At 64.1% G+C, this 55,705-nt stretch carries 55 protein-coding genes and 1 tRNA gene (1 of these 56 cut by a window edge); 22 read left to right on the forward strand and 34 right to left on the reverse strand.

Going from position 1 to position 55,705, the window contains the following annotated elements; translation table 11 throughout:
• Positions 1–271: hypothetical protein (locus tag ACMA5I_RS14085; RefSeq protein ID WP_525886917.1), on the forward strand; the 271-nt coding region annotated here is incomplete at its 5' end.
• A 229-nt stretch (positions 272–500) separates the two neighbouring features.
• Here ACMA5I_RS14085 and clpB read toward each other — a convergent pair.
• On the reverse strand, positions 501–3,131 hold the full coding sequence (gene clpB / locus ACMA5I_RS14090; protein ID WP_525886918.1) for an ATP-dependent chaperone ClpB: 2,631 nt from the start codon (positions 3,129–3,131) through the stop codon (positions 501–503).
• A 165-nt stretch (positions 3,132–3,296) separates the two neighbouring features.
• Between clpB and pyrF the strand changes: the two genes are divergently transcribed.
• Positions 3,297–3,983, forward strand: coding sequence for an orotidine-5'-phosphate decarboxylase (pyrF, locus tag ACMA5I_RS14095; RefSeq protein WP_525886919.1), 687 nt, complete (start codon positions 3,297–3,299; stop codon positions 3,981–3,983).
• Positions 3,980–5,254: a DNA polymerase IV gene (locus tag ACMA5I_RS14100; RefSeq protein WP_525886920.1), complete on the forward strand. Its 1,275-nt coding sequence runs from the start codon at positions 3,980–3,982 to the stop codon at positions 5,252–5,254. The genes pyrF and ACMA5I_RS14100 overlap by 4 nt, the downstream gene beginning before the upstream one ends.
• Positions 5,255–5,437: 183 nt before the next feature.
• Here ACMA5I_RS14100 and ACMA5I_RS14105 read toward each other — a convergent pair whose 3' ends face one another.
• The gene (locus tag ACMA5I_RS14105; protein ID WP_525887085.1) at positions 5,438–6,226 is read right to left on the reverse strand and encodes an N-formylglutamate amidohydrolase; all 789 of its coding nucleotides are present in this window, start codon (positions 6,224–6,226) and stop codon (positions 5,438–5,440) included.
• Between the two features lie 129 nt (positions 6,227–6,355).
• On the opposite strand from ACMA5I_RS14105, the gene ACMA5I_RS14110 reads away from it, so the two are divergent.
• Both ACMA5I_RS14110 and ykgO read left to right on the forward strand, forming a co-directional pair.
• Positions 6,356–6,430: transfer RNA gene (locus tag ACMA5I_RS14110), tRNA-Val, on the forward strand.
• Between the two features lie 52 nt (positions 6,431–6,482).
• Positions 6,483–6,608, forward strand: a complete 126-nt coding sequence (gene ykgO / locus ACMA5I_RS14115) for a type B 50S ribosomal protein L36 (protein ID WP_012177066.1) — start codon at positions 6,483–6,485, stop codon at positions 6,606–6,608.
• A gap of 53 nt (positions 6,609–6,661) precedes the next feature.
• Here ykgO and ACMA5I_RS14120 read toward each other — a convergent pair whose 3' ends face one another.
• Genes ACMA5I_RS14120 through ACMA5I_RS14165 form a run of 10 tightly spaced genes read right to left on the reverse strand, consistent with a single transcriptional unit; the run spans position 6,662 to position 16,737 of the window.
• Entirely contained in the window at positions 6,662–7,708 is a 1,047-nt protein-coding gene (locus ACMA5I_RS14120; RefSeq protein ID WP_525886921.1) for a peptidoglycan-binding domain-containing protein, read from the reverse strand.
• A 33-nt stretch (positions 7,709–7,741) separates the two neighbouring features.
• Positions 7,742–8,956 (reverse strand): phenylacetate--CoA ligase family protein, encoded by a 1,215-nt coding sequence (locus ACMA5I_RS14125; protein WP_525886922.1) that lies wholly within the window; start codon positions 8,954–8,956, stop codon positions 7,742–7,744.
• 14 nt (positions 8,957–8,970) lie between these two features.
• Positions 8,971–9,813: an ABC transporter ATP-binding protein gene (locus ACMA5I_RS14130; protein WP_525886923.1), complete on the reverse strand. Its 843-nt coding sequence runs from the start codon at positions 9,811–9,813 to the stop codon at positions 8,971–8,973.
• Positions 9,814–9,868: 55 nt separating this feature from the next.
• Complete coding sequence (locus ACMA5I_RS14135; protein ID WP_525886924.1) at positions 9,869–11,161, reverse strand: ABC transporter substrate-binding protein; 1,293 nt, start codon at positions 11,159–11,161, stop codon at positions 9,869–9,871.
• A 59-nt stretch (positions 11,162–11,220) separates the two neighbouring features.
• On the reverse strand, positions 11,221–12,297 hold the full coding sequence (locus tag ACMA5I_RS14140; RefSeq protein WP_525886925.1) for a branched-chain amino acid ABC transporter permease: 1,077 nt from the start codon (positions 12,295–12,297) through the stop codon (positions 11,221–11,223).
• Positions 12,297–12,668, reverse strand: a complete 372-nt coding sequence (locus ACMA5I_RS14145; RefSeq protein ID WP_525886926.1) for a VOC family protein — start codon at positions 12,666–12,668, stop codon at positions 12,297–12,299. The genes ACMA5I_RS14140 and ACMA5I_RS14145 overlap by 1 nt, the downstream gene beginning before the upstream one ends.
• A 2-nt stretch (positions 12,669–12,670) precedes the next feature.
• Positions 12,671–13,666, reverse strand: coding sequence for a branched-chain amino acid ABC transporter permease (locus ACMA5I_RS14150; protein WP_525886927.1), 996 nt, complete (start codon positions 13,664–13,666; stop codon positions 12,671–12,673).
• Positions 13,667–13,678: 12 nt separating this feature from the next.
• A complete protein-coding gene (locus ACMA5I_RS14155; RefSeq protein ID WP_525887086.1) occupies positions 13,679–14,497 on the reverse strand; it encodes an ABC transporter ATP-binding protein in 819 nt (272 codons plus the stop codon).
• Positions 14,498–14,503: 6 nt separating this feature from the next.
• Positions 14,504–14,764 carry a hypothetical protein gene (locus tag ACMA5I_RS14160; RefSeq protein WP_525886928.1) on the reverse strand — a complete coding sequence of 87 codons (261 nt, stop codon included), beginning with the start codon at positions 14,762–14,764 and terminating at the stop codon, positions 14,504–14,506.
• A complete protein-coding gene (locus tag ACMA5I_RS14165) occupies positions 14,761–16,737 on the reverse strand; it encodes an AMP-binding protein (RefSeq protein WP_525886929.1) in 1,977 nt (658 codons plus the stop codon). Before ACMA5I_RS14165 ends, ACMA5I_RS14160 begins: the two co-directional genes overlap by 4 nt.
• A 125-nt stretch (positions 16,738–16,862) precedes the next feature.
• On the opposite strand from ACMA5I_RS14165, the gene bluB reads away from it, so the two are divergent.
• Genes bluB through ACMA5I_RS14180 form a run of 3 tightly spaced genes read left to right on the forward strand, consistent with a single transcriptional unit; the run spans position 16,863 to position 20,143 of the window.
• Entirely contained in the window at positions 16,863–17,486 is a 624-nt protein-coding gene (gene bluB / locus ACMA5I_RS14170) for a 5,6-dimethylbenzimidazole synthase (RefSeq protein ID WP_525886930.1), read from the forward strand.
• 39 nt (positions 17,487–17,525) lie between these two features.
• A complete protein-coding gene (locus ACMA5I_RS14175; RefSeq protein ID WP_525886931.1) occupies positions 17,526–19,445 on the forward strand; it encodes a PAS domain-containing hybrid sensor histidine kinase/response regulator in 1,920 nt (639 codons plus the stop codon).
• Positions 19,442–20,143, forward strand: coding sequence for a response regulator transcription factor (locus ACMA5I_RS14180; protein ID WP_525886932.1), 702 nt, complete (start codon positions 19,442–19,444; stop codon positions 20,141–20,143). The genes ACMA5I_RS14175 and ACMA5I_RS14180 overlap by 4 nt, the downstream gene beginning before the upstream one ends.
• A 54-nt stretch (positions 20,144–20,197) precedes the next feature.
• On the opposite strand, the gene ACMA5I_RS14185 is transcribed toward ACMA5I_RS14180, so the two are convergent.
• From ACMA5I_RS14185 to ACMA5I_RS14205, 5 genes are all read right to left on the reverse strand, one after another.
• Positions 20,198–20,644: an Hsp20 family protein gene (locus tag ACMA5I_RS14185; protein WP_525886933.1), complete on the reverse strand. Its 447-nt coding sequence runs from the start codon at positions 20,642–20,644 to the stop codon at positions 20,198–20,200.
• Positions 20,645–20,774: 130 nt separating this feature from the next.
• Positions 20,775–22,730, reverse strand: a complete 1,956-nt coding sequence (locus tag ACMA5I_RS14190; RefSeq protein ID WP_525886934.1) for a hypothetical protein — start codon at positions 22,728–22,730, stop codon at positions 20,775–20,777.
• A complete protein-coding gene (locus tag ACMA5I_RS14195; RefSeq protein WP_525886935.1) occupies positions 22,727–25,216 on the reverse strand; it encodes a DUF4159 domain-containing protein in 2,490 nt (829 codons plus the stop codon). The genes ACMA5I_RS14190 and ACMA5I_RS14195 overlap by 4 nt, the downstream gene beginning before the upstream one ends.
• On the reverse strand, positions 25,213–26,004 hold the full coding sequence (locus ACMA5I_RS14200; protein WP_525886936.1) for a DUF58 domain-containing protein: 792 nt from the start codon (positions 26,002–26,004) through the stop codon (positions 25,213–25,215). The genes ACMA5I_RS14195 and ACMA5I_RS14200 overlap by 4 nt, the downstream gene beginning before the upstream one ends.
• Positions 26,001–26,996 carry an AAA family ATPase gene (locus ACMA5I_RS14205; RefSeq protein ID WP_525886937.1) on the reverse strand — a complete coding sequence of 332 codons (996 nt, stop codon included), beginning with the start codon at positions 26,994–26,996 and terminating at the stop codon, positions 26,001–26,003. Before ACMA5I_RS14205 ends, ACMA5I_RS14200 begins: the two co-directional genes overlap by 4 nt.
• Positions 26,997–27,077: 81 nt before the next feature.
• Here ACMA5I_RS14205 and ACMA5I_RS14210 point away from each other — a divergent pair, with 81 nt between their 5' ends.
• Positions 27,078–27,611, forward strand: coding sequence for a DUF1285 domain-containing protein (locus ACMA5I_RS14210; RefSeq protein WP_525886938.1), 534 nt, complete (start codon positions 27,078–27,080; stop codon positions 27,609–27,611).
• Here ACMA5I_RS14210 and ACMA5I_RS14215 read toward each other — a convergent pair.
• The 8 genes from ACMA5I_RS14215 to ACMA5I_RS14250 form a co-directional block, all read right to left on the reverse strand.
• On the reverse strand, positions 27,608–27,943 hold the full coding sequence (locus ACMA5I_RS14215; RefSeq protein ID WP_525886939.1) for a DMT family transporter: 336 nt from the start codon (positions 27,941–27,943) through the stop codon (positions 27,608–27,610). The genes ACMA5I_RS14210 and ACMA5I_RS14215 overlap by 4 nt on opposite strands.
• A gap of 48 nt (positions 27,944–27,991) precedes the next feature.
• The gene (locus ACMA5I_RS14220; protein WP_525886940.1) at positions 27,992–28,501 is read right to left on the reverse strand and encodes an RNA pyrophosphohydrolase; all 510 of its coding nucleotides are present in this window, start codon (positions 28,499–28,501) and stop codon (positions 27,992–27,994) included.
• On the reverse strand, positions 28,498–29,853 hold the full coding sequence (gene ctpA, locus ACMA5I_RS14225) for a carboxyl-terminal processing protease CtpA (protein ID WP_525886941.1): 1,356 nt from the start codon (positions 29,851–29,853) through the stop codon (positions 28,498–28,500). The genes ACMA5I_RS14220 and ctpA overlap by 4 nt, the downstream gene beginning before the upstream one ends.
• Complete coding sequence (locus tag ACMA5I_RS14230; protein WP_525886942.1) at positions 29,850–30,941, reverse strand: murein hydrolase activator EnvC family protein; 1,092 nt, start codon at positions 30,939–30,941, stop codon at positions 29,850–29,852. The genes ctpA and ACMA5I_RS14230 overlap by 4 nt, the downstream gene beginning before the upstream one ends.
• A 20-nt stretch (positions 30,942–30,961) precedes the next feature.
• Complete coding sequence (gene gpmI, locus ACMA5I_RS14235; protein ID WP_525886943.1) at positions 30,962–32,488, reverse strand: 2,3-bisphosphoglycerate-independent phosphoglycerate mutase; 1,527 nt, start codon at positions 32,486–32,488, stop codon at positions 30,962–30,964.
• A gap of 154 nt (positions 32,489–32,642) precedes the next feature.
• On the reverse strand, positions 32,643–33,119 hold the full coding sequence (rlmH, locus tag ACMA5I_RS14240; protein ID WP_525886944.1) for a 23S rRNA (pseudouridine(1915)-N(3))-methyltransferase RlmH: 477 nt from the start codon (positions 33,117–33,119) through the stop codon (positions 32,643–32,645).
• A gap of 10 nt (positions 33,120–33,129) precedes the next feature.
• On the reverse strand, positions 33,130–33,486 hold the full coding sequence (gene rsfS / locus ACMA5I_RS14245; protein WP_525887087.1) for a ribosome silencing factor: 357 nt from the start codon (positions 33,484–33,486) through the stop codon (positions 33,130–33,132).
• A 164-nt stretch (positions 33,487–33,650) separates the two neighbouring features.
• Positions 33,651–34,520, reverse strand: coding sequence for a branched-chain amino acid aminotransferase (locus tag ACMA5I_RS14250; protein ID WP_525886945.1), 870 nt, complete (start codon positions 34,518–34,520; stop codon positions 33,651–33,653).
• A 140-nt stretch (positions 34,521–34,660) separates the two neighbouring features.
• Here ACMA5I_RS14250 and ACMA5I_RS14255 point away from each other — a divergent pair, with 140 nt between their 5' ends.
• The 6 genes from ACMA5I_RS14255 to ACMA5I_RS14280 all read left to right on the forward strand — a co-directional run bounded on the left by ACMA5I_RS14255 (position 34,661) and on the right by ACMA5I_RS14280 (position 39,537).
• Positions 34,661–35,167: a MarR family winged helix-turn-helix transcriptional regulator gene (locus ACMA5I_RS14255; RefSeq protein WP_525886946.1), complete on the forward strand. Its 507-nt coding sequence runs from the start codon at positions 34,661–34,663 to the stop codon at positions 35,165–35,167.
• On the forward strand, positions 35,164–35,871 hold the full coding sequence (locus ACMA5I_RS14260; RefSeq protein WP_525886947.1) for a response regulator transcription factor: 708 nt from the start codon (positions 35,164–35,166) through the stop codon (positions 35,869–35,871). The genes ACMA5I_RS14255 and ACMA5I_RS14260 overlap by 4 nt, the downstream gene beginning before the upstream one ends.
• A 172-nt stretch (positions 35,872–36,043) precedes the next feature.
• Entirely contained in the window at positions 36,044–36,292 is a 249-nt protein-coding gene (locus ACMA5I_RS14265; protein ID WP_525886948.1) for an exodeoxyribonuclease VII small subunit, read from the forward strand.
• Positions 36,292–37,179 (forward strand): polyprenyl synthetase family protein, encoded by an 888-nt coding sequence (locus ACMA5I_RS14270; protein ID WP_525886949.1) that lies wholly within the window; start codon positions 36,292–36,294, stop codon positions 37,177–37,179. Before ACMA5I_RS14265 ends, ACMA5I_RS14270 begins: the two co-directional genes overlap by 1 nt.
• A 34-nt stretch (positions 37,180–37,213) precedes the next feature.
• Positions 37,214–39,106, forward strand: a complete 1,893-nt coding sequence (gene dxs, locus ACMA5I_RS14275) for a 1-deoxy-D-xylulose-5-phosphate synthase (protein ID WP_525886950.1) — start codon at positions 37,214–37,216, stop codon at positions 39,104–39,106.
• On the forward strand, positions 39,103–39,537 hold the full coding sequence (locus ACMA5I_RS14280) for a GNAT family N-acetyltransferase (protein WP_525886951.1): 435 nt from the start codon (positions 39,103–39,105) through the stop codon (positions 39,535–39,537). Before dxs ends, ACMA5I_RS14280 begins: the two co-directional genes overlap by 4 nt.
• Here ACMA5I_RS14280 and ACMA5I_RS14285 read toward each other — a convergent pair.
• Entirely contained in the window at positions 39,534–40,148 is a 615-nt protein-coding gene (locus ACMA5I_RS14285) for a gamma-glutamylcyclotransferase (RefSeq protein WP_525886952.1), read from the reverse strand. The two genes, ACMA5I_RS14280 and ACMA5I_RS14285, sit on opposite strands and share 4 nt — an antisense overlap.
• Positions 40,149–40,202: 54 nt before the next feature.
• On the opposite strand from ACMA5I_RS14285, the gene ACMA5I_RS14290 reads away from it, so the two are divergent.
• Positions 40,203–41,213, forward strand: coding sequence for a DUF2125 domain-containing protein (locus tag ACMA5I_RS14290; RefSeq protein ID WP_525886953.1), 1,011 nt, complete (start codon positions 40,203–40,205; stop codon positions 41,211–41,213).
• Here ACMA5I_RS14290 and ACMA5I_RS14295 read toward each other — a convergent pair.
• The 5 genes from ACMA5I_RS14295 to ACMA5I_RS14315 are packed head-to-tail and all read right to left on the reverse strand — an operon-like array spanning position 41,210 to position 47,576.
• Positions 41,210–41,839, reverse strand: a complete 630-nt coding sequence (locus ACMA5I_RS14295) for an extensin-like domain-containing protein (protein ID WP_525886954.1) — start codon at positions 41,837–41,839, stop codon at positions 41,210–41,212. The two genes, ACMA5I_RS14290 and ACMA5I_RS14295, sit on opposite strands and share 4 nt — an antisense overlap.
• A gap of 32 nt (positions 41,840–41,871) precedes the next feature.
• On the reverse strand, positions 41,872–42,780 hold the full coding sequence (locus tag ACMA5I_RS14300; protein WP_525886955.1) for a prephenate/arogenate dehydrogenase family protein: 909 nt from the start codon (positions 42,778–42,780) through the stop codon (positions 41,872–41,874).
• Entirely contained in the window at positions 42,777–43,853 is a 1,077-nt protein-coding gene (gene hisC, locus ACMA5I_RS14305) for a histidinol-phosphate transaminase (protein ID WP_525886956.1), read from the reverse strand. Before hisC ends, ACMA5I_RS14300 begins: the two co-directional genes overlap by 4 nt.
• A 37-nt stretch (positions 43,854–43,890) precedes the next feature.
• Positions 43,891–45,339, reverse strand: a complete 1,449-nt coding sequence (locus tag ACMA5I_RS14310) for an NAD(P)H-hydrate dehydratase (protein ID WP_525886957.1) — start codon at positions 45,337–45,339, stop codon at positions 43,891–43,893.
• Positions 45,340–45,392: 53 nt separating this feature from the next.
• Positions 45,393–47,576, reverse strand: a complete 2,184-nt coding sequence (locus ACMA5I_RS14315; RefSeq protein ID WP_525886958.1) for a primosomal protein N' — start codon at positions 47,574–47,576, stop codon at positions 45,393–45,395.
• 155 nt (positions 47,577–47,731) lie between these two features.
• On the opposite strand from ACMA5I_RS14315, the gene fsa reads away from it, so the two are divergent.
• Genes fsa through ACMA5I_RS14335 form a run of 4 tightly spaced genes read left to right on the forward strand, consistent with a single transcriptional unit; the run spans position 47,732 to position 50,677 of the window.
• Entirely contained in the window at positions 47,732–48,385 is a 654-nt protein-coding gene (fsa, locus tag ACMA5I_RS14320) for a fructose-6-phosphate aldolase (RefSeq protein ID WP_525886959.1), read from the forward strand.
• Entirely contained in the window at positions 48,382–49,059 is a 678-nt protein-coding gene (locus ACMA5I_RS14325) for a DUF484 family protein (RefSeq protein ID WP_525886960.1), read from the forward strand. Before fsa ends, ACMA5I_RS14325 begins: the two co-directional genes overlap by 4 nt.
• The gene (locus ACMA5I_RS14330; protein ID WP_525886961.1) at positions 49,056–49,988 is read left to right on the forward strand and encodes a tyrosine-type recombinase/integrase; all 933 of its coding nucleotides are present in this window, start codon (positions 49,056–49,058) and stop codon (positions 49,986–49,988) included. The genes ACMA5I_RS14325 and ACMA5I_RS14330 overlap by 4 nt, the downstream gene beginning before the upstream one ends.
• A gap of 2 nt (positions 49,989–49,990) precedes the next feature.
• The gene (locus tag ACMA5I_RS14335; RefSeq protein WP_525886962.1) at positions 49,991–50,677 is read left to right on the forward strand and encodes a CDP-alcohol phosphatidyltransferase family protein; all 687 of its coding nucleotides are present in this window, start codon (positions 49,991–49,993) and stop codon (positions 50,675–50,677) included.
• Here ACMA5I_RS14335 and ACMA5I_RS14340 read toward each other — a convergent pair.
• Together ACMA5I_RS14340 and ileS are read right to left on the reverse strand one after the other, a co-directional pair.
• The gene (locus ACMA5I_RS14340) at positions 50,674–51,345 is read right to left on the reverse strand and encodes a DUF2270 domain-containing protein (RefSeq protein WP_525886963.1); all 672 of its coding nucleotides are present in this window, start codon (positions 51,343–51,345) and stop codon (positions 50,674–50,676) included. The genes ACMA5I_RS14335 and ACMA5I_RS14340 overlap by 4 nt on opposite strands.
• A 99-nt stretch (positions 51,346–51,444) precedes the next feature.
• Positions 51,445–54,420, reverse strand: a complete 2,976-nt coding sequence (ileS, locus tag ACMA5I_RS14345; protein WP_525886964.1) for an isoleucine--tRNA ligase — start codon at positions 54,418–54,420, stop codon at positions 51,445–51,447.
• A gap of 207 nt (positions 54,421–54,627) precedes the next feature.
• Here ileS and ACMA5I_RS14350 point away from each other — a divergent pair, with 207 nt between their 5' ends.
• Both ACMA5I_RS14350 and ACMA5I_RS14355 read left to right on the forward strand, forming a co-directional pair.
• Complete coding sequence (locus ACMA5I_RS14350; protein WP_525886965.1) at positions 54,628–55,044, forward strand: GFA family protein; 417 nt, start codon at positions 54,628–54,630, stop codon at positions 55,042–55,044.
• 177 nt (positions 55,045–55,221) lie between these two features.
• Positions 55,222–55,617: a GFA family protein gene (locus ACMA5I_RS14355; protein ID WP_525886966.1), complete on the forward strand. Its 396-nt coding sequence runs from the start codon at positions 55,222–55,224 to the stop codon at positions 55,615–55,617.
• Here the strand turns inward: ACMA5I_RS14355 and ACMA5I_RS14360 are convergent.
• Positions 55,614–55,705, reverse strand: the end of a protein-coding gene (locus ACMA5I_RS14360) for a YcjF family protein (protein WP_525886967.1). The gene runs 892 nt beyond the window's last position; only the last 92 of its 984 coding nucleotides appear in the window; the start codon falls outside the window, past its right edge; its stop codon occupies positions 55,614–55,616. The two genes, ACMA5I_RS14355 and ACMA5I_RS14360, sit on opposite strands and share 4 nt — an antisense overlap.

Genomic DNA, 55,705 nt, shown 5'->3' on the forward strand with positions numbered 1-55,705 from the left:
TCATCATCAGGGCTCATCACCCCTAAAAGGCAAGATACAAGGAAACGTCTCTGTCGCAATAAACGACAACCAAACCACCCTCATATCCCTTCAATCTTGGATACATAATGTCAAAGAGCGTGGGACCAAAAAATTTCGACCACCGCATTGCTGCGGTTTGTCTCAACTCGCGATCCCTAGAATGTCCCCGAAGCGGCTCGTCGCTGCGTCGGTGAGGGAGTATTTAGGGAAAGCCGCCGGGACCCGCAAGGCGTTTTTTGCAGAAAAATGAGATTTCCATTTTTCTTGTTTATAATCAAATGGATGCGACGCTATTTTTTGCGCCCCTATGACAGCTTCATGACAGCGATATGGGAATCGCAGCGCCTGATCCGGCCAAATCCCCCTGAATCGCCCCGACATTATCCCGACTCGGAGCCCAAATCCCGACTCGCTCGGGCCGATTCACCGGTTTCTGAAAGGAAAACCCCCGGAAAGCTCCGGGGGTTCCCAAGTTTTGGTTAGTGAATCACCGCATCGGCGGGTTTGCTGTCCTCAGGCGGGCGCGGCATCGCGTCTTCGCCGTTGAAGATCAGCCCGTCGGGGCCAGCGCTCACCGTGATGGTCGATCCGTCCAAGACCTCGCCGCCGAGCAGCATCTCCGCCAGCCGGTCTTGAAGGTTCTTCTGAATCACCCGCTTGAGCGGGCGCGCGCCATAGACCGGATCGTAACCGCGATCCGCCAGCCAGGTCTGCGCCGCCTCGTCGAGCTCCACCGTGATCTTGCGATCCGCGAGCCGCTTCATCAGGCCCGCAAGCTGGATCTCCACGATGCCGTCCATATTCTCACGCGTCAGGCGGTCGAAGATGACGATCTCGTCGAGACGGTTCAGGAATTCGGGGCGGAAATGAGCCCGCACCGCATCCATCACCTGCGCCTTCGCCGCATCCATATCGCCGCCATCCGGCAGATTGGAGAGCGCCTGCGCCCCGAGGTTCGAGGTCAGGATGATCAGCGTGTTCTTGAAATCGACCACGCGGCCCTGCCCATCGGTCAGACGGCCATCGTCCAGAACCTGCAACAGCACGTTAAAGACATCCGGGTGTGCCTTCTCGACCTCATCGAACAGGATCACCTGATAGGGCGAGCGGCGGACGGACTCCGTCAGCACCCCGCCCTCATCATAACCGACATAGCCCGGAGGCGCGCCGATCAGACGGGCGACGGAATGTTTCTCCATGAACTCCGACATATCGACGCGGGTCATCGCCCGGTCGTCGTCGAAGAGAAATTCCGCCAGCGCCTTGGTCAGCTCGGTCTTGCCCACCCCGGTCGGGCCGAGGAAGAGGAACGAGCCGAGCGGACGGTTCGGATCATTCAGACCCGCCCGCGCACGGCGCACCGCGTTCGACACCGCCGTCACAGCCAGACGCTGCCCGATCACGCGGCCCCCAAGCTCCTCCTCCATCTTGAGGAGTTTCTCGCGCTCACCTTCCAGCATCTTGTCCACGGGAATCCCGGTCCAGCGCTCCACCACATGGGCGACCTGCTCCGGGCCAACCGCTTCTTCGACCATCACATCCCCGGCCTCTTCGGATTGCTCCGCCGCGGCCAGCTCTTTTTCAAGCTGCGGGATGATCCCATAAGATAGCTCGCCCGCGCGCGCGAGGTTGCCATCACGTTTCACCTGGTCGAGTTCGGCCCGCGCCTGATCCAGCTTCTCCTTGATGTTGCGCGCGCCGGCCAGCTTGTCGCGCTCGGCCTGCCAGCGGGCGGTCATCTCGTCGGATTGCTGCTGAAGATCCGCCAGTTCCTTTTCCAGCTTCTCCAGCCGGTCCTTGGACGCATCGTCGGTCTCTTTCTTCAGCGCTTCCGCCTCGATCCGCTTCTGGAGCAGTTCGCGGTCCAGCGCGTCAAGCTCCTCGGGCTTGCTGTCCACCTCCATGCGCAGACGGCTTGCCGCCTCATCCATGAGGTCGATCGCCTTGTCCGGTAGGAACCGGTCGGTGATGTAGCGGTCCGACAATTGCGCCGCAGCGACCAGCGCGGAGTCCGAGATCCGCACGCCATGGTGCAGCTCATATTTCTCCTTGATCCCCCGCAGGATGGAGATGGTGTCCGCCACACTCGGCTCCGTCACCAGAACCGGCTGGAACCGGCGAGCGAGCGCTGCATCTTTTTCCACATGCTTGCGATACTCGTCGAGCGTCGTCGCGCCGACACAGTGCAACTCACCGCGCGCCAGCGCAGGCTTCAACAGGTTCGACGCATCCATCGCCCCATCGGATTTGCCTGCGCCAACCAGCGTGTGCATCTCGTCGATGAAAAGGATGATCTCGCCCGCTGCCGTCTCGACTTCCGACAGGATCGCCTTCAGACGCTCCTCAAACTCGCCACGATATTTCGCGCCCGCAATCAGCGCGCCCATATCCAGCGCCATCAGCTTCTTGTTCAAAAGGCTTTCCGGCACATCGCGGTTCACGATGCGCAGCGCCAGACCTTCGGCAATCGCGGTCTTACCCACGCCGGGATCCCCGATCAGCACCGGGTTGTTCTTCGTGCGGCGGCTCAACACCTGAATACAGCGGCGAATTTCCTCGTCGCGGCCGATGATCGGGTCAATCTTGCCCTGCTCGGCGGCCTCGGTGAGATCGCGCGCATATTTCTTCAGCGCGTCATAGCCCTGCTCGGCACTGGCGCTGTCCGCGGTCCGACCCTTGCGAATGTCGTTGATCGCAGCGTTCAACGACTGCGCCGAGACGCCCGCCTCCTTGAGCGCATCTGCCGCCGCAGACGGCGTGATCGCCAGCGCCGTCAACAGCCGCTCAACGGCGACATAGGAATCGCCCGCTTTCTTCGCGACCTCTTCGGCCTCGCTCAGCACCTTGCCGGTCGCCGTGTCGAGATAAAGCGAGCCCTGCCCGCCATCGACTTTCGGTTGCTTGGCCAGCGCCATATCTACCGCCGACAGCGCCTTTTTCGGGTCACCGCCTGCTTTGGCGATCAGATTGGCCGCCATGCCTTCGCTGTCATCGAGAAGCGCCTTCAGCAAATGCTCGGGCAAAAAGCGCTGATGCCCGTCGCGCATCGCAATCGTCTGCCCAGCCTGAACAAACCCACGGGCGCGATCCGTAAACTTTTCAAAATTCATCTTTTTCTCCTTCTGCACCCCTGTTCGAACGCCCAATCGGCACGTCCCTCTCGGGGCCATGCTAACCATATGGGGAGGCGGATTTGGCGTGACAAGTATGCAACAGTGCGCGCGATTGCTTTTTTCACCCGCGTCAGGCAAACCCGTTAAAAAAGGAGCCTCGCCATGAAAGATGACCGCCTCATCGTCGCCCTCGACGTCCCCAATGCCCTTGCGGGACTGGAGATGGCCGAGCGGCTTGGCGACAGTGTTTCCTTTTACAAAATCGGCCTCGGGATGCTCACCGGCGGCGGGCTGGCGCTCGCCAATGAGCTCAAGGAAAAGGGCAAGCGCATTTTCCTCGACATGAAGCTTTTCGACATTGGCAACACGGTGGAGACCGCCGTGCGCGGGCTCTCCCAATTCGATCTCGATTATCTCACCGTGCATGGCGACCCGCATGTCGTCCGCGCGGCGGTGAAGGGGCGCGGTGATCGCGGAATGAAGATCCTCGCCGTCACCGTGCTGACCTCGCTCGACCGCAGCGATCTCGATGAGGCAATGATCGCAAGCGGCGACATCCACGATCTCGCCGTCGAGCGCGCCCGCCGCGCTCTTGCCGCCGGAGCGGATGGCGTCATTGCCTCGCCCATGGAAGCCGCCCGGATCCGCGATCTGCCCGAAGCCTCGGGCCGCATCATCGTCACCCCCGGCGTGCGCCCCCATGGCAGCGATCTGGGGGACCAAAAACGCACCGCAACCCCCGCCGAAGCCATCCATGCGGGCGCCGATCACATCGTCGTCGGCCGCCCGATCATCGAAGCCGACAACCCCGCCATCGCCGCGCGGCTCATCCGCGACAGCCTGCCGTGAGCACGCTCTGCCGCGATTGCTTCACCACGGTCACGCGCGGCACCCGCTGCCCGGCCTGCCACAGCCCGCGCCTTCTGAGCCATCCGGAACTGTTCGACCTCTCCATCGCCCATATCGATTGCGACGCCTTCTACGCCTCGGTCGAAAAACACGACAATCCAGAGCTGCGTGACGTCCCGCTCATCGTCGGCGGCGGCGTGCGTGGTGTCGTCACAACCTGCTGTTATATCGCGCGGATCAACGGCGTGCGCTCCGCCATGCCGATGTTCAAGGCCCGCAAACTCTGCCCCGATGCGGTGATCGTGAAGCCGCGTTTCGACCGTTATGTCGAGGTCTCCCGCCAGATCCGTGAGAAATTCGAAAGCCTCACCCCCGCCGTCGAACCGCTCTCGCTGGACGAGGCCTTTCTCGACCTCACCGGCACCGCGCGCCTCCACGGCGCGCCGCCCGCCGTGTTGCTCGCCCGTCTCGCCAAGGAGATCGAGGACGAGATCGGCATTTCCGTCTCGGTCGGTCTCGCCCATAACAAATTCCTCGCCAAAATCGCGTCGGATCAGGACAAACCCCGCGGCTTTTCGGTGATCGGCAAGGCCGAAACCGCCGACTTCCTTGCCCGCCAGCCCGTCAGCATCATCTGGGGCGTCGGCAAGGTCACGCAAAACCGCCTCCATAATGACGGCCTCTATAAAATCAGCGATGTGCTGAAAATCGACCGCAAGGCCCTGTCCGAGCGCTATGGCGACATGGGCGAACGCCTCTGGCACCTCTCCCGCGGCCTCGACCATCGCCGCATCTCCAACCGCCGCCCGGTCAAATCCGTGTCCAACGAGACGACCTTTAACGAAGACATCGCCGATCAGGAGCTGCTCGAATCCCATCTCTGGCGGCTCTGCATGAAAACCTCAGACCGCCTCAAAGCCAAGCAAATCGAGGGGACGACCATCACCCTCAAACTCAAACGCGCCGATTTTCGCGGCCTGACGCGCAGCGCGACCCTCACCATGCCGACCAATCTCGCCGAAGATATTTACCAAACCGGGCGAAAGATGCTCGCAGGCACCATGGGCGACGCGCCCTTCCGTCTGATTGGCATCGGCCTGAGCCATCTGAGCACGGAAGGCAGCAGCCCCGCCGACCTGCTCGACCCGACTCATATGCAGCGGCGACAGGCCGAAAAAGCCACCGACGCCATCCGCGCCCGTTTTGGCCCCGATGCGATCCGAAAAGGGCGCGGTTTCGCGCCGCGCCACCCCGACAAAAGCGAGTCATAGCGCTTTCAGACGTAGCGTCACTGCGCGGTTCTCAAAAAAACGAACATTTCCGAAGCGCGTTTCGCTTGACTTTGACGCGCCGCAACATAAATTGGTTCTCGTAACGTCTGTGGATGTTACATGCGCCCTGCGGGGCGTTTCCTCCCTAAACTTGGGCCGCGTTCGTCGCGGCCTTTTTTTTGCTTATTCCGCAGCGAGTTGGTGCGATACGGACCAGTCCCGCGCAATCACCGCAACCGCCTGCGTGAGCCGCGCGCGCACATCACCAAACACCGCCCGCTTCGCCTGCGCCCCCTCATCCATATAAAGCGCGCGGTTCAACTCCACCTGCACCGCATGGACACCCTTGCCAGGCCGCCCATAATGCGCCGCGATATGCCCGCCCGCAAAAGGCTCATTGAGCGCCACGCGAAACCCGGCCTCCTCAAAGGCACGCACGACCGACCGCCGCGCCGCCGCATAGGCCGAGGCACCGTAACGATCCCCGATCACGATCTCCGCCTCCGCGCTCACCGAACTCGACGGCATCGAATGGCAATCGAGCAAAAGCACCTCGCCAAACCGCTCGCGCGCAGCCGCAACCATAGAAGCCAAAGTCTTATGATAGGGATAATAGGACGCCGCCATCCGCGCCTCGGCCTCCTCAAAACGCATCTTCCCCTGCCGGATCGGCCGCCCCGCCGAGACGATGCGGGGAATCACGCCCAGACCCGCCGCCGCACGCGGCGAGCGCCGCCCAAAGGGCAAATCCGCAATCACCGCAGGGTCAAACTCATCCGGCGCACGGTTCAGATCGCACCAGGCCCGCGGATAGCGCGCCGCGATCATCGGCAGGCCAAGCGCCGCCGCGCCGCCGAACAGCTCATCGACAAACATATCCTCCGAAGAGCGCAGCGCGTGGATATCCAGAAGCGCCGAATCGACGAAATCTCGCGGATAGTCGCGCCCCGAATGAGGCGAGGACAAAACCACCCCCGCAATCGGCGTCTCTGGCGTAAAAACCCTATATCCGCTCTCTGTTTCTGGCATGAAAAGCCCTTGATCCCCCTCGGCGCTCCCGTTATATAGCGCGAACGCATCGCGGGGGTCACCCCGCTTTGTGGGCGTATAGCTCAGCGGGAGAGCACTTCGTTGACATCGAAGGGGTCACTGGTTCAATCCCAGTTACGCCCACCATTTTATTTTCTTGGCGCACTTAGCCGCGCGCCGCGAGACAAGGAGAGAGGCCATGAAGGTCAAAAATTCGCTTCGCTCCCTGAAGCAGCGCCACCGGGACTGCCGCGTTGTGCGCCGTAAGGGTCGCGTCTATGTCATCAACAAAACCCAGCGTCGCTTCAAAGCACGTCAGGGCTGATTGAGACAACAAGACTAAAGAAAACCGCGCCTTAGAGCGCGGTTTTTTATGGGTTACTGCCCCTGCTGCGCGATCAGCAGCGTCAGTGTCGGGCGGTCCATCGCGCCGGTGACCTCCAGCGCCTGTTCTTCCTGAAACGCCGCGATGGCCTCGCGGGTGAGGTCCGTGACCTGACCGTCAACGGTCATTTGCCCATAGCCGCCACGAACCAGCAATTCCTCGGCCCAGGCCAGCGTCGCGGGCGCGTAGAGGCCCGCCGCCTCTGCGCTGGCGGCCCGTCGTTCCTGCAATGCAGCCGCCGCACGTTCCGCCTCCGCAATCTCCTTGAGCGGGCCGGGCTCGGCGCTCTCCAAATACGCATCCCAGCCCTCAACGGTCCCGGTCTCCCGCGCATCCGTAAAGCTCGGCGCGGGTTCGGCGTCCCCCTCCCCGACCTGCGCCTCAGCGCCGCGTGTTTCGGCCAGCTCAATCTCCGCCAGCACCGACAGCGCCGCGCGGGCCGCTTCGCTGCGGGCGCCATTCGGATGCGCCACCACGTAATCCGAGAGCGACGCAATCGCCTCCGGCACCCCTGCCGCGTGCCAATCCGCCTGCTGCATCGCCGCCTCTTCGGCCTTGCGCGCCGCTGCCTCGCGGGCGAGCCGTTCGCGGGCCTCCTGCGCATCGGCCCGCAGCGCCTCCAGCGCGTCCTCATCGAGAAAACCGGTGTCGAAACGCCCCGCCGAGAGTTGCCATTCCGCAATCGCATTGCGCGCGCCGGGACCGAAGACCCCATCCCGCCCGCGCGGCTCAAACCCCATCAGGAGCAGCATTTCCTGCACCTCGCGCCGCGTTCCCGCGCGCAGTTTCAGCGCCGCCTCCGTGTCTTCCGCCGCAATCCGCGCCTCCGCAAGACCGCGATAGGCCCCATCCGGATAGGCATTCAAATAGCGCCGCATCGCCGCAGGCGAGCGGTCCTCATTCACCAGATCCCAGAAATCCTGCTCGGGGTTGATCTCGATCAGACGCTCGGCCTCGCCAGCCCCCGCCGGTGCATCCGCCTGCTGCGCAAAGGCCGCCGAAGCTGCGACACAGGCCGCGATGGACAGGAAAAAACGCATGACACCCCCGAAACACAGTTGTCCGGTTCGTTGTCAGGCATAATCCCGCTGATCGTCAATGACTTTCCCGTCGCGAGGCAAGGCACCTCGCGGCACAATTTCGACATCGCCGCGCAGTTTCAGCACTTCCTGCACGGACGCGCCAATCTCATCGGCATTGCCCTCCCCCTCGACACGCACGAGCATGTGATCGCTCTCGCCGCTCCGTGTCGCCACAATCCGCACCCGGTCGATCTCCGGGTGGCGCGCCACCAGCGTCGCCACCTGTTCGGGACGCACGAACATGCCCTTGATCTTGGTCGTCTGATCAGCGCGGCCCATCCACCCCTTGATCCGCATATTGGTCCGCCCGCAAGCGCTTTGGCCCGGCATCACCGCCGAAAGATCGCCCGTCGCGAAGCGGATCAGCGGATAGTCGCGATTGAAACTCGTGACCAGCACCTCACCAACCTCGCCTTCCGCCACCGGGTTACCGGTGCCAGGGGTCACAATCTCCACGATCACGCCCTCATCCACGATCATCCCCTCGTCGGCGGCGCTTTCATAGGCGATCATCCCGAGATCGGCGGTCGCATAGGCTTGCAGGCAAGTGATCCCGCGATCCGCATATTCCGCCCGGAGCGACGGGAAAAGCGCGCCGCCGGACACCGCCGCCTTGGTCACTTTCGACACGTCCAGCCCCATCAGATCGGCCTTGTCGAGAATGACCTTGAGGTAATCCGGCGTGCCCGCAAAGGCCGTCACACCCGCATCCGCCATGGCGCGGGCCTGCAATTCGGTCTGCCCGGTCCCGGCGGGGATCACGGTCGCATGGACCGCCGCCGCGCCGGTTTCCAGCATCAAGCCCGCCGGAGTCAGATGGTAGCTAAAGCAATTCTGGACGATATCGCCCGCCCCAATCCCCACCGCATGAAGAAAGCGCCCAAATCGAAACCAGTCCTTCCCGCGCATTCCCGGCTCATAGATCGGGCCGGGGGACTGGAAGATATAGCTCAGCTCGCCCGGGGTTTTCGTCACCCAACCGCCAAAGGGCGGCGCGGCTTCCTGCTGCGCGACCAGATCGCTCTTGCGCATCACCGGAAGCTGGGTCAGCGCGGCGCGGCTCGCAATCGCCGCCGGGTCCACACCGTCAAGATGCTTGGCCCAGGCGGGCGCGCTCATCGCATGGCGCACCAGCATCGGCAATTCCGCCGCATAAGCGGTTTCGCGGTCATCCACAGAGCGGGTTTCGAGATCGTCAAATGCCATCTGGGGGCGCCTCCTTAGCTCAACCAACGCTTGCGGCGGCGATAGGACCGCACATCGCGGAAGCTCTTGCGGCCATCATCGCCCATGCCGAGATAGAATTCCTTCACATCGGGATTCTCGCGCAGCGCATCCGCCGCGCCGTCCATCACGATGCGCCCACTTTCCAGAATATAGCCGAAATCCGCATAACGCAGGGCTACATTGGTGTTCTGCTCGGCCAGAAGGAAGCTCACGCCCTCCTTCTCGTTGAGGTTTTTCACAATGCCGAAAATCTCTTCGACCAGCTGCGGCGCGAGGCCCATGGACGGCTCGTCCAAAAGCACCATATTCGGGTCCGACATGATCGCCCGGCCCATGGCGCACATTTGCTGCTCGCCGCCCGATGTATAGCCCGCCTGGCTCCGCCGCCGCTCGCGCAGACGGGGGAAATATTCATACACCATCTCCAGATCGCGCTTGATCGCCGCGCTGCCATCCTTGCGGGTAAAGGCGCCGGTCAGCAGGTTTTCCTCAATCGTCAGGTGCTCGAAACAATGCCGTCCCTCCATCACCTGAATAACGCCCTTTTTCACCAGCGTCGCCGGGTCGAGATCGCTCACCCGCTCGTCTTTATAGACAATCGAGCCCTTGGTGACTTCGCCGCGCTCGGCTTGCAGAAGGTTGGAAATGGCCTTGAGGGTGGTGGTCTTGCCCGCGCCATTGCCGCCCAAAAGCGCCGTAATGCCGCCCTTCGGCACCGACAGGCTGACCCCCTTCAGAACGAGGATGACGTGATTATAGATCACCTCGATATTGTTCACCTCGAGGAGCTTCTCGCCCATCAACTCTTCGGCAGATTGCAATTCCGCTACAGCCATCATCCCCTCCAAAATTCAATGGTGGCGCCCCGCCAAAAGCGGAGCGCCGCTTGGTTTACCCGCAGTCGCGCGGCTCGATGCCGGATTCGCTGGCGAAGGCTTCGCTGTCCTGATCGATGAGCGGCTGGATGACCTCCATGTCACTCTCGATAAAGTCGGTGATGAGGGTGAACTCATCGGCTTCCGCATCATATTGCTGGATCGCCACCCGGCCCGGACCGCCGTGATTTTCACAGCTCACCGAGAATTCCGGCCCGAAGCCCGGCATCCCCAGCTCTTCCATCCGCGCTTCGGTCATCTCCAGCGCTTCCATCCCATCGCGGAACTGCTGCGGCGTGATGTCCGGCGTGCCGTGGATTTCCTGCGCCTTGAGCGCCGATTCCGCCATCAGCATCGCGGCGTAAAAACCCTTATTGTAAGGAACCGTGCCAATGTTCTGGCCGTCGCTGGCGGCTTTGCCCGTATCCACGAGATATTCGCGCACCTCGTCGAAGACCGGGAAGTCCGAACCCGGCGCATGGAAGTTGGCCGACTTATAGCCATCGGCGCCCGCGCCCACCGGCTCCACGTCGATCTCGTTGCCCGACCACCAGATGCCGAGCACCTGATCCATCGGATAGCGGATATTCGCAGCCTCTTGCAGCGCGACCGGGTTCATCACGCCCCAGCCATAGAGGATCACATTGTCCGGGCGGTCACGGCGCACCTGAAGCCACTGGCTTTTCTGCTCCTGACCGGGGTGATCCACCGGCAGCAGGCTCAGATCGAACCCATGCTTTTCGGACAGCGCTTCCAGCGTGCCGATCGGCTCCTTGCCATAAGCGGAGTTGTGATAGACGAGCGCGATCTTCTTGCCCTCAAGCGAACCGCCATTGATCTCCAACAGGTGGTTGATGATCGCCGACGCGCCGTTCCAGTAATTGGCCGGGAAGTTGAACACATTCTCAAACACCTGACCATTTGCGGCCGAGGTGCGGCCATAGCCCGGCGTGTAGAGGTTCAGATCATCCGCCTGCACTTTGGGGATAAGCTGGTAGGTGATCCCGGTCGAAAGCGGGTTATAGACCATTGGGTTGTTGCCCTTGGTCGCCTCATAGCACTCCACGCCCTTTTGCGTGTCGTATGCGGTTTCACACTCCTCAACCACGGCCCGAACACCGCCAAGACCGCCATCGCGCTCATTGAGCAGGTTGAAATAATCCATATAGCCATCGGCATAAGGTCCGCCGCCCGCACCATAAGCGCCCGTCCGATAGGAAAGCGAAGGGAAATACAGATCCGCCATCGCCGTGCTTGCGGCCGATGCGGCGATGATCGCGCCTGCGGCCAGTTTTGCAAAATTCGACATGTTATCCTCCCGATTTGTCGACATGATCCCGGTTTCTCCGGGTTTAGGGAGCCGCCCCCTTAATAGGGGAACGGCCAAAGACGAAGTTTCTGTTTGGCCAGCCGCCAGAGCTGCGCCAGCCCATGCGGCTCCACCACCAGAAAGAACATGATGAGAAAGCCCACGATGGTGAGTTCGAGATGCGCCGCGAGATCCGCAGGCCAGCCGAAACCGCCCACCATCAGGTTCTTGAGCGCGACCGGCAGGACCACGAGGAACGCCGCCCCGGCAAAGCTGCCGAAGATTGAGCCCAAGCCGCCGATAATCACCATGAACAGCACAAGAAAGCTCTTGTTGATCCCGAACGCATCGCCCACTTCCGCCGCGCCGAGATAGACCGCGAAGTAAAGCGCACCCGCGACACCGACATAGAATGACGAGATCGCAAAGGCCGTCAGCTTGGCCTTCAGCGGGTTCACCCCGATAATCTCGGCGGCGATGTCCATATCGCGCATCGCCATCCAGCTCCGCCCGATCTTGCCGCGCGTCAGATTCCGCGCCACCCAGGCGAGGGCAAAGACAAAGACGAGGCAGAAAAGATATTTCGCCCAAGCCGCCGTCGCCGGGCCGGTCACACCGATCCCGAGCACGGTGCGCGTGCCCGCATTGATCTGCCCCGAGGACGAGTAGTTGTAGAACCAGCCGACCTTGTTGAAGAGCCAGACGAGGAAGAACTGCGCCGCGAGCGTCGCCACGGCGAGATAGAACCCCTTGATCCGAAGGCTCGGCAAGCCAAACGCCGCACCGACCAGCGCTGTGATCAGACCGGCGAGCAGCACGCAGAAGATGATGTTGAGGTCAGGAAAGGCCGTCATCAGCTTGAAACAGCTATAAGCCCCAACCGCCATGAACCCGCCCGTGCCGAGCGAGACCTGCCCGCAATAGCCCGTCAGGATGTTCAGCCCGAGCGCCGCGATGGCGAAGATCAGGAAAGGCACGAAAATCGCCGTCGCCCAGTATTCGTTGATGACGAAGGGGATGACGAGGAACGCCACCGCGATCAGCACCCAATAGCCTAGGCGGTCGAATTTGATCGGGAAGGTCTGCCCGTCATTGCGATAGGTGGTCTTGAAATCACCGGCTTCACGGTAAAACATCAGCCCTCTCCCTTATTGTCTGGCCAGTCATTGCCTTGCGGATCGACGATGCAGAAGCGGTGGCCCGTTGGCGCCTCCATAACGATCCATCCCTTGATCCGCGCCACTTCGACCGCCCCGATGGCTGTCATCCGTGCCACTTCGGCCTCTTTGTCATCTGTTTCGATATCGAGATGGATGCGCGGGTCATGATCAACGGCTTGCAGCAACACTTTGGGATAGCCCGCATACCCGCCGATCTTGGCGTATTTTCCGTCTGCATCGACCTCTCCGGTTGTCCGCAGAGCCTCGGCCCAAAACGTTGTCGCCTCGCTCAAATCTTCGGTTTTGCAGTCGATACACAGTGCGCCGATACGCGATTGATGCGCCATCCTCACACCCTCTCGATGATTTTCTCACCGAACAGCCCTTGGGGCCGGAAGATGAGGAAGGCGAGCGCCAGAACATAGGCGAACCAGTTTTCTGTCGCGCCGCCGATCATGCCGCCGATGGTGTGTTCGAACACTTTCTCGCCCATGCCGATGATGAGCCCGCCCACAATCGCGCCGGGAATGGAGGTGAAGCCGCCGAGCATCAGCACGGGGAGCGCTTTCAGAGCAATCAGCGAGAGCGAGAACTGCACGCCCGATTTCGCGCCCCACATGGCCCCGGCCACCAGCGCCACGAAGCCCGCGAGCGACCAGACGATCACCCAGATCATCCGCAGCGAGATCCCGACCGAGAGCGCCGCCGAGTGGTCATCCGCCACGGCCCGGAGCGCCCGCCCGATGCGGGTGTATTGCGAGAAAATCACCAGCGCGGTCACGAGGATCACGGCGATGATGGCGGCCGCCACGTCGAGCGTGTCGATATAGAAGCCGAAGAAATCCTCGCCCCCGAGACCCGAGGTCGCGTTCTCGATCCAGAGCGAACCGCCCTGCGGCAAGCCAATATCGAGCGTTTTCAGCTCGTTGCCCCACATGAGGTCCCCAACGCCTTCGAGGAAATACGCAAGCCCAATCGTCGCCATGAACAGGATGATCGGCGGCTGACCGACGAGGAATTTCAAGAGGCACCGCTCGACGAGGATCGCGAAGAGGATCATCACCCCCATGGTCAGGATCACCGCGAGCAGCGTCGGGACGGTCCAGCCGAAATTATGCAGCTCGGTGCCAAAAATGACGTTGATGACATGGGCAAACGGGATCTGCCCCGTCTGGATGCCGACCAGCGTCAGCGCGGCAAAAAGCGCCATCACCCCTTGGGCGAAGTTGAACACCCCCGAGGCCTTGAAGATCAGCACGAAGCCGAGCGCGACGAGGCTATACATCACCCCGGTCAGCAGCCCGTTGATCAGAACCTCAATGAAATAAAGCGTTTCAGCAGACATCAGCGGGCCTCCTTAATCATGCGACACGCCGAGATAGGCGTCGATCACATCCTGGTTCTGGCGGACCTCATCGGGGAGCCCGTCGCCAATCTTGCGCCCGTAATCGAGCACCACCACGCGGTCGGAAATATCCATCACCACGCCCATATCGTGCTCAATGAGCGCGATGGTCGTGCCGAACTCGTCATTCACGTCGAGAATGAAGCGGCACATATCTTCCTTCTCTTCGACATTCATCCCGGCCATCGGCTCATCAAGGAGCAGCAGATGCGGCTCGGCGGCCAGCGCCCGGCCCAGCTCGACCCGCTTTTGCAACCCGTAGGAGAGCGCCCCAACCGGGGTCTTGCGGATCGCCTGAATTTCAAGAAAGTCGATAATCCGCTCGACCTTCTCGCGATGCTCGACCTCTTCGCGCTCGGCCTTGCCCCACCACATCGCCTGGCTGAGAATGCCCGCTTTCATCATTGTGAAGCGGCCCGTCATGATGTTGTCGAGAACGGTCATCCCCTTGAAAAGCGCGATGTTCTGGAAGGTCCGCGCGATGCCGAGTTTGGCGATCTCATGCGGCTTCATCGCCTTGCGCTGCTTGCCGCGATACCAGATCTCGCCTTCCTGCGGGTGGTAGAAGCCGTTGATAACGTTGAGCATGGACGATTTCCCGGCCCCGTTCGGCCCGATGATCGCCCGGATCTCGCCCTCGCGGATGTCGAAGGAAATATCCTTGATCGCCTCGACGCCGCCAAACCGCAGGGTGATGTTCTTCATCTCCATCACCGGCGCGCCGATGGTGCGGCCATCCGGGGTTGTGTATTCTTCTGCTGCGCTCATGATCCCCCCTCAAATCCCGGCGGCGAGCGCGCAAACCGCGCCGTAAGCCGCCATGGACAGGCCGTAAATGTGAACTTTGCCAAGCGGCAGGCCCGGCCAGATGCGCCCTGCTGCCGCGACGCCGAACCCGCCGACAATCGCGCCGAGCAACAGCCCGTGGATGCGGGCAGGCAGTGCGCCGACGATCAGCCAGCAGACCAGCAAACCCGCCAGCGCAATCGCCCCGCCGAGGATGTAATTCGGCTTTTCCTCAACCTTGAACCGGCTCATGCCGCCTTCTCCCGCTTGCTGGCGACCGGCACGACCTTGGCATCGCGGATCTCGACCGTCGCCTTGATCGCGCCCTTGCGGCCGTCTTCATAGGTCACTTCGGTCTCGGTGTAGATCTCGTCCTTGCCGTCATAGAGCGCGGCCACGAGGTCGGCATATTTCTCTTCCACGAAATTGCGGCGCACCTTGCGGGTCCGGGTGATCTCGCCATCATCCGCGTCGAGTTCCTTATGCAGGATCAGGAAGCGGTGCACCTGACAGCCGGACAGCATCTCGTCTTCGGCCACGCTTTTGTTGACCTCATTCACATGGCTTTCGATCATCTCATAGACACGCGGATGCGCGGCGAGTTCCTGATAGCTGGCATAGGCGACATTGTTGCGCTCGGCCCAGTTACCGACGGCGTTAAGGTCGATATTGATGAAGGCCACGCAGCGGTCGCGATTGTTCCCGAAGAGGACCACCTCAAGAATATTGGGATAGAATTTCAGCTTGTTCTCAACATATTTCGGCGCGAACAGGCTCCCATCGGCAAGCTGGCCGACATCCTTGGCGCGGTCGAGAATCCGCAGATGGCCGCTTTCCTTCTCAAAGAACCCGGCATCGCCGGTCGCGACCCAGCCCTCTTCATCCTTGGTCTTCGCGGTGGACTCAGGGTTGTTGAAATACTCCACAAAGGTGCCTGGCGAGCGGTAGAAAATCTCGCCACTCTCGTCGATCTTGATCTCCACCCCCGGCGACGGGACGCCCACCGTATCGGCCCGCACTTCGCCATCCGGCTGCTGGCAGATAAACACGGTCGCTTCGGTCTGGCCGTAAAGCTGTTTGAGGTTGATCCCCAGCGAGCGGTAAAATTCGAAAATCTCCGGCCCAATCGCCTCGCCCGCCGTATAGCCGACGCGCACGCGGCCAAGGCCGAGCGTGTCCTTCAGCGGCCCGTAGACGAAGAGTTTGCCAAGCGCATATTTCAGCTTGTCCATCCCGCCGACGGATTTGCCGTCGAGAATCGCCGGGCCCACATTTTTCGCGTGATCCATGAAGTAGCGGAACATCTTCTGCTTGATCTTCCCGGCATCCTCCATGCGGATCATCACATTGGTCAGCAGACCCTCGAAAAACCGGGGCGGCGCAAAGAAATAGCTCGGCCCGATCTCCCGCATATCCGCCTGCATCGTCTCCGGGCTTTCGGGGCAGGAGACGCAGAACCCCGCCCAAAGCGCTTGGCCCGTCGAGAAGATGAAATCCCCGACCCAGGCCATCGGCAGATAGGCCAGCACGGTGTCGTTTTCATTGAGATTGTCGAATTCCGAGGTGAGTTTCGCCGTCTCGATCACATTGCGGTTCGACAGGACCACGCCCTTCGGCTTGCCCGTCGTGCCGGAGGTGTAGAGCATGACGCAAATATCGTCATAGGTGATCGCGGAGAGCCGTTGCTCCATCTCCGGCCAGAGGCGCGCGTGACCGGCCCGGCCTTCCGCCTGTACATCGGCAAAGGCGTTCAGATGGGTGTGGTCATATTTGCGCATCCCGCGCTTATCGACATAGATGATCTCCTGCATCTTCGGCAGGCTGTCCTTCACCTCAAGGATCTTGTCGACCTGTTCCTGATCCTCGACGACCGCGAAACGCGCGCCGCAATTCTCCAGAACATAGGAAATCTCTTCCGCCGTGCCATCCGCATAGAGCGGCACCGGCACCGCGCCCACGGCCTGCGCCGCAATCATCGCCCAGTAAAGATAAGGCCGGTTGCGCCCGACAATCGCCAGATAATCGCCCTCATTGATCCCGAGCGCGATCAGACCCATGGCGAAATCAATCACTTCGCTCTGCGTCTCGTCCCAGGTCCAGCTTTGCCAAATCCCGAACTCCTTCTCCCGCCACGCGGCGCGGTTCGGCATTTTGGCGGCATTTCGGGCGAGCAGGCGCGGGAAGCAATCCTCCCCCGCCAGCGGCACATGGCGCGTCTGATCCAAAACTGTATCCTCCCTGTGGGCGCGTTCGCCCGGCTGCGGTTTCGGTCCGCTTGTCTGCCATATAAATGAACGCATGTTTCGAGAGTTTGTCCAGAATCTAACGAATTGTAACAGCAGGAAAGTCCATGATTTTTAACGAAGAAAATCGCGAAATTCTGGAAACCCTGCTCCAATGGCGGCGGGATGTGCGCCATTTCCGGCCCGGCGCGATTCCCGAAACGCAGGTGGAGACCCTGCGCCGCGCCATGGATTACGCGCCCTCGGTTGGCAATGCGCGGCCCTGGCGGGTGATCCGGGTCGAGGATGCGGCCCTCCGCCAAGCCGTGCGGGAGAATTTCGCCGCGGCCAACGAGAGCGCCGCCAGCATCTACGACAGCGACCGCCGCGCGGCCTATGCCAAACTGAAACTCGAAGGGTTGGAGATCGCGCCCCTGCACCTCGCCATTTTCACCGATCTGTCCCCCGCCGCCGGTCACGGGCTTGGCCGCCAGACCATGCAGGACACGCTGATCCAGTCCACCGCCATGGCGATCCATGGCCTCTGGCTCACCGCGCGGGCGCTCAATCTCGGGCTCGGCATGGTCTCCATTCTCGACCCCGCCGAAATCGAAACCCTCCTCCAAACTCCGCCCGACTGGCGCTTCACGGCCTATCTCTGCATCGGCCACCCGGCGGCGCATGACGACACGCCGCTCCTCCACCGCACCGGCTGGCAGGAGAACAGCGACACCGCCTGGCACACACGATAGGCTTGCCCGCGGCGCAAAACGCGGCCTATCCTCGCGGCCATGCTCAAACCCTCGACCCTCGACCGCGCCCAATTGCTGCAAGCCGGTCTCGACCTGATCCAGCCCGCGATCTCCATTTTCGACTCGCGGCTGCGGCTGGTCGTGTGGAACCGCGCGTTCGAGATCATGTTCGCCCTGCCTCCGGAGCTGTTTCAGGTCGGCACGCCCTTCGATCAAATCGTCCGCACCCTCGCTGAGCGCGGCGAATACGGCCCCATCGACAATCTCGATGAATGGGTGGCGGAGCGCGTGCTTCAGGCCGAACGGTTCGAGCCGCATTATTTCGAACGGGTGCGCGCCAATGGCGGCACGCTCGCGATTGAGGGCCACCCGCTCGATGATGGTGGATGGGTCGCCGTTTACACCGATATTTCCGCGGCCAAGGCGCAGGAGGCGCTGCTGCGGGAGCGCTCGGATCATCTGTCGGACCAGCTTCTCGCCCGCTCCGAACGCCTCGCCGCGACCAACCGCGCGCTGGAGGCGACCGTGCAGCGGCTGGAAACCACCAAGCGCGAATTGCTCGACAGCAAGAACCGCACGCGCCTCGCCACCGAAGTCACCCCCGCCCATATCGCCCATATGGGCCGCAACCGGATCTACACCTATTCCAACCGCCAGTTGGAGCAGGTCATTCCGGGCCGCCCGCGCAACATCGTTGGGCTCGACGCGGAAACGGCACTTGGCAGCGAAGCCTATGCCGCCATCGCCCCCTATCTCGACCGGGCCTTTGCGGGCGAAAAATGTATCTTCGAGTTCGATCTCGACGGGCTCTCCCGCCGCATCCGCGCCATCTTCGCCCCGGTGATCGACGAGGAAGAGGTTGTCGGCATCTCGATCCTCTCCATGGATGTGACCGAAGAGGCCAAGGCCCGCGCCATCCTCCAGCAATCCCGCAAGCGCGAATTGGCGGCGCAAATGACGTCCGGCCTCGTCCATGATTTCGGCAATCTGCTGACCATCATGCTGGGGCTGGAGGACCGGCTCTCGCGCATGGACGGCCTGCCGGAGGACGCCCGCCACAAACTCGGCGCCATGCGCGCGGCGGCGATGCGCGGCACGGCGCTCCTCGACAATCTCACCAATTTCACCGGGCGGCGCGAGCTGCGCCCCCGCGACACGGACCTGACCGCGAGCCTCAAAACCGTGGCCGATCTCGCCCGCCCGACCTTCCACAAGGATCTGAGCCTTCAGGTGAAAATCGACCCGCGCCTTGGCCGCGCCAAGATCGACGAAGGGTTCTTTCAGGACGCGGTGCTGAACCTCATCTTCAACGCCCGCGACGCGATCCGCGCCGATGCGGGCCGGGTCTCGCTCACCGCCCGCAAACGCCCTGGCAACTGGTTCACCCTCACCGTGCATGACAGCGGGCCGGGCTTCTCGGAGTCGGCGCTCAACCACGCGCTCGACCCGTTTTTCACAACCAAATCGGACGGCACGGGGCTCGGCCTCGCCAGCGTCTACGACTTCGCGCAGATGTGCGGCGGGCGGCTCACCTATGGCAACCGCAAGGCGGGCGGCGCCTACGTCACCCTGCTGATCCCTCATGAGCCCGCCGCCGCGCAAATGGCCCGGCGCGCGACCCGCTCGAAACTCGTGCTGCTCGTCGAGGATACCGAAGAGCTGCGCCACACCATCCGCGACATGCTCCGCGATATGGGTCATCAGGTGGTCGAGGCGATCAGCGCTGAGGAAGCGCTGGAGCTGGCGCATCTGCCCGAGGTCGAAGCGATCCTTTCGGACCTCATGCTGGCGGGCGAGATGACCGGTCTCGACCTCGCCCGCGCCCTGCCGAAAACCCGCGCGCCGATCCTCATGACCGCCCTGCCGCGCAGCCACCCCTTGCGGCGTGCCGCGGAGACGGACTATCCCCTTCTGGCAAAACCCTTTGGTGCCGCAGAGCTTCGGGAGGCGCTCGAATGAGCCTGATCGCGATTGTCGAAGATGACGAGATCATCCGCGAAATGATCGTCGAAGCTTTGGGCGATGCGGGGATGGAGACCGTCGATTTCGCCTCTGCCGCCCGGTTCGAAGCCGCGCTGCCGGACCTCGCGCCCGATCTCTGCCTCATGGATCTCGGCCTGCCGGATCGCGACGGGCTCGCGCTCATCCAGAAGGTCACGGATCGCGGCGTGCCTGTCATCATCGTTTCGGGGCGGCGGGAGTTGCATGACCGCGTGTCCGGCCTTGATCTCGGAGCCGATGACTACATCACCAAACCCTTCGAAATGCCTGAACTTGTGGCGCGAATCCGCGCGCAACTTCGCCGTGGCCGCCCGCAAAGCGCCGAGAGCGGCACCCGCGAGCGCGCCCAGTTTGGCGGCTGGACCGCCGATTTCCGCGACTATTCGCTAACCCATGAAGACGGCCGCCTCGCGCAATTCAGTCAGGCGGAGGGCGATGTGCTGCGCTGCTTCCTCGCCAGCCCGAAACGCCTCATCAGCCGCAGCCAGATGCAGGACCAGCTTGGCGGCGCGGCGTCTGAGGCCTTCGACCGGGCCGTCGATGTGCGCATCTCGCGCCTGCGCGGCAAACTGGGCGACGATCCGAAAAACCCGACGCTGATCCGCACGATCTATGGCGCGGGCTATCTCTTCCTCGCCGATGTGCGTTGGCTCTGAAGACGCAAAAGGCCCGCCACAAGGGCGGGCCAACATCATCATAAAGCGCGATGCTTAGGCGGTTTCGCCTTCAACCGTTGCACCTTTGCCGATCTCGATCTTGCGCGGGCGCTTGGCTTCCGGCACTTCACGCACGAGGTCGATATGCAGCAGGCCATTCTCGGTAAACGCGCCGGTTGCGCGCACATGGTCGGCCAGTTGGAAACGCTTCTCAAAAGCGCGGGCGGCGATGCCACGGTGCAGGAAGGTGCGCTCCTCATCCTTGTCCTCGATACGGCCTTTCACCACGAGTTGCCCGTCGCGGCTCTCGATCTCCAGATCCGCATCGGCAAACCCGGCGGTCGCCAGCGTGATCCGGTAGTCATTCTCGCCCGTTTTCTCAATGTTATAGGGCGGGTAGCCCGAGCCATTATCCGCGCTCAGCGCTGCATCAAGCAGCCCGGCAAGGCGGTCAAAGCCCACAGTGGAACGGTAGAGGGGGGAAAGATCATAGTTTCGCATTTTTGCATCCTTTCAAAGCGATACAGTTGGTATGCCCCTCCCTTTTTCGGGACGAGGCGGTCTCGCCGAACCCTTCTGGCGTCCGGCATGAGAGAAATGTGGGCGCAATTTTTCCGGTTTCAAGAGGCGGTCAGCGGCGGCGCGGCATCCTGAGCCACGCCAGCGCCAGCGCGGCAGAAATCAGCAACAACCACGCCCATGGCGGCAATGCCGGCTGCGCCGTGATGTTCGTGACCTCCTGCGCATCGCGGGCCACCGCGCCGATCCAGCCGCGCCCGTAAGCCCGCCGCCCCGGCTCCACCCGGCGCAGGCGCGGCGTCTCCTCGTCGAGCCGCACGAAGGCCCCGCCCGCGGCGTCGGCCTGCGCGGCCAGCGGCGTCTCGCTCCGCAAGACCCGGTCCAGCTCCGCCGTCCGCGCCGCACCGACAAAGGCCGCCGCTTGCAAATCACCCGATTGCCCTTGCCAGATGCCCTCCGCCGCATCCGGCAAACGCGCGGTATAAACGCCATCCGCGCCGGACCAGTCGAGCGTGTCCTCTCCCTCCGGCCCGGTCAACACCAGCGGCGGCGGCGCGTCCGACAGGCTCCGCCGTTCGGCAATCAGCGCGCCCGCCTCGGCTCGCATCTCCAGCTGCTCCGCCTCCAGCTCCGGCGCTTTCATCAGCCAATGGGCAATGCGCCGCATCGTCTCGCGATACGGCCCGCCGCCCTCATAATCCCGCGCCCAAAGCCACACCTGATCGGACCCCATCAGCCCGACGCGGCCCTCCCCGGTTTCCGCGATATGAAAGAGCGGCCCGTCGCCTTCGAGAAGCGTCGCACCCTCTCCGACCCGCAGCGGAATTTGCCGCGCCCATGGCCCCGGCTCGACATCCCGCAAGGGCGCGGTCACCGGATGGCGCGCGCCCGCTTCGGTCAGGGCGGGCGTGAACAGATCATCGCGCACCCCGCCCGTCGGCTGGCCCGGCAAGACCCGCGCCAGCGGCCCATTGGCGACCGAGCGCACCCCGGTGAATTCCGGCCCCGCAATCACCATCAGCGCACCGCCCGCCTCGACCCGCTGCGCCACATTGTCGAGATAGGCGGCAGGCAGGTAGTCCGCCCCCTCGAACCGGTCGAATATCACGAGATCGAACTGGTCCAGCAACTCCTCGAACAGCGTCTCGGTCGGGAAGGCGATCAGCGCCAATTCGCTCTCAGGCACGCCGTCATATTTGTCGATGGTCCGCAGGATGGTGAAATGCACCAGATCCACCGCCGGGTCCGATTTCAGGAACCCGCGCAGCGCCCGCCCGCCGGGATAGGGCCGTCCCGAGACGAGCAGCACCCGCATCCGCTCCTTCGCCGCCGTGACCTCCAGCGCCACGCGGTTATTGGCGACGGTGAGTTCCCCCTCCAGCGGCGCAAGCTCGGCGAAAATCTGGTGCCGGCCCGCGCGCTCCAGCGTCAGCGGGATCTCCAGCGGCGCGCCCTCGGTCAAGCGGTGCGTCTCCTCCGCGCCATTGCGCCAGAGCCGCAATTCCATCTCCGCCGCGCCCGTCGCGGTAAAGGTCAGCGGCACCGTCTCACCGACCAGCCCATAGTCCGGGGCCTCCGCCATCAGCCGCAAATCGCGCTCCGCCGCGCTCCCGGTCAGCAAAACATGCACCGGCGCGCCGATCTCGGGCAGCATCCCCTGGTCGATCACCTGCCCATCGCTGATCAGCACAATCGCCGCCACCCGGTCCGGGTCGATCCGGCGCAGCGTGTCGCGCAAGGGCGGCATCACCTCGGTCCCGCGCGGCCCTTCCACCGCGCTGACCTCGATGATCTCCGCCTCCTCCAATTCCAGCGGCAAAGCGGTCTGCTGGGCCCGTTCCCCCAGCCGATTGCTGGCGCTCTCATCGCGCAGCACGATCACCACGTCCGACAGCGGCGTGCCCTCGATCTCCTGTTTGAGCGGCCCGGCCAGCACGGTCAGCAGCAGCGCCCCCGCCAGCAAACGTCCGCCCTGCCCCGCAAGGCGTGGGAAAGGCAGCAACGCCGCCACAAGCAGCGCCGCCAGCGCGCCAAGCGCCCAAAGGGGAAGATGCGGCGCCCAACTCATCGGCGCATCCGATCCATCAGATTTTGCACATGAAGCTGGTCCGATTTGTAATTCCCGGTCAGCGCATACATCACCAGATTGACGCCGAACCGCATGGTCAGCTCGCGCCGGAACGCACCGTCATAGCCCGAGCCGACCGGCCGCATGGCCGCGCCCAGCCCGTCCACCGCCCAGGCGGCGGCCCAATCCCCATTGCCGATCAGCACCGAAGACACCTGATCGCCCGCCGCCGCCCAGATCTGCACCGGGCCAAGCCGCCCCATGATCTGCGGCAAGAGGTAGTAGCTGCGGCTCAGCACATGATCACTGTCCACCGGCGCAAGCGGCGGCAGGGTCAGCCCGCTGGTCAGCCGCGCAAGGTCCGGGCCTTCGCTCCCGTCGATCAGAAGCATCCCGCCATTGGCGAGATAATCCTGCATCGCCGCCCGTCCGCCCGCGTCCAGCACCTGCGCCGTCACCGGCCAGTAAAGCAGCGGATAGAGCGCCAGCGGATCGCGCCCCGGCACCACGCCTTCGGGGGCCGCCGGCTCCACCGCCGTGCGCCGCGCCAGTTCCGCACTCAGCCCGCGCAAGCCCGCGGACGAGAGATCATCCACCGCCGGATCGCCGGTTTCCACATAAGCCAGCACCGTCTCCAGCGCCGGGATCGGGGCCGTCTGCGCCTCGGCCTTTGGCGCAAGCGCGGCCAGCGCCAACAGCACCGGTGCAAAACGCCGCGCGACCCGGCCCGAGCCAAGCGCCTCTGCCGCCAGCAACAGCATCGCCAGCGCCAACAGCAAGGGCGCAATGGGCCGCGCCGTGGTGGCCGCGCCAATCTCGGTCACGCCGGGCAGCGGCCCTGCCGCGACGAGGGCCGCGTCTGGCCCGAGGAGCGGCACCCCCGCGCGCTGTCCGCCGCGCCGCCACAGCCCCGGCGGGCGCTCCGGCCCCGGCGGTCCGTCCAGTTCCGCACTCACCGCGCGCGGCGGTGGGCGCAGCCGGCCTTGCTCATCGACCATCTGCTCTAGCACCCATTCGCCTTCCGGCACCTCGGCCAGCGGCCCGCGAATTTGCGCCAGCCGGTCGATCATCCCCAAAAACAGATCCGACAGCGGCAGGTCCGACCATCCCGGCGCAGGCGGCACATGCACGAAAAGCCGCGCCCCCGCGCCGCTTGTATCGGTCCCGCTCACCAAGGGCGTGCCATCTTCGAGCGGGATCAGCACCTCCGCCCCCGCACCGAGCAACACCTGCTGGCGCACGGCGATCTCCGCATTGCCGCCGAGCCCCGTCAGCACGCCGCGCCCGGCCTGAACCGTCTGCGGCGGGCGCTCGGACAGCGCTTCGCCAAAAGACCGCGCCCCCTCGCCCAGCGGCGCGGGCAAGCTCTCGTCATTCTCCATATCCGCGGTCGCAAAACGCATCAGCCGCCCGCCATCCGCCGCCCAATCGTTCAGCCGCGCCGCATCCTCCGGCCCGATCTGCGCGATCCCGGCGATGATGATGAGATCCGCCCCGGACTCCACCGCATCGGCAATCGGAAGCGCGCTCACGGCCCGGCCCGCCAAAGCGCGGCGCAGGTAAAACAGCGGGTCCGCCAGATCCGCCCGCTCGCCGCCTTGCGGGCCGACCAGCACAATCCGCGCCGCCCGCGACGCATCGCCCAGCGGCACCACAGCCCCGGCATGGCGCGCGCCTTCCAGCGCAAAATGGGTCATCCGCGCCAGATGTCCCGGCGGGATTTGCGGGGTCAGCGCCGCCCCCTCCACCGTCCAATTGGTGAGCGCATCGCCCTCTGCCATCAACGTCACCTCGGCGGGCGCTGCCGTCCCGCGCCGCAGGACACGCAGGCCGTTCTCCTCATCTGTCGCGAGCGCCATCAACGGCGGTGCCATGATCCGCCGCGACACCGCCCCGCGCGCTGCCAGCGCCTCTGCAAGCGCCGCGTCGCCGTCCCGCGCGAGCCCATCGGAGAGCCACAGCGTTTCGAAATCCTCGCCCTCGGCCACCACCTCCGCCAAACCGCGCGGGTCCGGTGCCCAAGGCGCGGGCCGGGTTGCAGCGAGGCGGCCAATCGCCTCATCGGCGGTGGTGAAATTCAGCGGCCCCGTCACCGGTTCGGCCAAAGACACAAGCGCCACGGGCCGCCCGCTCCGCGCCGCATCCCGCAAACTGTCGCGCAAAAAGGCGCGGCGGTCGGGCCAGTCGGGCGCGCTCGCCCAGCCGCCATCGTAAAGAACCAGAAGCCGCCCCTGACCCGGCGTCGTCGGGCGCAGCACCGGCCCGGCCAGCGCGACGATCACCAGCGCGGCAATCGCCAGCCGCAAGAGCCGCAGCCAGAGCGGCGTTTGCGACAAGGGCGCGCGGGTCGCGGGCGCATCACGCAAAAGGTCCAGCCCCGGAAAGGCAATCTCGCGCGGGAGCGGCGGCTTCGCCCGCATCGCCAGCCACAAAAGCGGCAGCGCGAAGAGGCCAAGCAGCAGCCAAGGCGCGGCGAACCCGATCATCGGAGCGCCACCAGCGCATCGCGCAAGGACCGCAGCGCCGCGCGCATCGGCAGGTCCGTCTCCACCGAAACAACCCGAAAGCCCGCCTGTCCCGCCATCTCCGCCAAGCGCCCGCGCCACGCCGCGAGTTTCTCCAAATAATGCGCCCGCGCGGCACCGGCATCCGGCAGATCGAGCGGATCGCCCTCCCCGGTCAGCCGCACATAGCCCGCATAGGGAAAATCCCGCTCCGCCGGGTCGAGCAGATGTACCAGAACGCCCGCAACGCCCCGTCCCGCATAGGCGCGGAGCAGCGCGGCAATGTCCTCCGGCGCATCCCAAAAATCCGAAATCAACACGGCCCGTCCATGACGATGCAGCGGCAGCGCCTGCGCCGCGCCGCCGGGCCGCACATGCAGCGCGCCCGGCCCCTCAAGGCTGACCACCCGCTCGCCGCCGCCCTCCAGCGCCAGCGCCGCCGCTTCCAAAAGCCGCGTGCCGTAATCCTGTTTGGACACCCCGCCGCTCGCAAAATCCATGCTCGCCCGCGCCGCGCACCAGAGCCCCGCCTCGCGCGCGACCTCCCATTCCGTTTGCCGCAAATAGAGCGTGTCGCCCCGCGCCGAGCGCCGCCAATCAATGGCTTGCGCCGGATCGCCGGGCTGCGCCGCGCGGTATTGCCAGAAGGAATCGCCCTGCCCGGCCATCGCCCGCCGATGCGCCCCGCGATACTGCGCGCCGCTCAGACCCGGCAGCGAAATCGGGATTTCGGCGGCCAATGCGCGGGCATCGGGCAGGGTTTGGGTCACAGAGGCAGTCCCGCCTGTTCCAGTGCCGCGCGGATGATGTCCTGCGGATCGCGCCCCTCGGCCTCCGCGCCATAACTCAGCGCCAGCCGGTGAATGAGCGCCGCACTCGCCAGCGCCGACACATCCGACACATCCGGGGCCGCGCGGCCATCCAGAAGCGCCCGCGCCCGGATCGCCAGCACCAGCGCCTGCGCGCCGCGCGGACCGGGGCCAAAACGCAGATCCCGCGCCTCGGCAATCGCATCGGGCTCACCGGGGCGCAGCGCGCGGGTGACGCTCAGGATCGCCTCCATCACCTGCTCGCCCACGGGCATCTGGCGCACAAGCCGTTGCGCCTGCTGCAATGTTTGCGGGGTCGCGACCTCGGCGGTGGTCAAATCCTCCGCCCCGGTGGTCGCCAAAACGATTTCCCGCTCGGCATCGCGATCCGGGAAATCCACGTTGATTTGCAAAAGGAACCGGTCGAGCTGCGCCTCGGGGAGCGGATAGGTGCCCTCCTGCTCCAGAGGGTTTTGCGTGGCCAGCACATGGAACGGCGCGGGCAGCGCCCGATGCGCGCCAGCAATCGTCACCTCTTTTTCTTCCATCGCCTGAAGGAGCGCCGACTGGGTGCGCGGGCTGGCCCGATTGATCTCATCCGCCATCAAAAGCTGGCAAAACACCGGCCCTTCGATGAAACGAAAGGCCCGGCTCCCGTCGCGCGCGGTCTCCAGAACCTCGGCCCCGAGAATGTCGGACGGCATCAGATCCGGCGTGAACTGCACCCGGTTCGTCGCCATGCCGAACACCCGGCCAATCGCCCGCACGAGCCGCGTTTTCGCCAGACCCGGCGCACCGACCAGAAGCCCGTGACCGCCAGACAAAAGCGCAATCAGCGCCCCGTCGATCACCCGCTCCTGCCCGATCACCGCCCCCGCAAGGGCCGCGCGCGCCGCGCCAAGCTCCTCGGCAATCGGATCGAATGCCTGGGCCGGGCTGACAAAATCCTCCATGAACACTATCCTTAGATCATTCGGGCGCGAACACCCTGTTCACGCCGACACTAGCGCCCGTGGCGAGAAAGGCAAACTCACATGACCGATACGGATGCTTTGATTGAGGCCGCACAGGCCAATGCCGGCCTGCCCCCGGTGGACAAGTGGGACCCCGACTATTGCGGCGAGATGGATCTGGTGATCCGCCGCGACGGTCTCTGGATCCATGAAGGCACGCCGATTGGCCGCGAAAAGCTGGTGCAGCTCTTCTCGCGCATCATCAAACGGGAGGGCGACGATTATTTCCTCGTCACCCCGGTCGAGAAACTCGGGATCAAGGTCGAGGACGCGCCTTTCGTGGCCATTGATTTTCGCCAGCAGGACGGCGATCTGACCTTTGTGACCAATGTCGGCGACGCGGTGACGGCGGATGCCGATCACCCGATCCGGGTCGAAATGAAAGACGGCGAGCCCTCGCCCTATATCCTCGTGCGCCGCAATCTCGAAGCGCTGATCGACCGCAAAAGCTTCTACCGCCTCGTCGATATTGGCGAGACCGAGGGCGAGTGGTTCGGCGTGCGCTCGGCAGGCGAGTTCTTCCCCCTCATCCGGCAGCGTGAATTGCCCGACTAATGCCCGATGGACTTTGAGAAAAGGTTCACCACAAGCACCCCGGCGACGATCATCGTGAGGCCAATAATCGCAGGCATATCAAGGGTTTGCTTGAACACGATCCATCCAACCGCCGCCACCAGCACAACCCCGGTGGCGCTCCAGATCGCATAGGCGAGGCCGAGCGGGATGAACTTGATCGCGATCGTCAGCAGGTAAAACGCCGTCAGGTAGCACAGCGCCAGCACCGCCGTCGGCACCAGCCGCGTAAACTGCTGCGTCAGCGGCATCATCGAGGTGCCCAGAACTTCCAGAACAATGGCCGCAAAGAGGGCGATATAGGCAGTTGTCATGGCGAGAATCTCCTTCGCGGTCTGCCGTAAAGGAGAATCAAAAAAGAGTCACGCCGGCCCGATCTGCCCCGCAAATTCCGCCAGCACCCGCTCGTAAACCGCGCGTTTGAACGGCACGATATTGGCGGGTAAGTCCTCGGCGGGCTTCCACGCCCAATCGGTGAATTCGGGATGGTCGGTCGCGATGTCAATCTCGTCATCCGTGCCGAGATAGCGCAGCAGATACCACTTCATCTCCTGCCCGCGATAGCGCCCCTTCCAGACATGCCCGATCAGATCGTCGGGCAGATCATAACGCACCCAATCGGCGGTTTCGGCCAGGATTTCAACGCGGTCCGGCGAGATCGAGGTCTCTTCCACCAACTCACGCAAAGCCGCGACCTCGGGGGCTTCGCCCTTGTCGATCCCGCCCTGCGGCATCTGCCAGGCGTGCTCCTCGCTCGCCCTGCGGTCATTGCGACGGGCCGCGAAAATCAGCCCGTCCCGGTTCATCACGCACAGTCCGACGCAGGGCCGGTAAGGCAGCGCGGCCTTCTCTGCGCCCGTCAGCTCGCTCATCGGCCGCTTTCGCCCACCGTGGTCATGGCGTTAACGATATCCACGGCGGTCGCCAGTTGCGGGTCCTCGGCGCGGCGCTCGGCGGCTTCCTCGCGCTCGGTCCGCTCTTCCTCAAGCTGGGTGCGCTCGTCTTCCGTCAGGCTGTCATTGTCGAGCGCGCCGCGCAGATCCGACTCGGAGCGGATGAAGAGGTTCGGCGCGTTTTCCGCCTCCTCCTCTGCCGCCTCACGGGCTTCCACTTCCGCGCGGGTCGGCGCTTCGACGATCACATCGGGCGAGACGCCGAGCGCCTGAATCGAGCGGCCCGACGGGGTATAATAACGTGCCGTCGTCAGACGCATCGCGCTCTCCGACCCAACCGGCATCACCGTCTGCACGGAACCTTTCCCGAAACTCTTGGTCCCGACCACCACAGCGCGGTTGTGATCCTGAAGTGCCCCGGCGACGATCTCCGACGCACTCGCCGAGCCGCCATTGATCAGCACCGCAATCGGTTTACCGTCCGCCATATCGCCCTCAGCGGCGTTCCAGCGGTCGGTCTGCTCCGGGATACGGCCACGGGTCGAAACGATCTCGCCCGCATCAAGGAACGCATCGGAAACGGAAATCGCCTCTTCCAGAAGCCCGCCCGGATTGTTGCGAAGATCAATGACAAAGCCGCGGACATTTTCCATCCCGCCCAGCTCTTCGACCCGTGCATTCAACTCGCTTTCGAGATCCGGCGTGGTCTTTTCGGAGAAGCTGTTGATGCGCAGCACCACCACTTCGCCTTCCAGCGACGAGCGCACGGCCTGCACCGAGATCGTGTCGCGGGTGATGGTCACGTCAAACGGCTCTTCCCCCTCGCGCAGCAGCGTGACGGTAATGTCCGAGCCGACCGGCCCGCGCATCTTCTCGACCGCTTCGTTGAGCGTCAGGCCCAGAACCGACTCGCCATCGATATGGGAGATGAAATCCCCCGCCTCGACCCCGGCCTGCTCGGCGGGCGTGCCTTCCATCGGGGCGATGACCTTCACCATGCCCTCTTCCTGCGTGACCTCGATCCCGAGACCGCCAAATTCGCCGGAGGTTTGCTCCTCCATTTCCTCGAAATCTTCAGGCGGCAGATAGCCCGAATGCGGGTCGAGCGAGGACAGCATCCCCGAAATTGCCGCCTCGATCAGTTCCTTATCGGTGACTTCCTCGACATAGGCGCCGCGGACGCGCTCAAAAATCTCGCCGAAAAGATCGAGCTGTTCATAGGTTTCGCGGGCCGCTTCGGCCTCTTGCGCCATCAACGGCGCGGCCAGTTGCGTTGTCGCCGCAACACCGAGACCTGCGCCCGTCAGCACGGCCAGAAAATTCTTCTTCATGTTTCATCCTCGCTCGATTCATCCTCGATAAGGGTGAACCATTCTTCCGGATCGACAGTCGCGTCGTCCTGCCTCACTTCGATGTAGAGGGGCTCGGTTTCTAAATCCTTGCCCTCCGCCTGTTGCGCGTCATTCAACACCGCCTCGCTGCCCAAGGGCAAGCCCCCCATCAGCCCGAGCGGCGTTTCTTCGGCGACTATCTGCCCTTCGCGGACAAAAACCTGATCGAGCCCGGCCAGAATGACCAGAAGCCCGGCGGCCGGTTCGAGAATCACCACATTGCCATAGTCGAGAAAGCTCCCCGCAAACCGGATATTGGCCAGCGCCGGTGCGCTGACGAGGGTTTGCGGCGCGGTGGCCAATGTCAGGCCCGGGCGCTGGCGGCCCGCACCATCCGCCTCATTATAGCGCGCGGTAATCTCGCCCGGCGCAGGCAGGGCCATTCCCATGGCGGAGAGATCGGCGCGGCTCGGCAGCGCCGTTTCCTCGCGCCCCATGGCCCCGAGATTGCCGGTAAACTCATCAAGGCTCGCCGCACTTTCCCGCAGCCGCGCGATTTCTGGGGCCATATCCGGCACTTGCACGCCATCCTTGGAGCCAAGCTGCGTGCGGGCCTCCTGAATGGACGCAAGCGAAGCGGTCAGTTGCGCCTCCGTCTCGGCCTGCACGGTCCTGAGCGCCCGCAACTCTTCTAAAGCGGCGCGCATATCAGCCGCTTGCGCCTGCAAAGCGGGGGCGACCGTCACCATCATCTGCGCCGCCCGTGCGGTGCCGACCGGCCCTTCCGGGTGCATCATATGGACTGGCGCTGGCCCGTCCTGAAGCGAGCTGAGAATGCCGAGGATTTCCCCCAGCGACTCCCGCCGCGCCTCGAAATCCGCAACCAAGGACCGCTCCTCCACCGCGCTTTCGCGCAGCGCCACGCGCAATTCGGCCAGCGCATCGTCAAATGCCCCGACTGCCCGCGCCAGCGAGATTTTATCCGCGCCTTGCGTCTCCACCCGCGCGGCGGCGGCTTCCATCTCGCTCGCCGCGACGCGCAAGCGGTCCGCCGTATCCGCAAAGGCCAAAGCGGGGAGAAGGGTCATAATGGGGAGCCAAAAACGCATCAGTCGAGCAGGTTCCTTCCGGTCATTTCCGCGGGCTTTTCGAGGCCCATCAGCGCGAGCAGCGTCGGCGCGACATCGGCCAGCTTGCCACCCGGCGTGACGCGCGCCCCATCGGGCGCACCGATCACCACGCAAGGCACCGGGTTCGTCGTATGGGCGGTGTGCGGGTTGCCCGTCACCGGGTCCACCATGATATCGCAATTGCCGTGATCTGCGATCACCACCATCGCGCCGCCGATCTCCTCGATCGCCCGCAGCGCGCGGCCCAGCTCGTGATCCACCGCCTCGCACGCCTTGATCGCCGCGCCCAGATCACCCGTATGGCCGACCATATCAGGGTTGGCGAAATTCACGACGATGAGGTCATAGTCCCCCGACCGGATCGCCTGCTCCAGCTGGTCCCCCACTTCGGCGGCGCTCATCTCGGGCTGCATGTCATAGGTCCGCACCTTCGGGCTCGGCGCCATGTAGCGTTTTTCCCCATCTGAGGGATTTTCTACCCCGCCGTTGAGAAAAAACGTCACATGCGGATATTTCTCCGTTTCGGCGAGTCGAAACTGCGTCCGCCCTTTTTCCGCCACATAGGCGCCAAGCGTGTTCGGAATGTCTTCCGACGGGAAAATCACGTCCATATAGGCATTATGCGCCGTGGAATACTCCACCATCCCCAGAACCGATGACCACGCAACCCGGCCGGGTATCTCCGCCGCGTCAAACTCCGGCTGCGCCATGGCGGCGAGGATCTGGCGCGCCCGGTCGGCCCGGAAATTGGCGAAGATCAGCCCGTCGCCATCCTTCGCCCCGGCATAATCGCCAATAATCGCGGGGGTGATGAATTCATCCGTCTCGTCGCTCGCATGGGCCGCCTCAATCGCCTTGCGGGCGCTCTCGGCGCGACTCCCCTCTGCCCGCAGGATCGCATCAGTCGCCGCCTGCACGCGCTCCCAGCGATTGTCCCGGTCCATCGCGTAAAACCGCCCCGAGACCGTCGCGATCCGCGCGCCCGCGGGCAAATCCGCCTCCAGCGCGCCGACCTGCTCGACCGCGCTTTTCGGGGCCACATCGCGGCCATCGGTGAAGGCGTGGATGCGGACTTTGAGCCCCTTCTCCACCAAAATCCCGGCCAGCGCGGCAATATGTCGCTGATGCGAATGGACGCCGCCGGGGCTTGCCAGACCGCACAGATGCGCCACCCCCCCCGCCGCCTTCACCTTGGCCGCAAAGCTGTCCAGCGCCTCATTGGCCGCAAGCGAGCCGTCCTCAATCGCGTTGTCGATCTTCGGCAGATCCATCCACACCACCCGGCCCGCGCCGATATTGGTGTGGCCGACCTCGGAATTGCCCATCTGCCCTTCCGGCAGGCCGACATCATTGCCAAAGGTGGTCAGGGTTTCATGGGGATAGTCGGCCCAGATCCGGTCCATGGTCGGGGTCTCGGCCAGCGCGGGCGCGTTGTTGTCGCGCCGCTCTTCCAGCCCCCAACCGTCCAGGATTGTCAGAACAACGGGTTTCTTCGCTTGGGTCATGGGGTCGGCCTCCGTTTCAAAACCTACCTACTGACCTCAAAAAGCTCTCGCAAGCCCCGCAGAGCGCGAACAGCGGTGCAATCTGCGCGGGTGCCCGCCGCGGCGCTTCTCCGAGACGGGGCATCGCCCCGGCGAGGCCCGGAGGGCTAAACCGTCAGTTGCGGTGATAGGGACTGCCCGCCAAAATCGACGCGGCGCGGTAAAGCTGTTCGGCCAGCATCACCCGCACAAGCATATGCGGCCAGACCATTTTGCCGAAAGAGAGCGCGCCGCCGCCATTGAGACCCGCGCGCAAGGACGGGTCCAGCCCGTCCGCGCCGCCGATGAGAAACACCACATCGCGGACGCCCTCATCGCGCCAGCCCGCCAGTTTTTGGGAAAATTTCGGGGAGCTCATCAAGCTCCCCCGCTCATCAAGGGCAATGACTTTCGCGCCTTCGGGGATGGCTCCGCGCAGAAGATCCGCCTCCGCCGCCATGCCCTGCGCCTTGCGGTTGTCGAGCCCTTGCTCGATCAGCGGGCCAAGCCCCAGAGGCCGCCCCGTCCGGTCAAACCGCGTGATATAATCGTCCAGAAGATCCCGCTCCGGACCGCTTTTCAGCCGTCCGATCGCTGCCATCGTTACCTTCACACTGGTGCTCTTACTGCACCCGCTCGGCAGGTTGGGCGGCTTCCACCGGCCCGGATACCCACATCTTTTCAAGCTGGTAGAACTCGCGCACTTCGGGGCGGAAGAGATGAACCACCACATCGCCGCAGTCGATCAGCACCCAGTCGCCCTGCTCCGCGCCTTCAGTGCGCGGTGCCTGCCCGTGGATCTCCTTGACCTTCTCCGCCAGATGCTGGCTCATAGCCCCGACCTGACGCGACGAGCGCCCGCTGGCGATGACCATATGGTCCGCCATGCTGCTCTTGCCCTTGAGGTCGATGGTGACAATATCCTCGGCCTTGTCATCTTCGAGACTGCCGAGAACCAGCGCCAGCAAATCCGCTGGCATGGTGTGTTGCGCCGCTTGTGCGCCATTTGCCCGTTCGGTCAGAACGATGCCCTCCTTTATACGCCGCTTCCAGATGTGCTTGAGGTTGAGACTCAAAAGGCCCGGCGCGTTGCCTTAACCGAAAGTAGCAACGCGCCGGGCCTTTTTCAACGATTGCCGTGGGGTCACGCCCGCACGAGCGCCTCATAGCTTTCCGAAATGTCACGGACGAGATTGCCGACGGTGAATGTATAGTCGCCAATCGAGCCGACCGGGGTGACTTCTGCCGCCGTGCCGGTGAGGAAACATTGGTCGAAATCGGCCATTTCCTCGGGCATGATGTGGCGCTCCACGACCTCGATGCCCTTGTCTTTCAGCATCGCGATCACCGTCTGGCGGGTGATCCCGTTGAGGAAGCAATCGGCCAGCGGGGTGTGGACGACGCCGTCCTTGATGAAGAACACATTCGCGCCCGTCGCTTCGGCCACATAGCCGCGATAATCCATGAAGATCGCGTCCGAGCAGCCCTTTTTGGCCGCTTTGTGCTTGGAGATGGTGCAGATCATGTAAAGGCCCGCCGCCTTTGCCTCGACCGGGATGGTTTCGGGGCTGGGGCGTTTCCACTCGGCGATATCGAGTTTCGCGCCGTCATATTTCGCGTCGCCATAATAGGCGCCCCATTCCCAGGCGACAACGCCCACGCGGGTCGGGTTGGCCGCCGAGGCGACACCCATATCCGGCCCGGCCCCGCGGAAGGCGACGACGCGAACATAGGCATCGGTGAAGCCGTTCTTCTCCAGCACCGCCATTTTCGCTTCGTCCAGCTCTTCGGCGGTGTAGGGGATTTCGAGGTCGATCAACTCGCCCGAGCGCAGCAGGCGCTTGGAGTGTTCGTTCATCTTGAAGATTTTGCCATTATAGCACCGCTCGCCCTCAAAGACGGAGCTCGCGTAGTGCAGCGCATGGGTCAGGATATGAACCTTTGCATCGCGCCACGGGATCATCTCCCCATCCAGCCAGATCCAGCCATCACGATCATCAAAAGGCGCGCTCATCGGTGTTTCCTTTCCTATTCTGTCCTATCCCGCTTTGCAAACGACAGGAAATTGCGCTATTAGCCCGATCCGCTATCAGTAGGGGCTTGGATAGTCAATAAGGCTGACATATAAAATGCCCTAGATATGAGGAGACCGAAATGAGTCACAGCGCAATGCCCCAAAGGCAGGAAGACATGTTGCTCTTCCTGACCGATGACCAGCTCAGGCAGGGCATTGAGCTGATGTTCTTTGCCTATCGCGGCTTCACGGCGGACCCGGACCGGATCCTCGCGGATCTCGATTATGGCCGCGCCCATCACCGGGCGATTCACTTTATCGGCCGTCATGCGGGGCTGACGGTGAATCAGTTGCTCGATATCCTCGGGGTCACGAAACAGTCGCTCAACCGGGTGTTGCGGCAACTCGTGGCGGACGGGCTGGTGCGCAGCGAGGTCGGCAAGACAGATCGCCGGCAGCGCAATCTGTTCCTGACAGAGGACGGGATCGCGCTGGAGCATCGTCTGTCAGATGCGCAGCGGGTGCGGATGCGCAACGCCTACCGCGCCGCCGGGCCGGAGGCCGTGCGCGGCTTTCGCGCCGTTTTGGAGGAAATCATGGACCCGCATATGCGCGCCCAACTGGCAGAGCTTGAGGGCCGTTCATGAGCGATCCGGGCAGCGGCGGGCCCCATCTGCTCATCGTCGATGACGATGCGCGGATCCGCCAGCTTTTGCAGAAATATCTGATGCGACAGGGCTATGTCGTCTCCACCGCGCGGGACGCGGCCCATGCGCGGCGGCTTCTCGAAGTGTTCGAGTTCGACCTGCTGATCGTCGATGTGATGATGCCCGGCGAGACGGGCCTGGAATTCACCGCCAGTCTCAAGGGCCAGGACGCGCCGCCGGTGCTGATGCTGACCGCGCGCGGCGAGACCGATGCGCGGATCGAGGGGCTGGAAGCCGGTGCGGATGATTATCTCACCAAACCGTTCGAGCCGCGCGAGTTGCAGCTCCGGGTGGAGGTGATCCTGCGCCGCCGTGGCAACCGGTCCAAGAAGGAGACGCCGCAATCGCTCCTGCTCGGCCCGCTGCGCTACAATATTTCGCGAGGTGAGCTGTGGGAGGGCGAGCAGCATATCAAGCTGACGAGCAGCGAAAGCGCCCTGATGCGGTTTCTCGCCGAGCATCCCCATGAGCCCCTTAGCCGCGCCGATATCGCCACCGCCCTGTCCGGCCCCGACGAGGTCATGCAGGACCGCGCCGTCGATGTGCAGGTGACTCGCCTGCGCAAGAAAATCGAGGCCGATCCGAAAGCGCCGCGCTATCTGCAGACCGTCCGCGGCTCGGGCTATATGCTCGCGCCGGATTGAGCGGGCGCGGCCCTCGCGCCGCCGCTCTCCCCCTGCTCGCGGCAGCGCGGTTCGGCGGGGGTCGATCCCCCGGCGGAGCGCCGCCCGGCCGCTTAGCCAAAACGCCTGACAAGGCTGGACCTTCCCGCCCCCCTTCCCTAGATTGCGGCCAGCAATATTGAGGAATCCGCAAATGGCCGAGAGCAACACCGAGATCGCGAAGCTGAGCTTCGAGGATGCCATGAAAGCCTTGGAAGAGGTCGTCGGACAGCTTGAGAAGGGCGAAGTTCCCCTTGAGCAGTCGATCGAGCTGTATCAGCGCGGTGCGGCCCTGCGCGCCCATTGCGAAACCAAGCTGCGCGAGGCGGAAGAGAAAATTGCCAAGATCAGCCTCGATTCGAACGGTCAGCCGAAGGGGACCGAGCCCCTCGACGTGTCCTGATGGATCAGGCGGCGCGCAATTCCTTTATCACGGCGCAGTCCGAGGCGGCGGATCGGGTCGAGGTGACCCTCGATCAGCTTCTGCCCAAGGACTCCATGCTCGCCGATGCGATGCGCTATGCTTGCCTCGGCGGCGGCAAGCGGCTCCGCGCGCTTCTGGTGCTGGAAGGCGCCAAGCTTTTCAACGCCCCCCATAAGGCGGCGGAACGGGCGGCGGCGGCGGTCGAGTGCATCCATGCCTATTCGCTCATCCATGACGATCTGCCGGCCATGGATGACGACGATATGCGCCGCGGCAAGCCCACGCTCCACAAAGCCTGGGACGAGGCGACCGCCATTCTTGCCGGTGACGCGCTGCAAACGCTGGCCTTTTCCACGCTGACGGCCCCGCAACTCATGCTGGAGCCGAACCTCAAGCTGAAACTCTGCCACACCCTTGCCGAAGCCTCCGGCGCCAATGGCATGGTCGGCGGGCAGATGATGGACATCGCGGCGGAGCGTCTCGACGGCAAGCTGTCCTTGGAAGAAATCAAGGAGTTGCAGAGCATGAAAACCGGCGCGCTCATCAGTTGGGCCGCCGAAGCCGGGCCGCTCATGGGCCGCAAGACCCCCGGCGCGATCTCCGACTATGCCAAAAATCTCGGCCTCGCCTTCCAGATTCAGGATGATGTGCTGGACGTGATCGGCTCGCCCGATGTGACCGGCAAGGCCACCCAGAAGGATGGCGAGGCGGGCAAGGCCACTTTCGTCTCGCTGATGGGTCTCGAAAACGCCCAGAAGGAAGCGCGCCGCCTCGTCGATGCCGCGCTGGAGGCCATCGCCCCTTACGGATCCGCCGGAAATGTTCTGCGCGGCATCGCCCAATTCGCCATTAACCGCGACTCGTAACGAGCCGCCAGCTTTTCGCCAGCAGATCGAATCCATGTCCGAACGTCCCGATACGCCCCTTCTCGATTACATCAACAGCCCCGCTGACCTCAAAGGGCTGGATATTCGCCAGTTGCGGCAGGTGGCCGATGAATTGCGCGCGGAGACGATTTCGGCGGTCTCGGAAACCGGCGGGCATTTGGGGGCGGGTCTCGGGGTGGTGGAACTCACCGTTGCGCTTCATGCCGTCTTCGACACGCCGCGCGACCGGCTGATCTGGGATGTCTCGCATCAATGCTACCCCCACAAGATCCTGACCGGGCGGCGCGACCGCATCCGCACCCTGCGCATGGAAAATGGCCTTTCGGGCTTCGCCAAGCGCAGCGAGTCGCCTTACGATCCGTTCGGCGCGGGCCACAGCTCGACCTCGATTTCCTCGGCCCTTGGCTTTCGCATCGCCCATGATCTCGGCCAGCGCGCAGAGAATGGCGACGCCATCGCGGTGATCGGCGACGGCGCGATCTCGGCGGGCATGGCTTATGAAGCGCTCAACAATGCGGGCGCGACCGATACGCGGCTGTTCGTGATCCTCAACGACAATGAAATGTCGATCGCGCCGCCGAGCGGGGCCATGTCGCATTATCTCTCCCGCCTTTATGGCGAGGAGCCGATGCACAATCTCAAGGACATCGCCAAGGGCGCGCTTGGGTTCCTCCCCGGCCCGATGCGCGAAGGCGCGAAGCGGGCCAAGGATCTCTTGAAGCAAATGACCGTCGGCGGGACGCTCTTTTCGGAGCTTGGGTTTGACTATATCGGCCCGGTGGACGGGCATGACATGGAAGACCTTATCGCCGTGATGCGCGCCGCCCATGCCCATGCCGATGGCCCGACGCTGATCCATGTGATCACAAAGAAGGGGAAGGGCTTCGCGCCCGCCGAGAACAGCGCCGATCGCGGCCATGCCCGCGCCAAGTTCGACATGGTGACGGGCGAGCAGAAAAAGGCGAAATCCAACGCGCCGAGCTATACCAAAGTGTTTGCGCAGAGCCTTGTGCAACTCGCCGAGGATGATCCGAAAATCACTGCCGTGACCGCCGCGATGCCGGACGGCACCGGCCTCAACCTCTTCGCCGAGCGCTTCCCGGAGCGCTGTTTCGATGTGGGGATCGCCGAGCAGCACGCCGTGACCTTCGCCGCCGGGATGGCCGCCGGGGGCCTGCGCCCCTTCTGCGCGCTCTACTCGACCTTCCTGCAACGGGGCTATGACCAGATCGTCCATGACGTCGCGATCCAGCGCCTGCCCGTCCGCTTCGCGATTGACCGCGCGGGCCTCGTGGGGGCCGATGGCGCGACCCATGCGGGCAGCTATGACATTGCTTTCCTTGCCAATCTTCCCGGCTTCGTGGTGATGGCCGCCGCCGATGAGGCGGAGCTGAAACATATGGTCGCCACCGCCCACGCGATTAACGACGCGCCGTCGGCCTTCCGCTTCCCGCGCGGCGAAGGCGTGGGCGTGGAGATGCCCGAGCGCGGCGAGGTTTTGGAGATCGGCAAAGGCCGCGTCGTGCGCGAAGGCACCAAGGCGGCGATCCTGTCCTTCGGCGCGCGTCTCTCGGAGTGTCAGGCCGCCGCCGAGACACTGGCCGCCGAGGGGATCGACATCACCCTCGCCGACGCCCGTTTCGCCAAACCGCTCGACCGCGAACTGATCCTGCGTCTTGCCCGCGAGCATCCCGTTCTCGTGACCATCGAGGAAGGCGCGGTTGGCGGCTTCGGCTCCCATGTGGCGCAGCTTCTGGCGGAAGAAGGCGCGCTCGATGGCGCGCTGAAATTCCGCTCCATGGTCCTGCCCGACACCTTTATCGACCACGCCAGCCCGGCGCGGATGTATGAAGCCGCCGGCATGTCCGCCGCCGATATTGCGAGCAAAATCAGGAGCCTGACATGATCCGCGCTGTCACCCCCGAGGACCGCGCCGAGTGGGAGCGCCTGTTTCTCGCCTATGCGGATTTCTACAACACCGCCCTGCCGGATGGCGCGCTGGAGACCGTCTGGGGCTGGATTCACGACGAAGCCGAACCCTATTTCGCCGCCCTCGCGATTGAGGACGGGCAAGCGGTCGGCCTCACCCAATACCAGACCATGCGGCGCTCTTTGGGCGGAGGCGATGTTGTGTATCTGTCGGATCTCTATGTGGACCCGGCGCAGCGCGGCAAAGACCTCGGCCACAAGCTGATCGACCATGTCCGGGAACACGCCCGCCACCTCGGCGCCGCAGACGTGCGCTGGCTGACGGCAGAAGACAACACCACCGCCCGCCGCCTCTACGACCGCTTCAACCCGCCGAGTGGGTTTATCATGTATAAGGCTGGGCTCTAACCCTCTCCACCCGCCTCAGCGCCGAATTCGGCGAAGCAGCGGCGGAGGCCGCGGACGCGGGTGGCAAGGTCGGTGAGGCCTTTGTCGGGCAGGCCGAGTTCTTCGAGATGGGCGGCGGTGGCGTAGAGGTAATCCCAGTTGGGGCCGCGTCCGCCGACGGCGCGGGCGATGATATGGGCCTGCGTTTCCACCGAAAGATCCGCCATATATTGCGGGTTTTCTTCGTCGATGACGTAGCACACCGCCTCGACGGTCCGGCCATCGTGAAGCTCCACCGTCTCGGTCGTCTCGCGGTAGGCAGCGGACACGAGCTCCCGCTCGCGCAGATAGTTCAGCGTCGCGCGCGCGTCTTCTTCGGCCACGCGGAAAGCGACACCGGGGCAGACCTGCCCGCCCTTCGGCTCCAGCGCGAGGACAAGACCCGGCGCATCGGCGGTGCCGCGGTGATGGATCGACAGCAGGCAGAAGCCGCGGCGATAGCCCGGCAGATCCGCGACCACGCGCTCCGCCACGGGGAAGCCCGGCTGCCACATCAGCGAGCCGTAGCCGAAGACCCAGAAGCCCCCCTCAATCAAAGCGGCGTCATATGCGGTGTTAAAGCTGTTCTCCATAAAGGCGATGCTATAAGGGAGATCGCAGCAAAAGGTAAAGGGCCAGCCACCGCGATGAAACGTCTTGTGATCCTGCTTCTCGCCTGTCTCGGTCTGGCCGGGGCCGGTTATGGCGGCTACTGGCTCTGGGCCGCGCGCCAGATCGAGGGTCAGGCGGAGGCGCTGATTGCCGGGCGCGCCTCGACGGGCTGGATTTCCGAGGCGGACGCGGTGGAGACGGGCGGATTTCCGTCCAGCTTCGAGACCCGCCTGACCGCGCCGCGTTTTGGCCAGACCGAGGGGCCGATCATCTGGGAGAGCGACTGGATCACGGTTGCCCAAGAGAGCCTCGATCCGCAGGATTTCACCGTGACCTTCGCACCGGAGCAGCGGCTGACCCTGCCCGAAGGCAGCGGACGGCTGACGACGCAGAACGCCGCCGGGCGCTTGCGGGTGGACAGCCGCCAGACGCTCGATGTGCTTGAACTTGCAACAGAAAGCGGCGCGTTGACCCTGCCGGACATGGGTGAGGCGGCGCTTGGTCCGGGTCGGGTGCTCGTGACAAAGACCGAGGGGCCGAACAGCTATGCGCTGACCCTCTCGCTCGCCGATCTGCTGCTGCCGCCGGAACTGCTCGGCCAAGCCGGGCGGGATGGTGTGATCACAAACCTCATCGACTCCTTCACCGCCAATGCGACCGCGCAATTTACGGGACCTTGGGATGAGGCGGCGCTGGCCGGGGTGCAGCCGACGCTGGTCTCGCTCACCATCGAGGAGGCCGCGCTCAACGCCGATGGCGGGAGCATCGCGGTGGCGGGAACACTGGTGCCTGATGCTGAGGGTTATGCGGAGGGCGCGCTCGATCTGAGCGCCACCGATATCGAGAACGCGCTGAAGCGGGCGCAGAAAAACGGGGCGTTTCAGGGGCTTCAGGGGAGCATCGCCCTCTCCTTCATCCGGGCGATGATCGGGGAGGACGGCTCGGTCTCACAAACGCTGCGGCTGGAGGACGGGGTGATCCGCCTCGGCCCCATCCCGCTTGGCCGCGCGCCGCTGCTGATCGCGCGGGACGGCACGCCGCTTTAGCGGCAATAGGTGCCGTTCGGATAGCGGGCGGTGTCGAAATGCAGATGGTCGCGGTGGAACCGGTCGGCATCCGGGCCAAGCACCGTGCCGAAGGGGCCGCAAGCCGCTTCGTGGAACCGTTTGATCACCGATTTGCGGAAAAGCCCGCCGCGCCAATCCTCCTCGACCCGCACCGTCTCCCCATCCGCGAAGGTGAAGGCGGAGAGGTCGATCGCGTTGCCAAGCGCATGTTCCGACATTTTCGCGCCGGACTGGTTGTTGCGGCTGCGGCACGCATAGCTGGCGGCGACTTCCATCTCGACCAGCGGTTCCTTGCCCGCCGCCTTGGCCGCGGGCTGCGCGCCAAAGGCGATCCATTCCGCGAGGGACGCCGCCGTGTCGCAATCCACCGTCGCGCCGCGCGGCAGGGCCACACCGGCGACCTGATAAATCTCGACCGGGTTGCGGATCCCGCAGGCCCCCTCCCGGATCGCCGGAAGCGGGCGCCCCCAGATCGCGCTCCCGCCGCAGACCTGACGCACATTGCCCGGCAAATCGCCGCGCGGCTCGTCATAGCGGGGCATGTCGCTGCCCAGCAATCCGCAAGCCGCGAGCGACAAGGCGGCGCATATCACTTCGATCTTCATATCCTGCTCTCCTGCCGCCCCTCTGGGCGATCTTATTTCTGACCGCGTCCGAAATTGGGCGCGTCGGTGTCCTGTCCGGCCTCGATGATACCTCGGCGAATGGCGCGGGTGCGCGTAAAGAAGTCGTGAAGCTCCTCACCATCCCCGGTGCGGATCGCCCGCTGGAGGACAAACAGCTCCTCTGCAAAGCGCCCGAGGATCTCCAGGGTCGCGTCTTTATTGGCCAAAAACACGTCGCGCCACATGGTCGGATCACTCGCCGCAATCCGGGTGAAGTCCCGAAAACCGGCGGCGGAGTAGTTGATGACTTCGGTTTTCGTCACCCGCTGCATGTCATCGGCGACGCCGACCATGGTGTAGGCGATGAGGTGCGGGATATGCGAGGTGACGGCCAGAACGAGGTCGTGATGCTCCGGGTCCATCTCGTCCACGATTGCGCCCATGCTCTCCCAAAGCGCGCGGAGTTTGGCGACCGCGTCCGGGTCGCTCCCCGGCGCCGGGACGAGAAGCTGCCAGCGATTGTCGAAGAGCGAGGCGAAGCCCGACGCGGGGCCAGATTGCTCCGTCCCGGCGAGCGGGTGGCCGGGGATGAAATGCACGCCGTCCGGCAGATGCGGGGCCACCGCGTCGATCACCGCCTGTTTGACGGAGCCGACATCGGTGACGGTCGCGCCCGGTTTCAGCTTCGGCCCGATCTCGGCGGCGACGCTGCCCATGGCGCCGACCGGCACGGCGAGAACGACGAGATCCGCATCCGCCACCGCCTCGGCAGCCGTCTCGGCCACGCGGTCCACAAAACCGATCTCGCGGGCGGCGTTCCGGCTGGCCTCGCTTTTGGCATAGCCGATGATTTCGCCTTTAAATCCCGCGCGTTTCAGGGCGTGACCCATGGAGGAGGCGATCAGGCCGAGGCCGATCAGGGCAATCCGGTCGTAACTCATGCGCCCTCCAGATGTTCGCCAAGGAATTTGAGGACGCGCTCGCAATCCATCTGCGTGCCGACGGAGATGCGCAGCGCCTCGGGCAAGCCGTAGCCCGCGACCCGGCGCACGATGATGCCTTGCGCCCGCAGCGCCTCATCCGCTGCAATCGCCGCCTCTTCGCTGGCGAAACGCGGCAGCACGAAATTCGCCATGCTGTCGTCGCATTCAAGGCCGAGCGCGCGGAGGCCGTCGACGAGATAGGTCCTCAGCCGCGCGTTTTCTTCATGGCACCATTCGGTGTAATCGGTATCGAGCACCGCCGCCTCTGCCGCCGCGAGCGCTGCGGTCGAGACGTTGAACGGCCCGCGCACCCGGTTCAGCACGTCGATGATCTCCACTGAGGCATAGCCCCAGCCGACGCGCAGCCCGCCCAGCCCGTAAATCTTTGAAAAGGTGCGGGTCATGACGACATTCGGATGGCTTTCCACCAGCGACGCGCCGCTGTCATAGCCCTCGACAAACTCGCCATAGGCGCCGTCGATCACCAGCAGCACGCCCTCGGGCAGACCCTCCGCCAGCCGCTCCAACGCGTCGAGCGCCACCATCGTGCCGGTCGGGTTGTTGGGGTTGGCGACGAAAATGAGTTTCGTGCGTTCCGTGACCGCCGCCAGCATCGCGTCGATATCGAGGCGGCGTTCCGTCTCGGAAGCCGTCACCGGGGTCGCGCCCGCCGCCTTGGCCGCAATCGGATACATGGAAAACCCATGTTCGGCATACAGCACTTCGTCACCCGGCCCGGCATAAGCATTGCAAAGGAAAGAGATAATCTCGTCCGATCCCGCCCCGCAAATGACCCGTGCCGGGTCCACCCCATACACTTTGCCAATGGCCTCGCGCAGCGGTGTGTGGTCGGTGGAGGGATAGATCGCCATCGCTTCGGCGGCGGCGAGATACGCCTCTTTCGCCTTCGGGCTCGGCCCATGCGGGTTCTCATTGGACGACAGCTTGGTGACCTTGTTGGTGCCATCCAATTTGCTCTCGCCGCCCACATAGGGGACGATGTCGAGAATTCCGGGCTGCGGCGTAATCATCTTGCCTCCATGCGTTCAGCCGGTCTTGGATAGCGCCTTAGTCCGGTCTTTGACCAGTCCATTTCACAAGAATGCTCGGCAGAAGGCGCGGCAGATCTTCGGCAATGAGACCCGCGCCGCGCTTGCGCCCGGCCTCGGCATGGAGCAGCACCCCGGTCGCGGCGGCATCGAAGGGATCGAAGCCACGCGCGAGCAGCCCGGTGATGATCCCGGTCAGCACATCGCCCGCGCCCGCGGTGGCGAGCCAGGGCACCGCCCGCTCGTAAAGCGCGGCATAAACCGAGGCGCGGCCATCGGGCGAGGCGATCACGGTGGCGGGGCCTTTGAGGACAATCGTCGCGCCATATTCCGCCGCCGCGTCGCGCAGAAGGTCGATCCGGTTCTCCGTCGCCAGTCGCTCGGCGAGATGCGGGACGAGACGGGCGAACTCGCCTTCATGGGGGGTCATGATGACATCTTGCGGCAGATCGCGCGGCGTGTTGGCGAGAAGCGTGAGCGCGTCGGCGTCGAGGACGAGGGGCTTGCCGCTCTCGACTGCCACAGTCAGCGCCGCCTCGGCATTCTCGTCCGTGCCAAGCGCGGGACCGAGGCCGATTGCGGACACGCGCCGATCCTCCACAAGCGCCGCGAAAGCCGGGGCATCGCAGGGTTTGACCATCACCGCGTCAAGATGGGCCGCATGGATCTGTGCCGCCGCCTCATCCGCCGCAATGGTGACAAGGCCCGCGCCCACCCGGAGCGCGCTCGCCGCCGCGAGACGGATCGCGCCGCCACTATGCCACGGGCCGGAGACCATCACCGCATGGCCATAGTCGAATTTATGCCCATGCCGTTTGGCCGGATCGACCGTCGGGCGGGTGATCATCTGCGCGCCGCTCGCCCGATCCGGAATGCCGATATCGACCGTCTTGATCTGCCCGACATAGCGCGGGCCGTCATTGAAGAAATGCGCGGGTTTGGGCGCGTGGAAGGTGACGGTGAGATCGGCCTTTAGCGCATGTTGACCCAGTTTGCGCCCGCTATTGGTGTCGAGCCCGCTCGGCAGATCGACGGCGATCACATAGGTGCAACCATGGTCCATCACCGGGGCCAGCACCTCGTCGCAGTCGCGGTTGAGACCGATGCCAAAGAGCGCGTCGATCAGCAGTTCGGCGGGCTCGAAATTTTCATAAGGCAAGATCTCGCCCTTGGCTTTCAGAAACGCGTCCCGCGCCTGCGCAGCATCAGGCGGCAGCGTTTCGGGCGAGACAGCATGGAGCCGCACCTTCACGCCGCGCGCCCGGAGAAGCTGCCCTATCACAAAGCCATCGCCGCCATTATTGCCCGGCCCGCAAAGGACCATTGCCGTCTCGGGCCGGCCCGCCAGCGAATCGACGACCGCCTGACCGGCGCGCAGCATCAGCTGATAACCGGGCGTGCCGGCGTCGATCACGGCCTGCTCGGCGGCGCGCATTTCCTCGGCGGTGAGAATGGTTTTGGTCTGCATGGCGGTCTCCTTCGGGCCAGAGTGCCGCGCCCGCGTTCTCGCGTCAAAGGGCGTTAGAAGAAGGTCTGCGGGTCGATATCGATGGCGAGGCGCGTGTTTTTCGGCAGTTGCACCCGGTCGCGCCACGCCTTCAGCGCGTTCTGCAAAGGCGCGCCGCGCGGTGCTTTCACCAGTAGGCGCACCCGGTGGCGGCCCCGGATCCGGGCAATGGGCGCGGGTGCGGGCCCGAAAATCTGCGCGCCGATGGCAAAGAGCGGCTGGCCTTCGCGGACCAGCGCGTGACCGAGTTCGAAACAGGGCGCGACCTCGGGGCCGGAGATGATGATCCCGGCCATGCGCCCGAAAGGCGGCGCGCCGGACACCTCACGCGCCGCCGCTTCGGCCTCCCAAAACGCTTCCTCGTCGCCCGACATGATCGCCTGCATCACCGGGTGATCGGGCTGGTAGCTTTGTAAAAGCGCCAACCCCGCCTTATCCGCCCGCCCGGCCCGGCCCGTGACCTGACGGATGAGCTGAAAGGTCTTCTCCGACGCGCGCAGATCGCCGCCTTGCAGCCCGAGATCCGCGTCGATCACGCCGACAAGGGTGAGTTTGGGGAAATTATGCCCCTTGGCGACGATTTGCGTGCCGATGATGATGTCCGCGCCGCCCGCCGCGATGGTCTCGATCTGCTCTTTGAGCGCCCGCGCGGTGAGGCCCATATCGGAGGAGAGGACGGCGACGCGGGCCTCCGGGAACACGGCGGCGACCTCTTCGGCGATGCGCTCCACCCCCGGCCCGAGCGCGACCATTTTGCCTTCGACTTCGCAGGACGGGCAGGCCTCCGGGATCGCCCGCTGCGCGCCGCATTGGTGGCAAATCAAGCGGTTATGGAAACGGTGTTCGACCATCTTGGCGTCGCAATCCTCGCAGGCGACCTGCGATCCGCAAGCGCGGCAGAGGGTCAGCGGGGCGTAGCCGCGGCGGTTGAGAAAGAGCAGCGATTGCTCGCCCGTCTCCAGCCGCGCCTTGATCTCGGCCTCCAAGGGCGGGGAGATCCAGCGGCCTTGCTCGGGCGGCGTGTCGCGCAGGTCCAGCGCCTTGATTTCGGGCAGGATCGCGGCGCCGAACCGGTCCGCCAAATCGAGCCGGTGATATTTGCCGGAGCGCGCATTCACCCATGTCTCCAGTGCGGGCGTGGCCGAGGCCAGCACAACCGACGCGCCCGCGAGAGAGGCGCGCAGCACCGCCATGTCGCGGGCGTTGTAAAGCGCGCCCTCCTCTTGCTTGTAAGAGCCGTCATGTTCCTCATCGACCACGACGAGGCCGAGATTTTGGAACGGCAGGAAGAGCGCCGAGCGCGCGCCGACGACGACCTGCGCCTCGCCGCGCGCAACGCCGGTCCAGACCCGGCGGCGACCCGCTTGGGTGACGCCGGAATGCCACTCCGCCGGGCGCGCGCCGAAACGGGCTTCCAGACGGGAGATGAATTGCGTCGTCAGGGCGATTTCGGGGAGCAGGATCAGCGCCTGACGGTTCTGTTTCAGCGCTTCGGCGACGGCTTCGAGATAGACCTCGGTTTTACCGGAGCCGGTGACGCCTTTCAGGAGCGTGGTGCTATAGCTGCGGGCGGCGACGCGGGCGCGGAGCGCCGTTGCGGCGTCGGCCTGCGCATCGGATAACGCATTGCCGGGACGGGCGAAATCGAGACGCGGGAAGGGCGCGTCGCGCGGCAGATCGACCTGTATCAGCGCGCCGGCATCGGCGAGGCCCTTGATGACACCGCTGCTCACCCCGGCCAGCGACGAGAGGTCTCCGGCGGAGAGCGGCGTGCCCTCATATTCCTCGCAAATCGCCAGCACACGCTCGCGGGCGGCGGTCATGCGGGGCGGGGTGTCGTCCCCCAAGACATAAGCCGTTTGCACCGGGGGCGGGTCGCCAATGCCGGGCGCTCGCGTGGCGAGGCGGAGCATGATGTCGGGCGGGGTGAGGGTATACTCCCCTGCCCGCGCCAGAAATTCGCGCATCTCGCCGGACATGGGCGGCAGGTCGAGACGGCCAAAGGCGGCGCGGAGTTTGCCCGCATAGCCGCCCGCGCCCGGCCCCTCCACGACGCCAATCACCTTGCGCGGGCCAAGCGGGACATGGACGTAATCGCCGCGCGACGCACCGCCCTCGGGCGCGAGATAGTCGAGGGGGCGGCCAATCGGCTGGGTCGTCAACACGCTGATCGGTGTGCCTTGGGCAAATTCACGCATCCGCCGCGCTCCCGGTGGATCCCCGGCGCGGCGGCAGTGCCGCCTTCCCGGCGATGGCCATGCGGCCGCGCCAAAAATGCAGGCTAATCGCCCCTTTCCCGCGCGTCACCCTTCGGCTAGATTGCGCGAGAACTCGAACAGCCAGGGAGCCCCACATGAAATTCTTCGTCGATACCGCAGAAATTGACGCCATTCGCGAGTTGAACGATCTCGGCATGGTGGATGGTGTGACCACCAACCCGTCGCTGATTATGAAATCGGGCCGCGATATTCTCGAAGTGACCAAGGAAATCTGCGATCTCGTGGACGGCCCGGTCAGCGCCGAAGTGGTCGCGCAGGATGCGGACACCATGATCGCCGAAGGGCGGAAGCTGGCCGAAATCGCCGAAAACATCACGGTAAAGGTTCCTCTGACCTGGGACGGGTTGAAAGCCTGCAAGACACTCACCGATGAAGGCAAGATGGTCAATGTCACGCTGTGCTTCTCGCCCAATCAGGCGCTGCTGGCGGCGAAAGCGGGCGCGACCTTCATCTCGCCATTTATTGGCCGTCTCGACGATATCAACCTCGATGGGCTCGATCTGATCGCGGATATTCGCCAGATTTACGACAATTACGGGTTTGAGACGCAGATCCTCGCCGCCTCGGTGCGGACGATCAACCATGCCAGCGAATGTGCCAAGATCGGCGCCGATGTGATGACCGCACCCCCGTCGGTGTTCAAATCCATGGTCAAGCATGTTCTGACCGATAAGGGTCTCGAAGCGTTCATGGCTGATTGGGAAAAGACGGGGCAGAAGATCCTGTGAGCGCCTTCCGCGAGGCGCTTCTCGCTGATCCCGCGCTGGTGCTCGACGATGCGGAGTTGATGAATGCGCTCCTCAATGCCGAGCTGAAAGCCAAGGGCCAGAACATCATTGATCTTCGGGCCGCCTTCACCGCGCGGCTGGAGGATCGGCTGGAGCAGCTTTCGGGCGCGCATCGGGCGGTTCTGGCGGCGGCGTATGAAAACGTCGCCGGGACGCAGCAACTGCACCGCGCCGTGCTGGCTTTGCTCGACACGGCGGATTTCGATGCGTTTTTGCGGGTGCTGGTGGTGGATCTCGCGGGCATCCTTGGCGTCGATCAGGTCCGCCTCTGTTTCGAGTCGACCACGGCGCAGCCGGGCAGCGGCGTCGGGCCGAAGGGGCTGGAAGACAGCATCATCGCCCTGCCGCGCGACGGTGCGGGCGTTTACTTGTCCATCAGCGGTCCCGCGCGCAAGGTCGTGCTGCGCCGGGTCAGCGACGGTCTTTACGCGCCGGAATTGCCGGAACCGGCCTCCGAAGCGGTGCTCTCGCTCGATCTCGGGCCGGGGCGCTTGCCGGGGCTGCTGCTGCTTGGCGCGCAGGACCCCGAGCGGTTTGGGCCGGACCAAGGCACGGATCTCTTGCAGTTTTTCACCCAAAGCGTCGAGCTGATGCTCCGGCGCTGGCTGGCGTGACCGCGCCGACTATCTCCCCTCAGGGCGAGGCGCTGCTGCGCGGTTTTCTCGAACATCAGGCGCGGCTGAAAGATGCCTCGCCCCACACGATTGACGCCTATCGCCATGACATCGCGGGGTTTCTCGGCTTTCTCGCCGGGCATCTCGACGGCGCGGTTGGCAAGGAGGCGCTGGCCGGTCTCGCGGTCACGGACTTCCGGGCGTGGCTGTCCCATGAGCGGCGGCGCGGGCTGTCGGCCCCCTCGGTCGCCCGTGCGCTCTCGGCGGTGAAGAGCTTTTATAGCTGGCTCCACCACAGCTACGGCATCGACAATCCGGCCCTCACCGCAACCTATGCGCCGCGCCGCAAAAGCCGCCTGCCGCGCCCGCTCGACCGGGATGCAGCCATGCGCGTGATTTCCGAAATTGGCGAAAGCGGGCGCGTGGATTGGGTGGTGGCGCGCGATGTGGCGGTGGCGACGTTGCTCTATGGCTGCGGCTTGCGGATCTCCGAGGCGCTGAACCTCAATCGCCGCGATGCACCCTTGGGCGAGACGCTGTCGATCCTTGGCAAAGGCCGCAAGGAGCGGCGCGTGCCGGTGCTGCCCGCCGCGCGCAAGGCGGTGAACGACTATCTCGCCCTCTGCCCCCACAGCCTCGAACCGGAGGGCCCGCTCTTTGTCGGGGTGCGCGGGCGGCGGCTGCAACCGGCGATTGTCGCGACCTCCATGCGCGATGTGCGGATGGCCCTCGGTCTGCCCGCCTCGGCGACGCCCCATGCGCTCCGCCACAGTTTCGCGACCCATCTGTTGCAAGCGGGCGGCGATCTTCGCGCAATTCAGGAATTGCTCGGTCATGCCTCGCTTTCCACGACGCAAGTCTATACAGGCGTGGATGAAACGCGATTGATGGAGGCCTATCGGGCCGCCCACCCAAAGGCAAAAGGTTGAGCATGACCCCGAAAAGCCGCGCCCGTCTCGTCCATCTTCTGACCGCCACCGGCGCGGCCTTCGCCATCGCGGCGATCTTCGCGGCCTTCGAAAACGCCTGGCCGGAGATGTTCCTTTTCCTACTCGGCGCTCTGGCGGTGGACGGTGCGGACGGCCCGCTGGCGCGCAAATATGACGTGAAGAATTACGCCCCCGAATGGGACGGCGCGATTATGGACCTCATCATCGACTATCTGACCTACGTGTTTATCCCGGCCCTCGCGGTGGCCAAAGGGCTGATCCCCGGCCATCTCGGCACGGCGATTGCGGTGATTATTGCGGTGAGCGGCGTGATCTATTTCTCCGATACGCGCATGAAAACAAAGGATTATTCCTTCCGTGGCTTCCCCGGCTGTTTCAACATGATCGTGGTGGTGCTCTTTATCCTGTCGCCGCCGGTCTGGATTTCGGTGCTCCTGCTGCTCGCCGCCTCCGCCGCGCAATTCGCGCCGGTGAAATTCATCCACCCGGTCCGCACCAAACGCTGGCGCAAGCTCTCCCTGCCGATCATGCTGATCTGGAGCGCCTGCGTCCTCTGGGGCTGCATTGCGAATTTCAATCCGCCGCTGATCTGTTCGGTGGTCCTCGTCGCGACCAGCCTCTGGCTCCTCTTCGCGGGCGCCGTGCAGCAGCTTTCGGACCCGCTTTAACCCATCCCGCCCCGGTCGATCCGGCCATGGGCGCGGCGCTGATCGTCGCGATAACTCCAGATGGAAATCCAGATCCAGCTCCCGCAATAGATCGCGCCGAAGATCAGCAGCACCTCCCCCGGCACCGGGCCAATATCCGCCCGCCCCCAAAATTCGCTGATGCTGGTGAGCGGCGCGGGATGGACCGCCAGTTTGCCGAGATAGGCCAGCGTCTGGATCAGCAAAATCCAGACATAGTTGCGCCGGATGCGCCGGCCGATGGCGACCTTCAAGCTGACATGGTGGGTCGGGTGGATGTAATCTTCGGCCAACGTATGTTGCCAGCCCTCTTCGAGGTGGAAATCGCCCTCATGGAGCATCGGCGCGAAGAAATGCGTCTCCAGCCAGCGGCAGCGCGCGCGCCAGACGTTGAAATAGCGGTAGCGCCGCGCTTCCAGCATGAGGAAAAACACGATCAGCACCCCGACGAGCAGGAGCGGCAAGGGCGACGCGCTTGGCGAGGCGAAGGAGATCGAGAGCGCGATGCCGAGCGTGACGACGGCCCAGTTGGTCGTCGTATCCAGCCGCTGCCGCCAGAGCGTCGAGCGGTAGACCTCGCCGCGATAGAGATGCGCGATGGCCCCGATTTCCGCGCTGTCGAGTTCCTTGCGGACGTATTCTTTATCCATGCTCGTCCTCCCTGCAGGGCATGATGCACGGGAAAAGGTTGAGATCAAAGAAACAAAAACGGTGCCCGGAGGCACCGTTTTGGAATATCTGGATCGGGATCAGCCCTTGAGCGCGTCCAAACAGCGGTTGCAGAGGTGATCCGGCGCGGAGACTTCCGGCAGGATTTTCCAGCAGCGCTGGCATTTCTCGCCCGAGGCTTTCACCGGCTCGACCGCGATGCCCGGCACTTCAGGTATGTGGAAGGCGGTTGACGGCGCATCGTCGCCCGTGACGGTGATGTCCGAGGTGATGCAGAGATCGGCGAGCGGCACGGAGGCCGCCAGGTCGCGCAACTCCGCGTCCTCGATATGAACAATCGGCGCGGCTTCGAGCGACGCCCCGATGCGCTTCTCGCGACGCTCCACCTCCAGCGCGCCGGTCACAACGCGGCGGATGCGGCGGATCTTGGCCCATTTCTCGCCCAGTTCCGGGTTCATCCAAGCGCTTGGCGTCTCGACGAAATCTTCCAGATGGATCGACGAGTCCTTGCCCGGATTGCGCTCCAGCCAGACCTCTTCCATGGTGAAGACGAGGATGGGCGCGAGCCAGCGGGTGAGCCGCTCGTAGAGCGCCTCGATCACGGTCAGCGCGGCGCGGCGGCGGACGGAGTCCTTGGCGTCGCAATAGAGCGCATCCTTGCGGATGTCGAAATAGATCGCCGAGAGATCCACCGTCGCGAATTGGAAGATCTGGCTGAAAAGGCCCTGGAAATCATAGGCGTCATAGCCATCGCGGACGGTCTTATCGAGCTCGGCCAGACGGTGCAGTACCCAGCGATCCAGCTCCGGCATCTCCGATGCGTCGATCCGGTCGCTCTCCTCGAAATGCGACAGCGCGCCGAGCATGAACCGCATGGTGTTGCGCAGGCGGCGATAGCTGTCCGCCACGCCCTTGAGGATTTCCGGCCCGATCCGCTGATCCGCCGTGTAGTCCGACTGCGCGACCCAAAGGCGCAGGATATCCGCACCATATTGCTTCACGACCTCTTCGGGCACGATGGTGTTTCCGAGGGATTTGGACATTTTCATGCCCTTCTCATCCAGCGTGAAGCCATGGGTCAGCACATGCTCATAGGGCGCGCGGCCGATGGTGCCGGAGCCTTGCAGGAGCGAGGACTGGAACCAGCCGCGATGCTGGTCCGTGCCTTCGAGATAGAGATCCGCCGGACGCTTGCCGTCCTCGCGGTCGCGCAGAGTAAAGGCGTGAGTCGAGCCGGAATCGAACCACACATCGAGAATGTCGGTGACTTTCTGCCAGCCTTCGGACGCGCGGTCGCCAAGGAAGCGCTCCGCCGCGCCGTCCTTATACCACGCATCTGCCCCCTCCTCGCGGAAGGCGGCGGCGATGCGGGCGTTCACCTCCGGATCGCGCAGGATCTCGATCTGCCCATTGCCGTGGTCCTTGACGAAACAGGTCAGCGGCACCCCCCAGGCCCGCTGGCGCGACAGCACCCAGTCGGGGCGGGTTTCGACCATATTATGCAGACGGTTCTTGCCCGATACCGGGGTGAAGCCGACGAGATCATCAACGGATTTCAGCGCCCGCTCCCGGATCGTCTGGCCGTAGTCGTTGAGATCATCGTCCAGCTTGCGGTCGATGGCGGCGAACCATTGCGGCGTGTTGCGGTAGATCACCGGCGCCTTGGAGCGCCAGCTATGCGGGTAGGAATGCGTGATCTTCGCCTTCGCGAGAAGGCCGCCCGCCCAAGCCAGTTGCTTGATATTCTCGACATTTGCGGGGCCGTCCTTGCCATCGGGTGTGATGATCGCCATCCCGCCGAAGAGCGGCAAATCCTCACGGTAGGAGCCGTCCGGCATGACGTTATGGGTCATTTCGAGCTTGTGTTTCAGGCCAAGCTGATAGTCGTCGTCACCATGGCTCGGGGCGGTGTGGACAAAACCTGTCCCCGCCTCGTCGGTGACGTGATCGCCGGGGAGCATGGGGACGTCATAGTCCCATTCGCCATTCGCGCCCTCGACGCCGCGATAGGGATGGCGAAGCGTCAGGGTCCCTAGTTCAATCGCCCCCACATTGCGCAATTCCCGATAGCTTTCAACTTTGGCAGCCCTCATAACGCCGTCGACCAAATCGCGAGCCAGCAGTAGCTTTTCGCCTACCGAAACGGTCGCGTTCTCAGCAACGCTCATTACTTCGTATAGGCAATACGCGATGTCTTCGCTAAACGCCACTGCGCGATTTTGCGGGATCGTCCAAGGGGTGGTGGTCCAGATCACCACTGACGCACCCTCAAGTGACCGAACTCGATCGAAATACTCTTCAAGCCCACTGCCCGGAGATAGAGACTCCGTAACTTCGTCAGAGAGAAGTGGGGCTAAATCGTGATCAGTAAGATTAGCGTCACTGCTAACCACCTTAAACTTCACCCAGATCGCATGGCTCTTATGGTCATGATACTCAACCTCCGCCTCGGCCAGCGCGGTTTTCTCGACGGGCGACCACATCACGGGTTTCGAGCCCTGATAGAGCGATCCGTTCATGACAAACTTCATGAACTCCTCCGCGATCACCGCCTCGGCCTCGTAATTCATGGTCAGATACGGGTTCGGCCAGTCGCCGGTCACGCCGAGGCGCTGGAATTCATCCCGCTGCACATCCACCCATTCGGCGGCGAATTTGCGGCATTCGGCGCGGAAATCCAGCACATCGACCTTGTCCTTATCCTGCCCCTTGGCGCGATACTGCTCCTCTATCTTCCATTCGATCGGCAGGCCGTGGCAGTCCCACCCCGGCACATAAGGCGCGTCAAACCCCATCATCTGATGGGAGCGCACGACCATATCTTTCAGGATCTTGTTGAGCGCGTGACCGATATGCAGATGGCCATTGGCATAGGGCGGGCCGTCATGCAGCACCCAGCGGGGGCGGTTTTCTTTCTCACGCAAACGGTCATAAACGCCGATCTCCTGCCAGCGCTCCAGCCATTCCGGCTCGCGTTTCGGCAGACCCGCCCGCATCGGAAAATCAGTTTCGGGCAGGTTCAGCGTGTCTTTATAATCAGGAGTGTCAGCACACATGGGCAATCTCGTCACTTCGGTCTTTTTGTGGAATAGGCGCGCGTTCCCGGCACGTCAGCGACGCACCGGGCCGATAATTCGTATGCTGAATCCATAAGTCATGCGCTCCGCTATACCGCGCTGCGGCAGAGGTGAAAAGAGCCGTTGCGCTTGCTGGCGCGGATGCGCGGCGCTAGCGTTTCCCGCAAGACAAAGGGGAGGCCCATCATGCTCACCGGCTCTTGCCACTGCGGGGCGGTTCGCTGGCAGTTCGACGGCGTGCCAGACCGCGCCACCGCCTGTAATTGCACCGCCTGCCGCCGTTATGGGGTGCTGTGGGCTTACGGCCATGTCGGCGAGGGCGTGCAAACCTTTGGCGAGACAGCGGTTTACGAGCGGGATGAGGGGCGCGAGAAGCCGCCGGGCGGGCTCGGCTTTCACTTCTGTCCCACATGCGGATGCGTCGCGTTTTGGCGCGGGCGGGAGCCGCTGGAGGATGGCCGCCGCCGCATCGCGGTGAACCTGCGCCTTTGCGATCAGCCCGAAGCCATCGCGGCGATCCCGCTGCGCCATCTCGATGGATTGGAGAGCTGGACCGACCGCGAGGATTGCGCAACCCGCACCGTTGCAGAGATTTGGTTCTAAAAGAGAAATCTCTCGTTAACTGCGTTCGTGAACGATCATTCCGCTTAAGCTTTCCGAAGGAGGTTCGGCCTATGGTGACGCCCATGTCACGCATTGCGCGGGACCGCGGCGGCGCTTGAGCGCCCGGCATGTGAAGCGGTCCCATGCCCGGCGCAAAGATGCAAAAAGGAACACCGTATGTTTACCGGATCCTGCCATTGCGGCTCGACCACCTGGCAATTGTCCGAGCTGCCCGAGGAAGCCGTCACCTGTAACTGCACCGTCTGCCGGCGCTACGGCGTGCTGTGGGCAACGGGTTATGAGGGTGAGAATATCTCCGTCTCCGGCGCGACCATCGCCTATAGCCGCCCCGAGCCGAACGCCGCTTTCCATATCTGCAAGAAATGCGGCTGCATGATGTTTGAGCGGGTGCTGAAGCTGGAGGATGACGGGCGGCAATTTATCGCGGTCAATCTGCGCATGGCGACGGACCCGGAGGCGATCAGCAAGGTCCGCATCCACCGGGTCGACGGGCTGAATGATTATGAGGACGTTCCGGCCGAGGGCCAATGCGTCCGCAATCTCTGGTTCTAGCGGCTGGTGTTGAAAAGCCCGGTCAGCGAGCGGCGCAGAAGCGCGGTCACACGCGGGCGCGGCAGGGCGTTGAAGCCCATCGGGCGGC

Source organism: Jujubicoccus corallicola, assembly GCF_047345645.1.
Taxonomy (GTDB): Bacteria; Pseudomonadota; Alphaproteobacteria; order Rhodobacterales; family Rhodobacteraceae; genus JBLEFH01.

What these genes read in the sequence shown, in the direction of transcription:
- ACMA5I_RS14230 (WP_525886942.1), bottom strand. Translation starts at nt 30,941, where the DNA reads ATGACCCTTCTCCCCGCTTTGGCCTTTGCGGATACGGCGGACCGCTTG.
- ykgO (WP_012177066.1), top strand. Translation starts at nt 6,483, where the DNA reads ATGAAGGTCAAAAATTCGCTTCGCTCCCTGAAGCAGCGCCACCGGGAC.
- hisC (WP_525886956.1), bottom strand. Translation starts at nt 43,853, where the DNA reads ATGATTACGCCGCAGCCCGGAATTCTCGACATCGTCCCCTATGTGGGC.
- ACMA5I_RS14135 (WP_525886924.1), bottom strand. Translation starts at nt 11,161, where the DNA reads ATGTCGAATTTTGCAAAACTGGCCGCAGGCGCGATCATCGCCGCATCG.
- ACMA5I_RS14210 (WP_525886938.1), top strand. Translation starts at nt 27,078, where the DNA reads ATGACCGATACGGATGCTTTGATTGAGGCCGCACAGGCCAATGCCGGC.
- ctpA (WP_525886941.1), bottom strand. Translation starts at nt 29,853, where the DNA reads ATGAAGAAGAATTTTCTGGCCGTGCTGACGGGCGCAGGTCTCGGTGTT.
- ACMA5I_RS14160 (WP_525886928.1), bottom strand. Translation starts at nt 14,764, where the DNA reads ATGAGCCGGTTCAAGGTTGAGGAAAAGCCGAATTACATCCTCGGCGGG.
- ACMA5I_RS14355 (WP_525886966.1), top strand. Translation starts at nt 55,222, where the DNA reads ATGTTTACCGGATCCTGCCATTGCGGCTCGACCACCTGGCAATTGTCC.
- ACMA5I_RS14315 (WP_525886958.1), bottom strand. Translation starts at nt 47,576, where the DNA reads ATGCGTGAATTTGCCCAAGGCACACCGATCAGCGTGTTGACGACCCAG.
- ACMA5I_RS14145 (WP_525886926.1), bottom strand. Translation starts at nt 12,668, where the DNA reads ATGGCGCATCAATCGCGTATCGGCGCACTGTGTATCGACTGCAAAACC.
- ACMA5I_RS14175 (WP_525886931.1), top strand. Translation starts at nt 17,526, where the DNA reads ATGCTCAAACCCTCGACCCTCGACCGCGCCCAATTGCTGCAAGCCGGT.
- ACMA5I_RS14260 (WP_525886947.1), top strand. Translation starts at nt 35,164, where the DNA reads ATGAGCGATCCGGGCAGCGGCGGGCCCCATCTGCTCATCGTCGATGAC.
- ACMA5I_RS14255 (WP_525886946.1), top strand. Translation starts at nt 34,661, where the DNA reads ATGAGTCACAGCGCAATGCCCCAAAGGCAGGAAGACATGTTGCTCTTC.
- gpmI (WP_525886943.1), bottom strand. Translation starts at nt 32,488, where the DNA reads ATGACCCAAGCGAAGAAACCCGTTGTTCTGACAATCCTGGACGGTTGG.
- ACMA5I_RS14185 (WP_525886933.1), bottom strand. Translation starts at nt 20,644, where the DNA reads ATGCGAAACTATGATCTTTCCCCCCTCTACCGTTCCACTGTGGGCTTT.
- ACMA5I_RS14120 (WP_525886921.1), bottom strand. Translation starts at nt 7,708, where the DNA reads ATGCGTTTTTTCCTGTCCATCGCGGCCTGTGTCGCAGCTTCGGCGGCC.
- ACMA5I_RS14310 (WP_525886957.1), bottom strand. Translation starts at nt 45,339, where the DNA reads ATGCAGACCAAAACCATTCTCACCGCCGAGGAAATGCGCGCCGCCGAG.
- ACMA5I_RS14285 (WP_525886952.1), bottom strand. Translation starts at nt 40,148, where the DNA reads ATGGAGAACAGCTTTAACACCGCATATGACGCCGCTTTGATTGAGGGG.
- ileS (WP_525886964.1), bottom strand. Translation starts at nt 54,420, where the DNA reads ATGTGTGCTGACACTCCTGATTATAAAGACACGCTGAACCTGCCCGAA.
- ACMA5I_RS14270 (WP_525886949.1), top strand. Translation starts at nt 36,292, where the DNA reads ATGGATCAGGCGGCGCGCAATTCCTTTATCACGGCGCAGTCCGAGGCG.
- ACMA5I_RS14290 (WP_525886953.1), top strand. Translation starts at nt 40,203, where the DNA reads ATGAAACGTCTTGTGATCCTGCTTCTCGCCTGTCTCGGTCTGGCCGGG.
- ACMA5I_RS14130 (WP_525886923.1), bottom strand. Translation starts at nt 9,813, where the DNA reads ATGGCTGTAGCGGAATTGCAATCTGCCGAAGAGTTGATGGGCGAGAAG.
- ACMA5I_RS14300 (WP_525886955.1), bottom strand. Translation starts at nt 42,780, where the DNA reads ATGAGTTACGACCGGATTGCCCTGATCGGCCTCGGCCTGATCGCCTCC.
- ACMA5I_RS14150 (WP_525886927.1), bottom strand. Translation starts at nt 13,666, where the DNA reads ATGTCTGCTGAAACGCTTTATTTCATTGAGGTTCTGATCAACGGGCTG.
- fsa (WP_525886959.1), top strand. Translation starts at nt 47,732, where the DNA reads ATGAAATTCTTCGTCGATACCGCAGAAATTGACGCCATTCGCGAGTTG.
- ACMA5I_RS14190 (WP_525886934.1), bottom strand. Translation starts at nt 22,730, where the DNA reads ATGAGTTGGGCGCCGCATCTTCCCCTTTGGGCGCTTGGCGCGCTGGCG.
- ACMA5I_RS14125 (WP_525886922.1), bottom strand. Translation starts at nt 8,956, where the DNA reads ATGGCATTTGACGATCTCGAAACCCGCTCTGTGGATGACCGCGAAACC.
- ACMA5I_RS14295 (WP_525886954.1), bottom strand. Translation starts at nt 41,839, where the DNA reads ATGAAGATCGAAGTGATATGCGCCGCCTTGTCGCTCGCGGCTTGCGGA.
- ACMA5I_RS14250 (WP_525886945.1), bottom strand. Translation starts at nt 34,520, where the DNA reads ATGAGCGCGCCTTTTGATGATCGTGATGGCTGGATCTGGCTGGATGGG.
- ACMA5I_RS14350 (WP_525886965.1), top strand. Translation starts at nt 54,628, where the DNA reads ATGCTCACCGGCTCTTGCCACTGCGGGGCGGTTCGCTGGCAGTTCGAC.
- ACMA5I_RS14340 (WP_525886963.1), bottom strand. Translation starts at nt 51,345, where the DNA reads ATGGATAAAGAATACGTCCGCAAGGAACTCGACAGCGCGGAAATCGGG.
- rsfS (WP_525887087.1), bottom strand. Translation starts at nt 33,486, where the DNA reads ATGCCAGCGGATTTGCTGGCGCTGGTTCTCGGCAGTCTCGAAGATGAC.
- bluB (WP_525886930.1), top strand. Translation starts at nt 16,863, where the DNA reads ATGATTTTTAACGAAGAAAATCGCGAAATTCTGGAAACCCTGCTCCAA.
- pyrF (WP_525886919.1), top strand. Translation starts at nt 3,297, where the DNA reads ATGAAAGATGACCGCCTCATCGTCGCCCTCGACGTCCCCAATGCCCTT.
- clpB (WP_525886918.1), bottom strand. Translation starts at nt 3,131, where the DNA reads ATGAATTTTGAAAAGTTTACGGATCGCGCCCGTGGGTTTGTTCAGGCT.
- dxs (WP_525886950.1), top strand. Translation starts at nt 37,214, where the DNA reads ATGTCCGAACGTCCCGATACGCCCCTTCTCGATTACATCAACAGCCCC.
- ACMA5I_RS14280 (WP_525886951.1), top strand. Translation starts at nt 39,103, where the DNA reads ATGATCCGCGCTGTCACCCCCGAGGACCGCGCCGAGTGGGAGCGCCTG.
- ACMA5I_RS14205 (WP_525886937.1), bottom strand. Translation starts at nt 26,996, where the DNA reads ATGGAGGATTTTGTCAGCCCGGCCCAGGCATTCGATCCGATTGCCGAG.
- ACMA5I_RS14220 (WP_525886940.1), bottom strand. Translation starts at nt 28,501, where the DNA reads ATGAGCGAGCTGACGGGCGCAGAGAAGGCCGCGCTGCCTTACCGGCCC.
- ACMA5I_RS14335 (WP_525886962.1), top strand. Translation starts at nt 49,991, where the DNA reads ATGACCCCGAAAAGCCGCGCCCGTCTCGTCCATCTTCTGACCGCCACC.
- ACMA5I_RS14265 (WP_525886948.1), top strand. Translation starts at nt 36,044, where the DNA reads ATGGCCGAGAGCAACACCGAGATCGCGAAGCTGAGCTTCGAGGATGCC.
- ACMA5I_RS14195 (WP_525886935.1), bottom strand. Translation starts at nt 25,216, where the DNA reads ATGATCGGGTTCGCCGCGCCTTGGCTGCTGCTTGGCCTCTTCGCGCTG.
- ACMA5I_RS14180 (WP_525886932.1), top strand. Translation starts at nt 19,442, where the DNA reads ATGAGCCTGATCGCGATTGTCGAAGATGACGAGATCATCCGCGAAATG.
- ACMA5I_RS14215 (WP_525886939.1), bottom strand. Translation starts at nt 27,943, where the DNA reads ATGACAACTGCCTATATCGCCCTCTTTGCGGCCATTGTTCTGGAAGTT.
- ACMA5I_RS14140 (WP_525886925.1), bottom strand. Translation starts at nt 12,297, where the DNA reads ATGTTTTACCGTGAAGCCGGTGATTTCAAGACCACCTATCGCAATGAC.